The organism is Oceanobacillus sp. FSL K6-3682 (assembly GCF_037976165.1).
GTDB lineage: Bacteria > Bacillota > Bacilli > Bacillales > Amphibacillaceae > Oceanobacillus > Oceanobacillus sojae.
In genome coordinates, this window is record NZ_CP150263.1 from 1036467 (window position 1) to 1093294 (window position 56828).

A 56828-nucleotide genomic window follows, 5' to 3' on the forward strand; every position below is an offset into this window, starting at 1 on the left:
ATTTTCATATAATCTGGTGGAGCAACAATTACTTGCTGTAATGGGTCATATTCATTTTGACAGTGAATCGTATATTTTTCTTTCATATCTTTTATCATGTGTACTTTGAACCCCCAATTCTGCTTTAGGAAACTCTCTCCGTTAATTCATTATATTTATTATTTTAACATGATGCAACGGTCTTGATGGGGCGAGTAATCGCAGTCCCAACGCATTTCATGGGGCGAGTAATCGCAGCCCCCAACGATTTTGATAGGCGGGTAACCAACCCCGGTCTTCCGAAAAGACTCCTTGAAATAAAGTCTTACTTTATTATTACGCACTTTTTAAAATAAATCCATTTATCTTACAGTATGATGGGAGTGCCAGATGTACAGATAGGCAGAGAGATAATATACTTAAATGATAAAAACTTGTATGCTTTGCTTAAACGAAATTTAATGTACTTGGGATGGATAGCTGGTTAGCAGCTTAGCAGGACTGGAATAAACTAGTGGACATGGAAAAATCTCCTCGCCGGCAAAATGGGTAGCGGGGAGATTTTTATATTTCTTTCTTTTTCTTTTTAGAAGCTTTTTCATTTGGGATGTACTTCGAATAGTGTACTGCAAAAATAAGACAAACCAATGCGAGTCCCCACGCAAGAATACCGCTCCAATAGATTTGTAATTTAGCCCCAATGTAGATAATAAGGATACTTACTGCAAATAGGATTACTGTTAAATAGCGTTTCATGCTTCTGCCCCCTAAAAAATCGAACACAGTAATACATATGATAATATATGATGATTATTTCGTATTATTTCTTTTCAAGTTTTAATATATACAAATATTATAAAGGATTTGTCAACTATCGTCATGATAGAAGCATCCTGATAATTAAATGTTTCAACGAAAATGTTTGCTTCATTACAAAATTAATCAATAAGAAAGCTTTTCAAAAGTATATTTTTCTAATTACTTTTGATAAAATGATTTGGTAGTAACGAAAGATGAAGGAGAAAAAGAATATATGGAGTGGAAAAATTTTTATCGTGGTTTTATTATGGGATCGATTGAGGTTGTTCCTGGCATAAGTGGTGGAACAATTGCTGTGCTATTAGGAATTTATGAACAGTTAATTGGAGCTATAGGCGGTTTCTTTAGTAAAGATTGGAAAAAACACCTTGTCTTTTTAGCCCCTTTAGGAATAGGTATGGTTATAGCTATATTTTCATTTGCTAAAGTAATTGGCTGGCTTTTTGAAAATTATCCGATTCAGACACAATTTTTCTTTTTAGGGTTAGTAATCGGGGTCATTCCTTACCTGTATCAAAAGGCAGAAGGAAAAACAAAATTTCAAACAAAGCATTATCTTATGCTAATCGTTGGAGTTATTATTGTAAGTGCTTTGGGAATTTTAAACCCGAGTGAAGGACAGGTTATTCAGGATATTGATACAAGCACATATATTTTATTATTTGTCGCAGGTTTTATCGGCAGCAGTGTAATGATTATCCCTGGTATCAGCGGATCAATGATGATGTTACTAATGGGGGTCTATCCAACCATTATTGCTGCAATTAACCATTTTCAATTCTCCATTATTATTGTAACAGGATTAGGGATTGCACTTGGATTTATTATTATGAGTAAAGTTATTGCATACTTTTTAAGGAATTATTTCACCATAACCTATGCTATTATTATCGGATTTGTTATCGGTGCAATCACTGTTGTCTTTCCAGGGATCCCAGTGGGGGCAGGAAATATTATCGTATCCGTACTTTTATTTATAGGCGGATTGATTGCAGCCTTGGCACTAGGAAGATTAGAATATAAATAAAACAAGGATTGGAGAGATAACGATGCAGTCAATTAATACAGAAGCAGAATTTCAAGAAATTATTCAAAGTGAGAAACCCGTAATTATTAAATTCTTTGCAGATTGGTGTCCGGATTGCAAGCGGATGGATATGTTTATCGGGGAAGTAATGGAAGAATTTGAGAACTATGATTGGTATGAAGTAAATAGTGATGAAGTATCTGGTTTAGCTGAAAAATACGAAGTAATGGGTATTCCAAGTATTCTTCTATTTCAAAACGGTGAGAAAATAGCACATCAGCATAGTGCGTATACCAAAACACCAGATTCTGTTATAGAATTTTTAAAACAACAATTAGGCTAAGCGATTCATACATTGAAATAAACTGTCTCCAAAAGATATTGAACGAATATGCAGTTCTGCTTTATTATGAAGTAGAACTATTTACAAAGGTAATTGTTCAAGCAGCTATTGGTGACAGTTTTTTTGTACAATCATTTATTATCTGGGAGAGAAGGGGGCATGACCAATGTCAGAACGAATCCTAATTGTTGAGGATGAACAAAAAATTAGCCGTGTTTTGCAATTAGAATTAGATTATGAAGGCTACGAAACCACCGTTGCATCAAATGGCAAACAAGCTTTGGAATATTTAGAATCCCAAGAGTGGGGACTTGTTTTATTAGATATTATGATACCTGAATTAAGCGGCTTAGAAGTATTAAGAAGAGTCCGGAGGCAGGGGAATGAAACGCCTGTTATTTTATTGACTGCCCGCGATGAAGTATATGATAAAGTGAATGGTCTCGATCTTGGGGCAAATGACTATATTACGAAGCCTTTTCAAATTGAAGAATTATTGGCCCGTATTCGAGCTAATTTACGAAAAAAAGTCCAGGTTGGACCGGGTAACGAGACATTGCAGATGGGGGATTTACAAGTAGACACAGCAGCACACGAAGTTACCCGTTCAGGAAATATTATTGATTTAACCCCGAGAGAGTATGATTTATTAGTATGTTTATTAGAAAATAAAAATAGAGTACTTACACGTGAACAATTAATTGAAAAGGTCTGGGGCTTTGATTACTTTGGTGAAACGAATGTGGTGGATGTATATATCCGTTATTTGCGCCAAAAGATAGATAAAGGATATGATAAGGCGTTCATTCAAACAATCCGTGGAGTAGGCTACTCTATTAAGGAAGGAAACCAATGACGTTACGTAAAAAGATTATCTTATTTACTTCTGTTTTTATGTTTTTAGTGATTGTTATTTCACATACTGCGATTTATTTTCTCTTTTACCGATCAGCTTCTGATGGAGAGATTGACCAACTTCATATACAGGCTGACGCCTTAGTACAAGCCATTGCAGAAAATAACTCCTTATCGGAAGAAGAAATGGGGGATCTATTAAAAGCTTACCTGCCAGCGAACGGAATCATTCGAATTATAAATGAAACAGGAAACGATGTTCTGCCCGTGCAAGTAAGATCACAGCGTTATGCGGACTTGAGAATAAACTATACAACAACAGAAACAAGCCGTATTGTTCAAGATGATACTGAAAGTCATTTTGCAATTATTGAAAAACCAATTATTTGGAAAAATGGAGACATTGTTACTGTTCAAATAGCGAATGAATTGGTCTATTTAGATGAAACAATAGGGTCATTAACATACGTTCTTCTCTTTTCTAGTGCTGTGCTATTGATTCCAACAGTTATAGCAAGTATTGTCCTGAGCCGCTTTTTATTAACGCCTATCCAAAAATTAAAGGATACGATGCGTCGGAATATCCATAATAAAAATTGGCAGAAGATAGACGTTGAAAAACGTTCCCGAGACGAAATTTATGAAATGGAAATCACATTTAATGAAATGATAGATTCATTAAAAGAAAACTTTGAGAAGCAGGAAGCCTTTGTATCCAATGCTTCCCATGAACTGAAAACACCTATTCAGATTATAAAAAGCTACGCACAGCTCATTGAACGTCAGGGGAAGAGCCGGCCTGAATTACTGGATGAATCTGTAGGGGCAATTGATTCAGAAGCTGATCGGATGCAAAAGCTTGTAGAGCAGCTGCTTTTATTAGCAAAGCATAAGAACGAGAATAAGAAGCAGGAAGTAAATATACGAGAGATAGTAGAGCAAGTTATTCAGACCATTCAAAATGCCTATCCCGAGCGGAGAATTCAGCTTGATGCAGAGAAAGGAAATTATAAAATTCATGGAAATCTAGATCAATTAAAGCAAATCCCATATATATTAATTGAAAATGCTTTGAAATATAGTGAAACTGACGTTCTTGTATCAATGTATTCGGATGCAGGGAAGAGCTTCATTCAATTTAAAGACTTTGGAGAAGGTATTGCATCTGAAGAGCAGGAGAAGATTTTTGACCGTTTTTATCGCGTTGACCGGGCGAGAAATAGAGAAACAGGCGGAACTGGTCTGGGACTGGCTATTGCTAAAGAAATTATTGAAACACATAGCGGGAAAATTACCGTGGAAAGTGATGTCGGGAAGGGCTCAACGTTTACTTGGGAGCTGGGAGAAAAACATTAACAATAAATACAAAGAAGGTTTTTCTGCAAAGTTTTGGGAAATATCACGTTTCAATAAGCTTATTAAGTAAAGAAATACTGGTCATTCTCATCAAATTCTAATCTAATTGCCATGCTTTCATAAAAAATGCCGTTTATACTGTAGGAAAGGGGTGATATGACGTGCGTAAGAAAATGATATGGATGATTGGTACGCTGGCTGCTCTAATTATCGTTGGTTTAACTGTATACCAGACAACTGCTACAACCTCCAGTCCGGATCTTAATTCGGAAGAGATTATCGAGCTTGTTAATATCCAATATCCTGGTCAGCACTCGGAACCGGAACTGAGTGTTGAAAACGGGGAGCCGGTATATCAAATGGAAGTCACACAGGATCAGGGCGTGTATTCCTTAAAGCTGAATGGAGATACCGGACAGGTGATTGACTTAACAGCTGTAGAAAAAACAGCAACTAATAATAAAGAAGACGATACAGAAAAACAAGAGAATACTGCTGAGGAAAATCCAGAAGCTGATGATTCAGAGTCTGACGAAGGAAAAACGGAGAATAAATCTAATAAACAAACGACAGAAAATGATGCGATGCTAACACATGAAGAAGCTAAGGAAATTGCTCTCAAGGAATTTCCGGGTAAAGTAACAGATCTGGAATTGGATTCGGATGACGGGGTTTATATTTATGAAATTGAAATTGTTAATGGAGAAGATGAGGCATCGATTGAGATTAATGCATATACAGGGAATGTAGTAATGATAGAAATTGATATAGATGATTAATAAATATACTTTTGAAAAGTCTGGATGAATTCAAAATTCTGCGCTTAGAATTTAAATTCATCCAGATTTTTTATTAGCTGTCAGCAATAATATCAAGAAAAGAGTAAAAGCCTGCAGACAACGATAATTGAATTGATAAATGCTTTCATGTAATTCCTGATAATCAGCCTGGGACAACTGTTATTATAATGGTGAAATTTACATTTGGCAGGAACAAAACTATATTTAAAACGATAAAAAGCTCAGGCCCTCCATTTTAATTTCCTGATCATACATTTCTCATGAAATTCTAATCTTGCTCAAATGGTGTTGTCATTATTACCGGATAAGATGTAATTAATAAGAAATAAGGAGGAAAAATAAATGAATAAAAAAATTGGAATAATTGCTGGCACGGTTGTATTAGCAGGAGTTGTCGGTACAGGAATTTACCATACAGAAGCATCAAGCTCGAAAGAAGGGGAGCTGCAAATTGCTGCAGTAGAAAACGTAACAATTGAAGATGCAACTAAAAAGTTAGAAGAAGCATATCAAGGAACAGTTAAAGAAATAGAGTTGGATAAAGAAGGAAATAAGTTATATTATGAAGCAGAAGTTATCGTTGATAAACAAGAATATGATGTGGTAATGGATGCTGAATCAGGAGAAGTTGTCTATGAAGAAATTGACGACAATTATAGAAATAATGATGACAGAGATGACGATGATAGAAATTGGGAAGCTGGACAACAGGAAACAAATGGAGAAAATAACAATAAAGATAATAAGAGTAATCTGATAGCACAGGAGAAAGCCATTGAGATTGCGAAGCAGGAATTTGATGGAGAAGTCGTACAAATTGAATTAGATTTTGATGATGGCAGATATGTTTATGAATTGGAGCTTGTTAATGGACAGCAGGAAGCTGATATTGATGTCCATGGAGAAACTGGAGACATTCTTTCTTTAGAAATAGATTATGAAAATGACTGATAATAACTATAAAAACACCAAAGTTCACCACTTTGGTGTTTTTTCTATGGAGCTAGGAAAAGGAGCGCCGGAATCCTTTGGAATACCCAGAAAATGGATTGTCTTTTCAGGCGAAAAAATGTGCTAAGTAAGTTTTATACATAAAAAAATAGGGTAACTAAAAATAAGTGAATATAAAGTAGGAATCGGTAGGAGGATTTTTATGAAGAAGGTTACATTATTTGTCAGCGAAGGCAGCGAGGCATCTGATAGGGTAAAGGCATTTCTAGATAAAAATGATGTTACCTACGAATTAAAAAATGTGACGAAAAATAAAGATTATCTAAAAGAATTGCAGGAAATGAAGGTTTTTGGAACACCGACAATTTTTATCGATGGTAAGAAAATAGAAGGAAATCAGGAAAATAAAATTCTTTATGAATTAGGGTTAAAACAAAATTTAAGTGATGATAATTTTTCTTTTGAGGATGTGTTTAAATATAGATAAATGGTTTGCACTTATAAGCCTTCTATTGCATAAAATGGCAGTAATCTTAAACTTAAAAAGGCAGAAGAAGGTGATAGATGTGCAACAACGACCATTAAATCAAAGGCATACTTTCCCCAACGGATTGAATAGAGATAATCCTTATATACCAGCTTCTTCAAATATAAACCAGCGAAATACGAGGCAAGAGTTTTCTCCATACGAATTATTTTCAAAGCCGGAATTACCCACACAATATTTGATGTCTCAACAGCAAAGTCAGTCACAGCAGAGCATAAACGGCGGAGGAGCAAATGAGAGCAATCCATTGAATTTTGACACAGTGATTAGCAAAGTTGGGCAGATAGCAAGTACTTACCATCAAGTTTCTCCCATTGTAAAGCAGTTTAGCACCTTTGTGAAAGGATTTATGTAGGTATATATCAACAAATTCAAGAGATGATAAGGTTATCCTCCTGAAATAGTTATCTTAGGAGGAAATTCCTTTAAGAAGATGTTCAAAATTGGCCGAAGGATAAACGGAAATAAAATGATCTTCTACTAAAACCGCCAAGTCGTACGGACAGCGCAGAAGTCATTATAGCCGTTCATGCCTTCATTTTCAGAGTCAAATACATGCCATTTTTGAACATGCACTTTAAAGTGTAAATTACGAGAAGGAGTAGAAAATCATGATTGGATGTTTAATTATTCACGGGTACACTGGAGGGCCCTATGAAGTGGAGCCATTAGCAAATTATTTAAGAGACAACACGGATTGGCATATTGAGGTGCCAACCCTGCCGGGACATGGCACAGAGTTAAATTTGGAGGACGCTTCTTATGAGAGCTGGATTCAAGCAGCTGAAGAAGAGCTCCAAACACTAATCAAACAGTTTGAAACAATTTATGTTATCGGATTTTCTATGGGGGGGATGATTGCCTCTTATTTAGCAGCAAAGTATAAAATTGACAGGCTTGTGCTCCTGGCTACTTCAGGAAAATATCTATGTTTAAAGCAGCTTGGCCTGGATGCTGCTGCAGTAATTGGTGATGGACTGCGAGGCCATTTAAAAGAAAATCAGTTATTTAATCACTATAAGAAAAAAATGGGGGTTGTACCGTTAAAAGCACATTTTGAGTTTATGAAACTTGTCCGTTTTACACGAAAATATCTGGACAAAGTGCAATCGCCGGTATTAATTGCTCAGGGGCAACTTGATGGAATGGTGCCTTATAAAACAGCATACTATTTAGATAAGTTAATTCACTCTGAAAAAAAACAAGTTGTCTTTTTTGAAAGATCCAAACACTTAATTTGCCTGGGTACCGATAAAGACACATTAAACAATATGATTTATGGTTTTCTGACGGAAGCACCTGCATAAAAGAAAGGCCGGGACAAAAATCCCGGCCTTTCTTCAATAATAAAAATATAAAACAGAAACTGGAGTGGGCATCTTTTCAGTAAGGGAGTCACTGTGTTAAATAACAAGTGATTTTCTCCTGTATTATTTTTTAAAGAATGAAATAACCAGGGCCCCTTCTCCGCCATATGTTGAAATGAGCGGACCGGATTCCTCTAAAATAACATCATAAAAAGCATATTTGCTGCGAATTTTTTCTAAAACATTCATAGCCCTTTCTTTATCCCGGCAATAGGTCATTGTAATGATTTTATTTTCTGTATCCTCTGCATACTCCCCAATTTGATCAATGAACCGCTGCAATGACTTCTTTTCCCCGCGTACTTTTTCAACGACATCAATAGCACCCTTATCTGTCGCTTTCATAAGCACTTTTATATTTAATGTTTTTGCAATTTTTCCTTTAATTTTCTCTAAACGTCCGCCTAAAACAAGATTATCTAAACTTTTTAATACAAATAAAGTAGTTGTCTGTTCAATGCGTTCTGTTAAATGACTGACAAGTTCGTTAAATTGGTACCCTTCCTTTATTTTTTTATTAGCTTCATGTATAAGCAGGCATATCCCGCAGGAAGCAGTTTTTGTATTAAACACCTCAATAACACGATCAGGTTCTTCCTCTAATAACATGTTTTTTCCTGCTACTGCATTTGAATAAGTACTGCTTATTTCACTTGATATACTTAACATCAGAATTTTCTTCTCAGGTGAAATCTTTTTATACGCTTCATAGAAATCGGAAGGGCTGGGCGCTGCTGAACGCGGTACCTCTCCCAAATTCTTCACTTTCTGATGAAATAATTCGATATCCATCGTTTGTCCGCAAGTGTACTGACCATCACTAAAATGAAGGTACAAAGGAACAATTTCTACGTGAAGTTTGTTTTTTAAGAATACGGGTAAATCAGCAGAGCTGTCTGTCATTAATTGAATTGTCATTGCTTCACCTACTTTATGAGTATTTATTTATAATTCTTTGTTGAAATGGTAATCTTTTTTTTCCGTGAAGTGCTGAGGATAAACAGAAATAGTCCGATTACAATTATAGTCCCCCCAAGAAACTGGGCCCAGGTCGGTGCTTCATTTAAAATAAGAAAAGCAAGGATACCCGCTCCGACAGGTTCAAATACAATTGCCATAGAAATAGTAGACGTGCTTAACCATTTTAACGACCAGTTAAAAAGAGAATGTCCTAAAAAGGTTGGTATAATCGCCAAAGCGATAAAAATCCACCAATGGCTGGCCGGGTAAGAAAAGAAGTTTTCCTGCTGTATTATATTAAAAAGTGTTAAGGTAACCGCACTGATACTATAGACTATAAATGTGTAGGTAATCAGAGAAACATTTTTCCGCACATGCTGACCTGATAAAAAATAAGTAGTTACAGCAATCGCTCCGAGTAAAGCAAGCATGTCCCCGTATAGTACGTCTCCAGATAATTGAAAATCTCCAGAGCCTATAATCAATCCACCGAGTAAAACAATAAATATGCTGATGACAGCTCCGGATGAAAAACGTTCGCCAAAGATAAAGTATGTTCCGATAAAGGCCAGGATTGGCTGGAGTGATATAAGCACAACGCTGCTGGCAACAGAGGTATGATTTAATGATTCAAACCACAAAATAAAAAATAAAGCAAGAAAGACACCGGCAAGAATAGAGAGGCCCCAATTTTTAGTGGTAATACGTTTAAACTCATGCTTATAATGAAATAAAATAAAAGGCAATAAGAGTAAAGCAGCAAATAAAAGACGATAATTTGCTATGATGGAAGCAGATGCTTCTGAAGCAAGCCGGACGAAAATTGCTGATGTAGATATAGAAAAAACCCCAATAACAACTGCTGCTTTAGGGTTGAACGCGGACTGACGCATGGTGATAACTCCCTTTTCGCATTTTCATCATTATGTATTGTTCTTCTTGATAGAATTACTTGTTCAACGCGAAGAACTGTATGTGAGCGTATACTGTATTTGTAATAAACTTCATTGATAAAAAGAGCAGTCTCTATATAAAATGAAGCTGGAAATTCCTAGTGCACACGCATACATACCCAATTATATTTTATCATGTTACGAAAAAAAAATCATTTTAATCTGTGCACTGGATATCTGACTTATAAGTGTGGTATGATTAAGGGAGCATTTTTATAGAGGCCTCTTACCTTATTAAAATTGGTTATGCCTTTTTTGTACTTTAAACGTTGATAATGAATACGCACATGAAATACGTTATTCGTTTAATTGCTGATGTGGAGTGAAATATTCATTCAATCAGCAATTTTTAGGTAGTAAATCAGTAAATATGATAAAACGAAGCTTCATTCAGTGAAGGAATTAAATTTTTCTTCCACTGAAGATAAGTTGAGTGATTCAGGGAGACTTACCTCCTGTTTAAATTAAGAAGGAACACAAGTTGAGACTTTTACATTCTGGGAACAGGATTACTTGTCCCATCGAAAATATTTGTGATTACTCTGCCATTGAAGACACTTGTGTGACCAACAATCCTAATTGACTCGAGATGGAAACTTTATGGACAATTACCCATAATAAATTTATATAAAAGCAGAATGGTGTAAATAACTCTCTGCTTGTTTGTCCGGGTGACTCAGGAATTTTACTGGTTTGTATAATATGATGAAAAGTATGAGAAACTCTTTATAAGGCCTCTTTTGCAATAAAAAACAAAAAGGAGTCGACGATTACGTGACTAAATTTAATGAACTAGGTGTTTCTGCGCCAATAATGAAAGCTTTAGAAGAAATGGGGTTTGAAGAAGCAACTCCTATTCAGGCAGAGACTATTCCATATGCGCTAGAAGGAAATGATGTAATTGGACAAGCGCAAACTGGTACAGGGAAAACCGCTGCATTTGGTATTCCATTAATTAATAAAGTTAATCCCAAGCTGAGGAAGGTACAAGGCTTAATTGTTGCGCCTACGCGTGAGCTTGCTATTCAGGTAGCTGAAGAGATCAATCGTCTAGCTAAATTCAAACGTATACGGGCACTTGCAATCTTCGGAGGATCTCCAATGGACCGCCAGATTCGTGCATTAAAAGATGGCCCGCAAATTGTGGTTGCAACACCGGGACGTTTAATGGACCACATGCGCCGCAAAACAATTCGCATTGATGAAGTGCATACAGCAGTTCTTGATGAAGCAGATGAAATGCTTAATATGGGCTTTATTGATGATATCCGTGAAATTTTAAAAGGTATTCCTGAAGACAGACAAACATTGCTTTTCTCTGCAACCATGCCTAAAGAAATCCGCGATATTGCCACTACGCTTATGAGAGAACCAAAAGAAGTAAAAGTAAAAGCAAAAGAAATGACAGTGGAGAATATTGATCAGTATTTCATTGAAATTCCTGAGAAATTCAAGTTTGAAACGCTGAATAATCATTTGGATATTAATTCTCCTGAATTAGCTATCGTTTTTGCCAGAACAAAAAAACGTGTGGATGAAATTACAGAAGGGCTTCAAGCAAGAGGCTACCGTGCTGAAGGAATTCATGGAGATTTGACACAGGGTAAACGTATGTCTGTATTGAATAAATTTAAGCAGGGACGTGTAGATGTTCTTGTTGCTACAGACGTTGCAGCCCGCGGATTAGATATTTCCGGTGTAACACATGTGTACAACTTTGATATTCCTCAGGATCCCGAAAGCTATGTTCACCGTATCGGAAGAACTGGAAGAGCAGGAAAAACAGGGGAAGCTATTTCCTTTATTACACCAAGAGAAATGGCTCATCTAAGCTTGATTGAAAAAACAACAAAAAGTAAAATGAAGCGTCTGACCCCGCCTACAAATCAGGATGCACAACGCGGACAGCAACAAGTAACTATTGATAAAATGAAAAAGGCAATTGATCAAAAAGATTTGAAGCCTTACTTTGATGCTGCAAAGGAATTATTAGAGGATCATGATTCTGTTACAGTTGTTGCTGCTGCAATCAGCATGATGACAAAAGAAAGAAGAGATACACCTGTACGTATTTCTTCGGCAGCACCAATCAGCGTGAAAAAAGCTAAAAGCTCAAAAGATAATAACCGTCGTAACAATAACAAACGCTATTATGGAGGCCGTGGACAAGGCGGACGTAATCAAGGCGGCAGAAATCGCAAAGGGAAAGGTAATTTCCAGCGTAAAAGACGGGATGACCGTTAAGAATAAATAATAAAGACAATAAAAAAGCATTGGCCAGTGTATCATACACCAGCCAATGCTTTTTTATATTTTCTTATTGAGAAAGTTCAGCCAATGCCTCGCGGTCAGCAATAATCGTTACATTTGGATGTTTTTGTAAAATGGAAGCCGGAAAATCTTCCATTACTGGGCCATTTACCAATTTTTCTAATGCTTCTGCTTTTTTTGATCCAGATACTAACAGAATAATTTGTTTGGTCTGCATAATAGAATCAATACCCATCGTGATAGCTTGTAATGGTACTTCATCAATGGAATCAAAGAAGCGGGCATTGGCATTTCGAGTCGACTCATCCAAGTCAACAATATGTGTTTGGATGGAGAAGGGGGTGCCTGGTTCATTAAATCCGATATGCCCATTTAAGCCGATTCCTAAGATTTGAATGTCAATACCGCCGGCTTGTTGAATGGAAGCTTCATATCGGCTGCATTCTTCCTGTAGATCCTCTGCATCCCCATTAGGCAGGTTAGCTTGGTTATCTTTTAAATCAATATGGTCAAATAGAAGCTTATGCATATAATAGTAATAGCTTTGGTCATTGTCTTTGGAGAGCCCGACATACTCATCTAAATTGAAGGTTGTAACGTCCTTGAAGGAAACGTTGCCCTCTTTGTGCGCTTTAATAATTTCTTCATATAGCCCTTCTGGTGTTGAGCCAGTTGCCAGACCGAGCACACTGTCTGATTTACTGTTTATCTGTTCTATCAATTTTTTTGCAGCAAGCTCACTCATTTGCTGATAATTTTCTGCTTGGATAATATTCATTATTTTTCCCCCTCGTCTTTAATGTTGAATAGAAAATATTATTTATCTTCATTGTACAGTTTGTTCAACGCTTCTGCCACTGCTTAGTTATACTCTTTGTTTTTTAATGTGTGTTACATTGCAAGTGCAGCTGCCTGCAGTAATGAAGCCGATAACATGGTTTTTATTAAGATTTTATAATTACCTAAAGATAATTTTAATCTTGTTATGTTTTATTCAATTTCATTATAGACATAAATAACGGTAATTGTACATATATTTTTGTAAATTTGTAATAACAAATTTTATAAGGGTTTTTCTATTATAAAAAATATTAGATTTATCAGGAAGTAAGCTGGAATATTAATTGTTATATTTGTATTATTTATTTCGCTTGGAATAAAATATATTTTATGAATCTGGCCAGAAGGTTTACTGATATTTCTATATGGTAAATAAATTCAAATACCACTGGATAATCACCTCTCCAAGAAAATAAGCAAGGATAGATCCGAAAGCAATGAAAGGTCCAAAAGGGAAGGGTTTATTCCGTTGAATCATTCCAAAATGTATTAAAATACTGCCGATTAATGCTCCAGAAAAACAAGCCAGCAAAAAGGCTGCAATGACATGAGACGGTCCTAATACAATGCCGAGTACAGCCAATAATTTCATATCTCCACCCCCCATCCCTTGTTTATTCCATAAGATTACAATAAAGATAATCAGGAATCCGGTAAGTCCTCCTGCCACAGAGTTCCACCAGGGATTCAAAGGTTCTATTATACGGAAGAGAATAAAAGCGGGAAGGTAAAAAGCAAGCAGTTTATTAGGAATTAACATATAACATAAATCAGTTATGATAATTATAATCAATAATGACATAAATAAAAGGGAAAGAAGCAGTTCTGGAGGAGAGGCTGCGTGCAGGTAACAGAGGACAAAAAGAAAGCCTGTAAAAACTTCTATCAGCGGATATAATGAGGAAATTTTATAGCGGCATTTCCGGCAGCGGCCTTTTAAAAGGATATAAGATAGAATGGGAATATTATCATACCACGCAAGCTGACAGCTGCAGGAAGGACATTTAGAGCGCCCGTGAGTAAATGAGATTTTTTGTGGAAGCCGAATGCCTACGACCATAAAAAACGAACCAAAAATGATTCCAAACAGGAAAAAAATCAATGAAGTGCAGATTTCCATAAGAAACCTCCTTTATTTAATTTGGGGGAATTACGAGGTGAGATTATTATAGCATAAAGGGGAGGTTTGTTTACATATGTTTCAAGTTTTCAATAAAATAAAAAAAGCTGAGCATGAGAAAATACCATGATCAGCTGAGTGTTTTAATGAAATCCTATAATATATTTGCCTGTCCTAATAACCATAAAACAGCGATAATACCTACAACTATCCATAGCATATTTTTTCGGATAACCTCTGGCATCTTTCGTTTTTTATTCCAACGGTCTGGATCAAACTGCGGTCCATTGTCGTCATCTGCATACTTTCTTTTCCTCGGTCGCGGACGTGCCCATGGAGAATAGCTTTTCACACCAGCGAGGAGAAGCGGAGCGTAGATAAAACCGCTGAATAAACCAAATAAATGTCCTAATATACTAATATTGCTTCTTAAAAATGTCATCACCAGTCCAATGGCTACGATCACTCCGACGATTTGAATGCTGGATTGATCGATTAAATCTTTGCGGAAAATAGACATATAAACGTAAATCCCAAATAAACCAAAAATTGCTCCGGATGCACCTAAATGTGCGTAGTTAGGTGATTCTATCAGGTAGATAATAACATTTGCTGTAACAGCCGTACCAAGATAAGCTAATATAAATTTGATTTTACCAAGCATCTGCTCGAGGGCAGGGCCAAACAATACAAGCGAAAAGGAATTAAACAGCATATGCATAGCTCCGGCATGAAGAAAAACAGGCGTAATCAGCCTCCACCATTCTCCGGCTGCAATAGCGGCATTAATCCCTATCCCGTAAAATCTTATTTCATTGCCAATTCGTAAATTTAAAAAGTCGATAATAAACCAAAATAATATATTGATCCCGACAATAATTGTTACAACGGGATATAATTGAAAAAATTCCTTTACGCTCCGTTCCGTTCTGATAAACATAGAGTGCCCCCTCATAGTCAAAGCTTTCAAAGTGAATAAGATATCCTATATAATATAATAAGAAATAATATAGATTATGACCATTAAAAAGGTGTTTTCATACATGGAATAACTTTTAGGAGCAGTGAAAATGATACTTGGAACAGGGATTGATATCATCGAATTAAAAAGGGTTAAACGGCTGCTGGAGAAAAATGACCGATTTTTAGAGCGAGTGTTAACAAAAGCAGAACAAGAAAAAGCAATGGGTTTAACTGCCCATCGTCGCGTGGAATATGTATCAGGTCGATTTGCTGCAAAAGAAGCCTTTGCAAAAGCAAATGGAACAGGGATAGGGAAAATAGGCTTTCAACAAATCGAAATTAAAAATAACCTCAATGGAGCACCTGAAATGCAGGTAGTGGGCATGGAGGATATACATATCCACTTGTCTATATCCCACAGCAGGGAGCACGCGGTTGCACAGGTTTTATTAGAGAAGAAATAAGCTCTTAAAGAAAATAAATACAAACAGGAAATGCATAAACGCATAGTTTGTCTCATATATTTTATTGCGGTAGGAGGGAACAAAATTGTATATTGTTACCGCGGAAGAAATGTACAGGGTTGACCGGGAAACAATTGGTACGATTGGACTTGATGCAAAAATACTCATGGAGAATGCAGGTAGAGAAGCAAGCAGGGAAATAGAGAAAAGGATATCCAAAGAAAATAAGATCGTTATTTTGATTGGCAGCGGAAATAATGGCGGAGATGGGTTTGTCATTGCCCGTGTACTTTTAGAAGCAGGTTATCCTGTCAAAACAATCCAGGTTGCACCAGATGAAAAAATAACAGGAGATGCAGCTTATCATAAGAAAATTTATCGTCAATTTGGCGGCCGGGTCGAGCAGTATCAAGAAAGTGTATCAGAAACTGTTTTAAAGGAAGCGGATGTTATTATTGATGCAATGCTTGGTATTGGTGTACGCGGTGAATTAAGAGGAGATATACTAACTGCAGTCAGACAAGTGAATGAAAAAAATGCTTATGTTATTTCCATTGATATACCGAGTGGTCTGCCAGCAGAGGAAGGCTCTCCGGTTTTTCAAGCAGTCAAAGCAGATGCAACGATTATGATTGGTGCAGTAAAGCAATCAGCAGTCTGTCAGCATACGTCCTCTTATTTTGGAGAATGGATTATAGCTGATATCGGATTTCCTCAAAGTCTTTTTGAGAAGCAAACAAAAAGACGCTTGTGGACCACATCCAGTTTTCAGGAGTCTTTTCCAAAGCGGGAAGAGAATTCACATAAAGGAGATCATGGAAGAGGACTGATTATAGGTGGCAGCCAGTTTATGCCAGGATCTGTTTTAATGACGACGAGGGCAGCACTGAGGACTGGAGCAGGTTTATTAACGACTGCATCAGTAAAAGACGTTATTTCTATGATTGCTGGGAATAATCCGGAGGCTATGTATATCTCTACTACAGAAAAAAATGGCTATATTGCTGGAATCGACAATATTGACTTGTCCAGTTTTGACGCGATTGCTGTTGGAATAGGTATAGGCAGAAGGGAAGAAACCGGAAAAGAAATTATTCCGACATTGCTCAGGTATAAAGGGCCAATCGTTGTCGATGCTGACGGTCTTTACCATCTGAAATCGTATTTAACAGATTTTGGAGCAAGACAAGCTCCGCTTATTTTAACACCGCATCCTGGCGAACTTGCAGCATTGATGGATATATCTGTTTCTGATTTATTGTTGGAACCTTTCCGGTACAGCGCTGATTTTGCAAAGAAATTTAACTGCTATCTTGTGTTAAAAGGAAAGCATACGATTATTACTGACCCGAGAGGAAACCAGACAGTCGAATCGAGCGGGAATCCAGGACTTGCCAAAGGCGGCAGTGGGGATGTATTGACCGGAATGATTTTAGCTATGATTATGCAAAGTAAATCTTTTTTTGCAGGGATAAATAATGCTTGCTTCCTGCACGGAAAATCTGCAGACTTACTAGTCCAAGAAAAGCACTCGGAACAGGATTTGCTTGCGGGAGATGTTATTCAAGGTATTCCGAAAGCAATCCGTACATTTTCTTAAACACGGTGTGAATTTTTCATAAAACAAAATGTTCCCTCTGTTAATTGAGACAAGGGAGATATGCTAATGATAAAGAAACGTTTTTTCGGTGTCGTTTTACTATTAAGTGCATTGGGTCTGCTGCTTTCCGCATGTGGAGAAAAAACACAGGAAGATGTTGTGGGAAAATTGCAGAAGGCAGTTGCGGATTTAGACGGTTATAAAGCGACTGCGGATATGACGATGAATACAAGTGATCAAGAACAAACTTTTTTAATTGATATATGGTATCAGGCAGATGATCAATATCGAGTAAAGCTTGAAAATGAAGCGGAGCAGAACGAAATTCAAGTAATCCTAAAAAATACAGATGGTGTCTTTGTGCTAACGCCGGCATTGGAGAAAAGCTTCAAATTCCAATCAGAATGGCCGGAAAATAGCAGTCAGCCGTATTTATTTCAATCACTTGTTAATGATGTTGTAAGTGATCCAGAGGCGCAATTTGAAACAACAGAAGACCATTATATTTTTAAGACAAAGACAAATTACCAAAGTAACAATAATTTACCAGCTCAAGAAATCTACTTTGATAAATCCAGCTATACTCCAGTGATGGTCAATGTTTTAAATCAAGATGGCGAACCGTTGGTTAATGTGACTTTTCATGGCTTTGATTTAGACGCAGCATTTGAAGAAGATGATTTTTCAATGGAGAAAAATATGGAAAAAGAAGCAGATGATGAAGCATCCGCCTCAGAAGAAGGTGAAGCAGTAGAAACAGCAGCTCAGGAAGTACGGACACTGTACCCGACATTTACAGCTGGAGCAGAGGTGGCGGAGAAGAAAGAGGTAGCTTTAGAGGATGGCGAGCGCATTATCACAACCTTTGAAGGAGAGAAAAACTTTACGCTTGTTCAGGAAATCAGAGAAACCGCACCGGCTAGTGCAGCTCCTGAAGAAGTGGATGGGGATATTGTAAATCTTGGTACTACAGTTGGAGCCTTGGAAGGTAACACATTAAAATGGACTTATCAAGGCGTTGATTATCAACTGGCAAGTACGGAGCTGACTAAAGAAGAAATGATTGAAGTAGCACAATCTGTTCAAGGACAAACAATAAAATGATACGGTTATATATTGGCAGGCTTCGTGTGAACGGGCCTGCTTTTGTTATATTACGGCTTCGTTAAAGCTGGCTTAAAATAAGTGTTTGAAAGTATTCATCGATGAAGAAATCTGCTGCTTGTCAATTGGCTCAATCTCGAACATTGTCTTATAGAGGTATGATTTTAACATATTGGCATATAATTAATAGACAGGTATTTATTTCGTTGAATAGATAAATCGAAGTATTATATCTGCACTATATTTATTTGAATTGTAAAATGATGCGTTTATTTTTAACAAAAACACAAATATTTTCCGTAATTAATCCTTGTAATTAGTATGGATTTTTCTGAAGCAGCTGCTGTAAAGCTTAAAGAAACATAAAATTATATGGTAAATAATGTTTTTTAGCGAAAGGGTAAAATATTATTTTTTTATACTTCAAATATTTTAAATACCACATAAATTAAGGTTTAAAACGACAAATTTACATGATTTTTTTACAAATTCGCCATAACCCCTTTGCAAAAGTAGGCTCACAATGCTATTATGATATTAAATTTAATAATGAACGTTAATTGTTGGCGGGGGTGCTTGATTTTGGCTGAAAATAAAGAAGAAATCATGGTGAAAATACCGAAAAATTTATTGAGTGAGGTGGATGGGTTAATGAAATATGAGAATAGCTCCGACTTAAGCGATTTTATTTGTGAAGCAACTCAAATTTATTTAAACCATAAAAAAGAAGAACACCTCCAGCGTTTTCATGAAACGATGCAACGTGGATATGAAGAAATGGCAAGAATTAATCTGACGATTGCTTCAGAGGCTTTTCAAGCTGAAGAGGAGGCTGAAATAACTCTAGAGCGCTCCGTGATCGGGGTGTAACACTTGTGATCGTTCAAAGAGGCGAGGTTTATTTTGCTGACTTATCCCCTGTGGTTGGTTCGGAACAGGGTGGTGTACGACCAGTTCTTATTCTCCAAAATGATATCGGTAACCGATTTAGTCCGACTGTTATTGTAGCGGCTATTACAGCTCAAATCCAAAAGGCTAAATTACCGACGCATGTTGAGATCGATGCAAAACGTTATGGGTTTGACCGGAATTCAGTCATTCTGTTAGAACAGATCCGCACATTAGATAAGCAGCGATTAACTGACAAAATTACAAAGCTCGATAAAGAAATGATGGAAAAAATCAATCAATCATTAGAAATAAGCCTTGGCTTAAGAGATGTGTACAGTAATAATTAATAATTTCATGATAAATAGATAAAAAAGACGGTTCTCTCACAGAGAACCGTCTTTTTTATTAAGCCGAGAAAATGCAAAGCTCAGCATAAATTCATTATTTAGGAATAGCCGGGCGCAGCTCTTAATTTTAATTCTGAAAAAAGCTTAATCAGTTCCTGTATCAGTAAGTATTTTTCCTCCTTTGAAAAATATAGTAAAATGAAGAAGGAGGTCGATAATTGTGGATACGATTATTTTTGATATGGATGATACTTTGTATGACCAGTCAGCAACATTTAGAACCACATGTAAAAAAATGTTGAATGCATCCCTGGAGGATAGCGAGCTGGACAATCTTTATCTGCTTAGCCGTAAGTATAGTGATGAATTATTTGATGATCAGGTAGCAGGTAAAATAACGATGGAGGAAATGCATATTCGCCGTATAAAAGATGCTTGTGCAGATACAGGTATAGAAATATCAGCAGAGCAGGCTCTAGAATTTCAGAATACCTATGTTCAGGAGCAGGGGAAAATCGAATTATTTGACGAAGCTGTCCAATTGCTGGATTATCTTACAGCAGGTAAAAAGCAGCTGGCTGTTTTAACAAATGGTGCAGAAGATCACCAGACCATGAAAATAAAGCAATTAAAGCTGAGCAGATGGATACCTGAGGATTATTTATTCATTTCAGGAGCGATTGGACATGCGAAACCTTCTGTAGAAGCATTTCATTTTATTGAAGATAAGCTTGATTTAACAAAATCGAAAACAGTTTATGTTGGAGATTCCTTTGCAAATGATGTTGTTGGAGCAAAGCAAGCCGGGTGGCAGGCTGTCTGGATGAATCATCGCAACAGACAAATGCCGGAAGCTGCTGCAAAACCAGATAAAATTGTCTATAGTGCAAAGGAATTGTTAGACTTTTTTCTGGAGTCTTAATAATGCAGTAAGAAAAGCGGGATATATATCTTTGCAGAACGCTTAAAATATGTTGTGAAAACTATAATGAAAGTTTTATATTCTTAATGCTGAGGTATATAAATTTACCAGCTCTTTTGATAGAAGCATCTATAGCAAGTACATCAATGTTAGATATATTCCATATGTGTTACAATGGAGATGTTGTAAACCTTCTAAAACTATAGGTATATTTTTGTAGTAATTGCAGCAAATAATAGCAGTAATATAATGAAAATGTTAGAAAAAGAAAATATGGAGGGAACGAGTTATGGATGAAAATCTGAAAGAATTAATTATCAATAATAGTGATTCTATTGTTGATAGTTGGATGAACGAGGTTGGAAGGATAAAGGCTGGAAATTATACGGCAAGTATATCTGATGAGCTTTATGAAAATACCAACCGTGAATTTGTAAATGTTATTTTCACAAGTATTCAAAATCAAGGATCCTCAAAGGTAGTAGAGGAGTTCTCAGAGAAAATTATTAACCTTGGCTGGCCTCTTAGTTACATCACAGATGGACTGCAGATTTTTCGTCGTGTAACCATTGATTTTTTACTTGCACAAGCAGATCAGGTTGATTCGAATCATTTTTCAAATGTCTTAACTAGTGTGGATGAGTGGATTGAGCCGTTAATCCGTCAGCTTGTTAATGAGTATTCAGGAAGCTGGGAAAATATCCTCTCTCTGCAGCGGGTAGCTCTGCAGGAACTATCAGCACCGTTAATTCCAGTTATGGAAAGAATAACGGTAATGCCGCTGATTGGTACTATTGACACAGATAGAGCTAAATTGATTATGGAAAATTTACTGGAGGGGACAATTAAGCATAACTCCGAAGTTGTATTAATTGATATTACCGGAGTTCCAGTGGTGGATACGATGGTCGCGCATCATATTATCCAGGCTGCAGAAGCGGTCAGACTGATTGGGTCAACATGTATCCTTGTAGGGATTCGTCCGGAAATTGCCCAAACCATTGTAAACATCGGTATTGATTTAAGTAAATTCCCAACAAGAAGCACACTGGAGAAGGGCTTTACAAAAGCACTTGAGATTACCGAGAGAGAAGTTGTTGATTTACATGTTAAAAATCAAGGGATTGAAGATATAATGCATTCACTTAAGGGGGAGTAGAGAAAATGCGGATACCTATTTTAAAACTACATAATTATTTGCTGATTTCTATTCAGACTGAGATTGACGATCAAACAGCTATTCAATTTCAGGAGGACCTATTAGCGAAAATTCATAAAACAGGTGCCACAGGTGTTGTAATTGATTTGACATCTGTAGACATTATTGATTCCTTCATTGCAAAAGTGCTAGGTGATGTTGTATCCATGTCGGATTTAATGGGGGCCCGCGTCGTATTAACAGGAATTCAGCCTGCTGTTGCAATGACATTAATCGATTTAGGAATACACCTGCAAAATGTCCCTACTGCATTAGATTTAGAACAAGGATTAGTGAAGCTGCACCAGGAATTGGGAGGTTAATATATGAACCCAAGATCCTGTGTCAACATTCATAAAGAGTGGGATATTGTTGGAGCAAGACAGCTTGGCCGGGAAATGGCAAAAGAGATTGGATTTGGCACCGTTGATCAGGCAAGAATCGCTACAGCAGTATCTGAATTAGCTCGTAATATATATTTATATGCTGAAAATGGACAGGTTTGTTTTGAATACATCTATACAAACAGTCAAAAGGGAATATTAATGACTGCTGTTGATACTGGCCCAGGAATTAAAGATATAAGCAGCGTTATGCAAGATGGCTATACTACCTCTGGAGGACTCGGTGCGGGTCTGCCTGGAGTGAAGCGTTTAATGGATGATTTTGATATAGAATCCACCGTCGGGGAAGGAACTAAGATTAAAGCGATTAAATGGATCAGATAATCCTTTAATTTTAGTAACTTTCCTTGTTTTATCACAGATAAAACCTTCCGCCAATCTCCATTTTCTATTTTAAAGTGGAGATTGGCGGAAGGTTTACGGGCGCTGACTTTCGGAATCATATAGGTTGAAAAGCCTACTGATGAGACAGGTAATCTTAACTCTGTCAGACTGGAGAATTTAGCTATTAGTTTTTTTAAATCGTACCTATTTGAATAGGAATACAGGATAATTAGACAGCTGACGGGTATAACGAAAGAGTTACAAAACCTGAATAAAAGTATTGCATGCATAAGAGCGGTACACACCTGCCGTCAATCTCTGGGAGAGCCTAAAAAGAGAAAAGAAGATTCCGGGGTTCTTTGGAATATAGGGGGAGTAACTATAGTGAAAGAGACTATTGAAAAGAATTCAATTAAATATCAGGAGCTATTAAGAAAATATATAAATACACAAGATGAGAAAGCACTATATGACCTCGAATTAATTAGTAAAGCTTTTATCAAAAAGAACATTTTACCTGAAGAATTAATTAATTTGCATATCCAGGCAATGGAGAATATCTATCCTCAGTTAATGGATGAATATAAGCTTTCAATGGAATTTTTATTAGAAGCTACTGTTTTCTATGGACTCGCATTGCAGGAAGTAGATTATTTGAGACAGGAAAAAAATGTTCTGACCGCTGAAATCTCTGTTGCTGCCAATATGCAGAAGACATTATTAGGGACCCAAAAACCGGAAAGAAACGGTGTAGATATAGGGGTTATTAGTGTACCTGCTCATCAGATGAATGGGGATTATCACCATTTTACAGCAGGCAGTAATGGAACAATTGGAATTGCCATCGCAGATGTTATCGGTAAAGGGATACCGGCGGCATTATGTATGTCTATGATTAAATATGCAATAGACAGCTATCCCGAAGCAACGATGTCACCAAACAAGGTTCTGGAAAACTTGAATCGGGTTGTAGAGAGAAATATTGATTCAAGCATGTTTATCACGATGTGTTATGCACACTATCTGCCAATGGAAAGTAAATTAAGACTATCCTCTGCGGGTCATGAGCCGGGATATATTTATCGTGCAGAAACGGAAGAATTTGAAGAAATCCGTACAAAAGGTATTGTTCTCGGTGTGATGCCGGATGCTGAATATCGGGAATATGAATTAAATATTAATAAAGATGATTTGATTATCTTTTTGACAGATGGTGTTTCAGAGTGCCGGGATGGAGACCGTTTTATTGAAACGGAAGAACTTTTAGAAGTAATTCGGAAATATATTGATTTACCTGCACAGGAGCTGGTGGATAATGTATATCAATACTTTGAGAAATTGCAGGATTTTCAGTTGCGGGATGATTTTACATTAATTGTTCTTCGGAAAGAGGTTTAAAGATATAAAAGCCGGGAATATAGTATATTAGTCTGCAAAGTGATTAAATTATTATTTAAGAGCTTGAGAGAGAGTAAAGAAAAGTTTAGAGAAGAACTTTTCATTTACCGTATATAAAATGAAAAACGGGATTAAAATAAATTTAGATTGTATAGTCATCTATCCAGGATTTTGATGACAGAGGGGGTCATTATGAATTTATCAGTGAGAATCAATGAGGATAGTAATTTGAAAGTTTTAGAAGTAAGCGGCGAAATTGATGCCTACACAGCACCTGAGCTTAAGGAATCATTAATGCCGTTAGTGAAAGAAAGCGGCAAACAAATTGAGGTGGATTTAGAAGATGTCCAATATATGGACAGTACTGGATTGGGTGTATTTGTCAGTGCTTTAAAAGCCTCTAAAGAAAGTGGAAGTCATTTTACCTTGAAAAATGTTCAAGAACGTGTTTACCGTATTTTTGAAATTACCGGTCTTAGTGAAATTATAGATATAAAAGCAGCGATTCGAGGTGGCAACGAGTGATGGAAGCATTTGATTATATCGAAATGAAGGTCCCGGCTAAAGCGGAATATATCGGAGTAATGCGCTTAACCTTATCAGGCATTGCTAATCGGATGAGTTTTTCCTATGATGCTATTGAGGATTTAAAGGTTGCTATATCAGAAGCTGTGACCAATGCTGTAGAGCATGCTTATGGAGAAAATGAGTCCGGTGAAATCACTGTGGGCTTTGGTTTATATGAGGATCGGATTGAAATAATGGTAGCCGATCGCGGTGGAAGCTTTAATTTAGAAGAGGTAAAAAGTGAAACTGGACCATATCGTTCCGATGAACCTGTTGAAAAAATACGGGAAGGAGGGTTTGGTTTATTCCTGATTGAAGCACTAATGGACGAAGTAAAAATCAACAACAAATATGGTGTAATGGTCATTATGACTAAATACAATAGAGAAGAAGAGGTGGACATGGATGACGACCAAGTCTCAACCATTCAATAGAGGGGGAGATGAGGTTTACCAATGGATAAGTACTCTTCAGCAAGATCCGACAAACGAAGAATTACAGGAAAAGATTGTTTTAACCTATCAGAATCTTGTTGGATCTATTGCACGGAAGTATTCCAAAAACAGTGCCATTCATGAAGACCTAGTACAAGTAGGCATGATTGGATTACTTGGTGCAATTAAGAGGTACGACCCATCTTATGGTAAGTCGTTTGAATCATTCGCGATCCCGACAATAATTGGTGAAATAAAACGATTCATACGAGATAAAACATGGAGCGTTCATGTACCTCGTCGTATTAAAGAATTGGGACCAAAAATTCGAAAAAGTGCTGATGAACTGACGACCAAAAATCAAAAATCTCCTACCATTAAAGAAATCGCAGATCATATCGGTGTACCAGAAGAAGAAGTTTTAGAGACGATGGAAATGAGCAAAAGCTACAAAGCTTTATCTGTTGATCATAAAATTGAAGCTGATTCAGATGGCAGTACAGTAGCCATCTTAGATTTAATTGGAAATGAAGATAACAGCTTTAAAAACCTTGAGCAAAAAATGATGCTTGAAAAAATACTTCCGGTTTTATCAGAACGGGAGCAATTAATTCTGGAATGTACGTATTTCAAAAATATGAGTCAAAAAGAAACAGGAGAAAAGCTGGGAATTTCACAAATGCATGTTTCAAGGCTTCAAAGAAGAGCACTCCGTAAATTAAGAGAAACAATGCAAACGGAAAGCACGGAGGTATTCGATTGATTTCCGGCAAATATGTAGATGTTTCTGTTTATCAAAAATCAAAAAAAGGTAACCATTTTTGTGGAGATAGTTACTTTTTTGTGGAAGAAGACCAGATATTTTTAGGAGTGCTCGCAGATGGTCTTGGAAGCGGAGAAATTGCAAAGGAATCCTCACAGGCTGTCATAGATATTGTGAACCAGCATAAGTACAAAACAGTTAAAGAAATCATTGAGCTATGTAACAAACGGCTAATTGGCATGCGTGGAGCAGTTATGGGCATTTTAAAAATAGACTTCATTCAACAGACCTTTACTTTTTCTTCCATAGGAAATATAGGAATAATTGTTTTGGAAAATGGAGTTAAAAAAAAGAGAAATATCCCAAGCTCCGGATATTTGGGCTCCCGTTACCGTGGTGTAAAAGTGATGACAGAAAAATTAAGTGAAGGGACAAACTTCATTGTATTTTCTGACGGGGTAATGGATAAAGAGTTATCTCAGTATTTTTTTAAAGACTATAATGTCGACAGAATTACAGAAGCCTATGCACGTTATAGTGACAATATAAGACAAGATGATACAACATTATTAGCAATCAGGTACAAAGGAGAAAAAGGTTGATTTGTATGCAAATAACATGAACGCTGTTTCAGCTGTTATTGGACTACAAATCAATCTTTTTTTGTGTCAGAAAGCATTGCTCCGCTTAATTTGATACAATAGAAAGCAGAGTAAGGAGGAGAATCACCAGTGAATTTAGATGAAAAATTAATTACAATCGTATCAAAGGATACCAAAGTACAAGATAAAATTGTTTTGAAAGTAATTTCTCTTTTAGATGAGGGGAACACAGTTCCATTTATTGCAAGGTATCGAAAGGAAGCAACAGGTGGGATGGATGAAGTAAAAATCAAAGAAATACAGGATAGATGGGCATATGTGCTTCACCTGTCTGAGCGAAAACAGGAAGTTCTCCGTATCATTGAAGAACAAGGTAAATTAACAGATGAATTAAGGAATGAAATTGAGAAAGCAACAAAGCTTCAAAAAGTAGAAGACTTATATCGTCCTTATAAGCAAAAACGCCGGACAAGAGCAACTATTGCTAAAGAAAAAGGATTGGAGCCGCTGGCACAAATTATTTGGGAGCAGAAGGAATCCGTTGATTTAGAACAGAAGGCAGCAGAGTTTTTCTCAGAAGAACATGAGTTAAACACAGTAGAAGAAGTACTCCAGGGAGTTAATGATATTATCGCTGAATGGATTTCTGATGAACCTGTTTACCGTGAATTTATTCGTGATACAACGATGAAACAGGGGCTGATCAGGTCCCAGGATAAAAATAAAGAAGCTGACGAAAAACAGATTTTTGAAATGTATTATGAATATAATGAAGCAGTACGTTCGCTTGTCTCCCACCGTATTCTTGCACTTAACCGCGGTGAAAAGGAAGGTATTTTAAAAGTTCAGTTGGAGCCTCCAGTGGATAAAATAATCTCCTATTTAGAACAAAAGGTTATTAAGAAAACCTGCCCGCAAAATATAAAGGAATTGCTAACAACAGCGGTGGAAGACAGCTATAAAAGGCTGATTGAGCCATCTGTGGAAAGAGAGATACGAAGTGCACTTACAGAAAAAGCAGAAGCACAGGCAATTGAGGTTTTCTCGGTTAACCTAAGAAATTTATTACTGCAGCCGCCATTAAAAGGAAAGGTTATTCTGGGAGTTGACCCTGCTTTCCGTACTGGCTGTAAGCTTGCTGTTGTGGATGAAACCGGGAAAGTCCATCAAATAAATGTAATCTATCCGACTGCTCCAAGAAAAGATGTGAAGGGAGCAGAAAAGGTTGTTATGGAATTGATTAATCAGTTTGATGTCGAGCTGATTGCGATTGGAAATGGAACGGCATCCAGAGAAACAGAGCAATTTATTTCGGATGTGTTAACAAATAATAAGTTGGATATGCCGTATATTATTGTAAATGAAGCTGGTGCAAGTGTGTACTCTGCATCTGCTCTGGCAAGAGAAGAATTCCCTGATCTGCAGGTAGAGGAAAGAAGTGCTGTTTCTATTGCAAGAAGGGTGCAGGATCCGTTAGCCGAGCTTGTGAAAATTGATCCAAAGTCTATCGGTGTCGGGCAATATCAGCATGATGTCAGTCAAAAAGAACTGTCCAATTCATTAACATTTGTAGTAGAGACAGCTGTTAACCAGGTCGGTGTAAATGTAAATACAGCCTCTTCTTCCCTTTTACAATATGTATCCGGATTAAGTAAAGCTGTTGCGAATAATGTGATTAAACGGCGGGAAGAGGAAGGGAAGTTTACGAATCGGAAGCAGTTAAAGAAGATTCCGCGGCTTGGTGCAAAAACATATGAGCAGGCAATTGGTTTCCTGAGAATTGTAGACGGAGATACACCGCTTGACCGTACACCTATTCACCCGGAAAGCTATCCACATGTAAAAGCTTTACTAAACAAATTTGATTTAGATGAGCAGGCATTGGGCACAGAGCCTTTACAGCAAAAGATTAAAGAAATGAATAAACAAGCTGCAGCAGAAGAACTGGGAATCGGTTTGCCGACTTTGGAGGATATTCTTGAAGCATTAAGCAAGCCGGAACGCGACCTGCGGGATGATTTTCCACAGCCATTATTGAAGAAAAATGTCATGAATATGGAAGATTTAAAGCCTGGTATGGAGCTGCAGGGAACGGTTCGTAATGTGGTTGATTTTGGAGTATTCGTTGATATCGGTGTGAAACAGGACGGGCTTGTGCATATCTCTAAAATGTCAAAGCAGTTCGTTAAGCACCCGATGGATGTTGCATCTGTAGGTGATGTCGTTACTGTCTGGGTGGACGATGTGAATGTCCAAAAAGGCAGAATTGCGCTTTCTATGATTCAATAAACATAGTAGTTAGTAAAAAGGAAAGGAACTTCAGCAACTTGAAGTTTCTTTTCTAATAAAAAAATGAAGACTCTCGCCTTACATAAGGGAGAAATCCTCATTTTTTACTTGTGATTATTTTACAGATGCTTCGTTTGCTGCTTCCACTTCATCAAGAGAGATGCCAATTGCTTCTGCAACACCTTTACCGTAATCTGGATCTGCTTTATAGCAGTTGTTGATGTGGCGAAGTTTTACTGATTTTGATGCAGGAGCAATATCATCTGCTGTATTTTGGAAAAGCAGTTGTTTCTGCTCATCAGACATTAAACGGAATAACTTACCTGGCTGTTCATAGTAAAGACTATCATCTTCATCAAAGTCATAGTAATCAACATCTGCACCCAGCTGTAATGCAGGCTCCTGATGCTCTTTGCTATCTTCCCACTCACCATATTGGTTCGGGCTGTAGCTGACTTGTCCACCTTGGTAAGGCATCACACGCATTGCTCCATCACGGTGATATGGATGGAAGTTTTTCGCGTTTTTAGGGTAGTTAACCGGAATTTGCCAATGGTTAACACCAAGACGGTAACGCTGTGCATCTCCATAAGAGAATAGACGGCCTTGTAACATTTTATCTGGAGAGAACCCGATTCCAGGTACAATGTTAGTTGGAGCAAATGCAGACTGTTCTACCTCTTCATGGTAGTTTTCAGGATTTTTATTAAGCTCTAATTCGCCAACTTCAATAAGCGGGAATTCATCTTTATACCATACTTTCGTTAAATCAAACGGGTTGTAAGGCATATTTGCAGCTTCTTCTTCTGTCATTACTTGAATATACATTTTCCATTTAGGAAAATTGCCTTCTTCAATATTCGTATATAAATCACGTTGGTGACTTTCACGATCTCCACCGACAATTTTTGCAGCTTCTTCGTTTGTAAGGTTTTCAATTCCCTGTTGTGTTCTGAAGTGGAATTTCACCCATACACGCTCGTTATCTGCATTGTATAAGCTGTAAGCATGACTGCCAAATAAATGCATGTTACGATAAGATTTTGGAATACCGCGGTCAGACATAACAATTGTAACTTGGTGAAGTGCTTCTGGTTGATTTGTCCAGAAGTCCCAGTTTGCATCAGCATTTTTCATGTTTGTTTTTGGATCACGTTTTACAACATGGTTTAAGTCCGGGAAACGTTTAGGATCTCTCATAAAGAATACAGGGGTGTTGTTACCAACTAAATCCCAATTACCTTCTTCTGTATAGAATTTCATAGCTGTTCCGCGGATATCACGCTCAGCATCAGCTGCACCACGCTCACCAGCTACTGTGGAGAAACGGATGAACATATCTGTTTTCTTACCAACTTCAGAGAAGATTTTTGCTTTTGTATATTTTGTAATGTCGTTTGTAATTGTTAATGTTCCATAAGCACCAGATCCTTTTGCGTGCATACGACGTTCAGGAATTACTTCACGATCAAAGTGTGCAAGTTTTTCAAGGAACCAAAAGTCTTCCATTAATAATGGACCACGTTTACCGGCCGTTTTGGAATCATCATCATTTGGAACAGGAGCACCAAATGCAGTGGTCATTTTTCTTTTTTCACTCATAAATAGTTTCCCTCCTAAGTATATATTAAATACAATTATTATAATAACATAATAACTAGTAGATTGCTATTAATATTCTGTGTTATTTATATGAATTTTTATTAATAGTATAATTGAGTTCTGTGTTGGCAGTGAAAAACGTATCTATTAACAAACAAAAGAAAAGTTTTATATTCTTTTGTTAAGAAATAAGTTTCTAAATGAAAGATTCTATTTATTCTCAATTAGATAAACTAAATGAGAATTGAATTTTGATATAAATCATATTATAATAGAATAGATGTTCTTAAAAATATTTCTGTTTATTAATGAGTGAGCAGGCTCGCTTTTTAGGGGAGACTGCTAAAAGGGTATAATCAATGATATATAGGAAGTAAGTTTTTGAATTTGCGATAAGGCAGAGAAAAATTCTGCAGAATAAAGTGTGATTTTATTTTTCAGGAGATGAAATATATGATGAGTCCCATTTCAGATAAGGAATTGTATGAGCTGGTAAACCAGTTGTCAGAGACTTATTTTAATAAGCCGTTCATTGATAAAGTCCAGTTTAATGCCCGTTTACGGACTACTGGTGGAAGATATATTCCGAGCAGACGGATCATTGAATTAAATCCTAAATATGTCTTGGAATTTGAAAAGGAAGAACTTTACGGTATTATTAAACATGAACTTTGTCATTATCATCTGCATATTGAAGGAAAGGGCTATGGGCACCGCGATAGGGATTTCAGAGAATTGCTTGCAAAAACAGGTTCTCCCCGTCACTGTAAACAACTGCCTTCTGAACAGAAACGTTACCGCTATATATATGAGTGTCAAAAATGTAAAGCTGTTTATAAAAGAGTAAGAAAAGTGGATGTGTCCAGGTATCGATGCGGCAAATGCAGAGGAAAATTGAAGCTGGTTTAAATTTTTTTGAAATAAGTATTGACGAATAATATTTTCCATGATAAATTAATGAAGCTGATACGAAATGACAGTCTTCTTTCTTGAGAATAACCTGCCTTCAGACATTGTCGAATTGCACAGAGTTTTGGTTAACTTTCTAGGCAAAGAAAAGCTTTTAAAGTTTTTGTTGACAAAAAACAGGATATATTGTATGATATTTCTTGTTGTTGCGTAATTAAGATATTACATAGCAAGTGACTGTATACTTTTACATTCCACAGTAGCTCAGTGGTAGAGCAATCGGCTGTTAACCGATCGGTCGTAGGTTCGAATCCTACCTGTGGAGCCTTTAATGGAGAAGTACTCAAGTGGCTGAAGAGGCGCCCCTGCTAAGGGTGTAGGTCGTGTAAGCGGCGCGAGGGTTCAAATCCCTCCTTCTCCGCCATTTAAATTTTCATAATGGCCCGTTGGTCAAGCGGTTAAGACACCGCCCTTTCACGGCGGTAACACGGGTTCGAATCCCGTACGGGTCATCTTTCTAAAAAATTAAAATAAATAGTTGGTCCGGTAGTTCAGTTGGTTAGAATGCCTGCCTGTCACGCAGGAGGTCGCGGGTTCGAGTCCCGTCCGGACCGCCATTATAGTTGGGCCATAGCCAAGCGGTAAGGCATCGGGTTTTGATCCCGTGTACCCTAGGTTCGAATCCTAGTGGCCCAGCCATTTTTATTTTTAGAAGGAGTACATGCTAATACTATTCACGTTAATAGTATTTTTTTATTTCAAAAGCAGTATTTTATTTAGGAGCCATTAGCTCAGTCGGTAGAGCAACGAGCAAAGCTTCCACCGAATAAGCTTCGAGTAACCCCGAAGCATATACTTCAAAGGGAGGGCTTGCAGATGCAGGGGTCTGCCAAAATGAGAAGCACTAAATAAAGCAATACTCCATTTAACATAGGAGCCATTAGCTCAGTCGGTAGAGCATCTGACTTTTAATCAGAGGGTCGAAGGTTCGAATCCTTCATGGCTCACCATTTTATTTTTTGCGGATGTGGCGGAATTGGCAGACGCGCTGGAATCAGGCTCCAGTGTCCGTTAAGGACGTGGGGGTTCGACTCCCTTCATCCGCACCATTTATATTCTATGCGGTCATGGCGGAATGGCAGACGCGCCAGGTTGAGGGCCTGGTGGGTGAATAACCCGTGGAGGTTCAAATCCTCTTGACCGCATCATATGTATAAATCATTCATATCAAGGGTTTTAGACCTTTGATATTTTTTTATGCACTCATTTTATGGGCACTAAAATATATGTTGGGGAAGAGAAAGAATTCAAACAATAAAAAAACACTTCTCGAAAAATTAAGAAGTGTAGAATATGTTGATAAAATAATTATTTAGTTTTTTAGATAACTGTAAAACGTAAATGTTTTAGTATAAATCTAAATTTACTCATTGAACCGTAATAAAGGTTGGGTTGTACAGCGGAAAGAACCGCCGAAACTTCTGGAAATACGGTAATCAGTATACTCAACCGTTACCCCTTTTTTGGTTAATTGCTCACCAATGGATTGAAATTCCATGTCCGTTACGTATACATCTTCATTTATAGGTAAACCATTTGTTATTAATTTTTGCGCATCCTCCAAAGAAACAGATATTTTATCCCAATTTTTTAGAGTTTCCGGGATATCTTCGAGAAACGCTTCTTCGCAAACTATCATTAAACCATCTTTGACTAAGCTTAAAGCGCAGTCTAAATGCAATATCTTAGGATGAAGCGGTACTTCGGTAACCGTGTATCCGAAATTTGATAAGAAATTTCTTAACCAAACTATGCCTTCATGATTAGAGGCAAGTCCTGATGTACCAACGAAAATTTCTTTGTTTAGAACTAATACATCACCACCTTCAAGAAAAGGACCTTTCATATTAAAAAAATCACCTGATCGATCTGCTTGCGGTACTGACAGATAAAGGCACTTATTTTTTTCAGATTCTTGTTCCAGAATATGTCTTATAGGCATTACTTCTTTTTTTCTATGACCAAGTTTCATACTTCCCTCAATAATCATTTGTCCAATAACAAAGAAAGGGTCTCTTGCAAAGAAATTACTGTAGCCATCTTCCTTTCCTTCTACTTTTTCTTCTTTGGTAAGCAGTCTAGGACGTAAAATTTCAACTTTATATTTTTGAAGTATTTTCTCAAAATTTTCTTTTTCGACTTCCCACTTATTTTGTAAAGCTGGGAAAGCATCTGCAATATCTTTTCCTTCAGCACCTTCTAATGCTTTTAACGAGTCTTCAGTCAGAAATTGCTCAGTTTCTTTATTGATTCTAGCTGGTAAAGAAAATTGTGATTGTGCTAAAACTACTCTTTTTAGCGGGGCAAATTCGCTCTCAACGAAAATCTGGTTACTTTTCATCTTAGTTATATTTCCTTTCTTGAATTATTTATTTTCCTTTGCATTAGCATGAATACCGTTCCAAAAAACAGACCATATGGTGTTTAATCTATGTTCATAACCTTCATAAGGAGAACTCATCATATAGAAAAGCATACCGTCCAATAAAGTGGTAAATGAAGTCACTACTGCTTCTTCGTCTATTAAGTTATCCGTTTTATCATTTCTTAAGATAGAAAAAACAAGGTTTCGAATTGCTTGTTCTACTTCTTTGTTTTTAGCTGTTATAAGATCTTTAAAATTTTCCGGAGGGTAAATTCCATATCTTTTTAGAAAGAGACCTTTCTCATTCATATAATAGTATTTATTCAGCTCAACTAAAATATAATATAATTTTTTTTTCAATGGAAAATCCTTAATAACGTAGGATTGTTCTTTGATAAAACTTAAATAATCTTCAATCACAAAATTTACAATTTGTTCGAAAAGAGCTTGTTTACTTTCAAAATAAGCATAAATAGAAGGAGGTTTAATTTTTACATTTTTGGCTATATCTTTAAGAGATGTCTCCTCATAACCATAGGAGGAAAACAAGCCTAAACCTTGTTCTAATATCCTTTTTTTTGTTTCTTCCCCTTTTTTCAATGAATTTTTCACCTCATTTTGATAACGTTCATCAAGTTATTAATTTTAAGCTTACTATACAAAAAATAATTCCCGCAACTAAAACAAGCTTTTTCGCATTTTTTGGTTCTTTAAATAAAAACATTCCCAGTAAAACACTTCCTGATGCACCTATGCCTGTCCATATACCATAACCTATACTAATAGGTATTTCGATTAATGAAACGGAAAGAAAGAAAAAACTTAAACACATAAATAAAATAAAAAAGATGGTAGGTTTTAATTTTGAAAAACCTTCCGTTAATTTTAGATTAATAATACCTCCAACTTCAAAAACGCCAGCTAATATTAAAAATAACCAGTACATATTACACGCTACCTCCTGTATTTTCCTCTTCTTTGGGTTCGTCTGAAATTAGTTTAAGTCCAATAATACAGCTGATTAAAAGAACAACCAGCAAAATTTTAGTTAAACTCACTGAGTCTCCTAAAAGTGTCATCCCCACTAGAGCTGTGCCAAAAGCGCCTAAACCAGTGAATACTGCATACGCTGTTGAAACAGGCAGTATTTTTAATGTTTTAGCGAAGAACCACCAACTAAGAATTAATAATATAATTGTCGGGATAACAATTTCTATTCTAGTAAAACCTTCTGAAAAACCAAGACCAAGCGCCCAACCAACTTCAAAAATTCCACCAATAATTAAATACAACCAAGCCATAATAATCTCTCCTTTTTCGTATTGCAGCTAACTAACGGTCGTTAGATTTTAATGATAAAAAACTATATTATTTTTATATAAAAGGTATTACCATCTTTAAAACAACTCCTTTAACTATAAAACTAACTAACGTACGTTAGATTTTATACAATTTAAATGAACTTTGCAAGTACAATGTTTAAATTATTTTAAATAAAATAGGGGTTTGTTATAGTGATAAAAAATGAGTAGAGGGTATCGTGTGATGGACAAAATATTAGTAATGGCTGATACAGAGTCATTTACATCTAATCTATTTCAAAAAGCTGCACAATTATCAAAAGGGATGGAGACTCTTTTTGAGGTAATCCTCTTCAAGTAAATGAAGAAGAAAATTCTAACAAAGCAGAATTAGAATATACGATTTCTGAAATACATAAATTAAGTAAAAAGTTTGAAGCAAATCAAATTCATATAAAAAAAGTGAAAATAATCGTGATATATTTCTTAGCCTAAAAGCATTTATTAATAAACATACTTTCACTCAGTTAGAGTTACTATGCATACAGGAGATTCATACTGGAAAGTAATTATTTATGGACCTTTTAAAAATTTCTTAATCAGTAAAATGCCTTATATTAGATTTACATTTTTTATCTTCGTAACAATTGAAACACTATAATTAATCTAATGAGCAAGGGAAATATGCATATTTACATAAAACGGAAAGTAACAACTCTTATTCATTAACTTTTGAAAGGAAATTGGAAGATGATATCAAGGGCGTATTTTTTAAGAAGGCAGCCACCGATTTTGACAGTGACACATTTATGAGTTGAACAGATGAATTAAAGCAATATAAAATCACTGTTGGCAAAGTAAGCGAAAATAAGAAGTATCCTAAGTTAAAAAGATGAAAATTAAAATCCGCATGATAATTATGTTTATTCAAATAATATTTGGTTTTGTTTATTGTTGCCGTTTTGTTGCCGAAATTAGTGTGAAGATAAGGTAAATGAAGTAGTGAGATAAGTTAAAGTACAGTATTAGTGGTTTTGGTACATATGATACGGTGGAACGAGATTGAGGGTCTGGTGGGTGAATAACTCGTGTGGGTTCAAATCCCACCGACCGCATTAAATTGTAAAGTCGATTATATCAAGGGTGATAAGCTCTTGAAATTTTAAAAGCACTCATTCCAATGATGGAAAATGAGTGCTTTTTTACGTGAGTTAGTCCAGCTTTGTCCGTATAAATATAAAGAAAAATAAAGCGAGCTGGTACTCAAACAAGCTCTAAATAAAATAGAATAAAAAAAACTGGATGGGCTGTTTTTCCATTCTATAATACTGTTAAATTAGATCATAGAGTAAATATATTACGACAATGGTTAATAATAAAAAGACAATAAAATGAAGACCAAACGATTTCTTTCTCACTAAATCAATTATTTTTGTCACATAAGCGAGAGTCAAAATGATTAATAGTATTAACCAAAAATACCCGTCCATAAAACTAGAATAAAAAAATAGGGACGCAAAACCAATTATTGCTAATAATATAGCAGCATAATCAAAAACACTTCTTTTTTTATTATCTTCCAAATTTAATAACACCTCTTTTTTTATTCCTGAAATTTAGTTAGCATGGAAGAGCTTATATTAAATAGTATATGTGAATCAACATAAAATGAGAATTAATGAATGCATTAATATAGCGGGTTTGTTACATATTGGTACTGTCTCACTTAATTGATGGTCTGTTGAATAAATAACTCGTGTGGGTGCCGATCCTGCTGACCACATCAAATGTAGAAAGCACTCATTTAAGGGGCTTTTTTTATTGCTTTGTTTCTAATGCAATTTATCAGCAGTTTCTCTTTGTTTATTCTGGAACAAGTAACCATAAATATTAATTATCTCTGGTTGCTGGAACATGTTGACTTGAAAGAATTTTAACCCAATAAACCAGTCCAATTAAAAGATTTATAATATTCATAACATAAATCATTTTTGATATAATTACTTTGATAAATAAGAATGGAGTGATTCTATAAATGAGTTTAATCAGAGAATCACTGCAAGGCTGTAAATTATCAGCGAGAGGAGCGATGCTTATGAAACAGGATTTATTTCTTATCCTGGACGAATATGCAGATGGGGAAGGTGCTTACTTATCATCAACATTAAATCAGAGTGAGGATTGGTCGGTTCATAAGATTTCTTTGGGGGATACGGTAAGTTCCATTGGCGGTTTTAAAACTGCTGTCGATTATATCATTGGTTCTGAACCTGGGAATTTTAATCTATTGAATGGTAGGCGGGAATACATGGAATAATGATAATAAAAAGCTTTTCCATTTAATCAAAACTGCATTTCAAAATAATATACCTGTAGGAGCTATATGTGGAGCTGTGGATTACTTAGCGAAAAACGGTTTTCTAAATGATTATAATCATACGGGTAATTCTGTTGATGCTTGGAATGACTATGAAAATTATCATGCTAAGAACAGTTTTTTCAGCAGCAAGCAGTAAAAGATAAAAATTTAATCACTGCAAACGGAACCGCTCCTATTGAATTTACGCATTTAGTTTTAGAGTGATTGAATTTGATACCTCCGTAAATATTAAAAAAATGATGTATATGTATAAGCATGGATTTTATAAATATTGTGAAAAATATGGGAACCCCTTTTAGTTCATTTTTATTCAAAATGATTGTTTAATCAATATAGAATACGTCCTTTTTACCTGATTCAGTCCAGTATTGGTCGAGAAGAACATAGAGATGTAACTGAACATTCTTTGGTCATTGTTGGAAGAAGAGCGACTGGTGAATTGCCCCCTTTTCTTATCTAGTAGGCGATTTCTTTTATTTATCGTTTTCATTGACATAGGGCCATTCATTATAGTAGGTTGAAAAAAATAGTAGTATTTTATTACTAATAAGAGAGGAGCTTTAAGAGTAATATGGAATATGAAATTAAAACGTTTCCGGCATATCGTGCAATGGGTTTGAAATGCGATGTTTCTTTTACTGATTTTGAAACGATAGAAACTGTGATTGAAAATTCAATAAGCAGAGTGAAAGAGTTTGATTATCCTGTGAATCCTGGCATAAGGCTCGGTTTATCTTATCACCTTCGACCAGATGGTTTTATTTACTATTCTGTTTATGAAGTGCAGGACAAGCAACCACTGCTTGATAACATGGTTGAGATCAATATACCTGAAATGACCTATCTAGTAGCAAAGCATAAAGGTGAAAGTATTGAAGATACTTATGAAAACATAATGAAATGGATAAAAGAAAGTGATTATACGCCTTTTAAAGAGGAAGGTGTCGATTACTATGATGAATTACCAATAAAGCATGAAAAATATTTAAATGGTGAATCTGTTTTTGAAATTTTGATACCTATAAAGTAGGTAATAAATGTTTTTAAGTTAATAGGTATGTGAAGAATTACAAGTCTGTTGTGGAGGAATAACGTGTCAAAAGGATTAAAAATTATCTTGCTTTGGTCGCTTGCTTTCCCCGCAATAATCACCATCGGTCGTATGATAATTGATTCTATTTTAAGCAGGGAAATGGAATTCATCTCATACACGGCTGTTTTTTTTAGGCAAGGGTGCAGCAGGATTGATTTTTGGCGGGCCGCTAGTGTACCTTGTATCAAAATCCAAAGAGGAGAAATATTAATTTTAAAATCTATATAATGTTTTGGTCCGCTGTAAAAAAACAGGCACTCATTCCAATAATGGAAAGGGTGCTTGTTTTTTTAGTGGAATTATTCTATTTTACAAACTGTGGGATAATATAACTTATACAAGGCTCTTTTCTTTTCTCACTGATTTAAGTGCGTTTGACCAAGCAACAACATCATCAATCATTTCACCAAATCTTGGTTTATGAACCTCCATTGGTTTGAAAGTTGCCATGTTTTCAAAGTCATTAAATAAGCTGAATGCACCTTGTGGTTCTACCGTTGCAATTTTTAAGTTTGATAAAGTAGTGCGTAGTGCAAGGGAAGCTGCGATACCTAGAGTGGAGCCGTAGCTTACGATGCCTGCTGCTTTATGATGCCACTCTGAACCTAAATAATCTAAATGATCTTTAAGACCTGACGGGAAATTTTTATTATATTCAGGCGTAACAAAAATAAAGCCATCAAACGAATCAATTTTTCTTGACCAGGTACTTTGCTCTTCTGTTGCATATTCTTTATTTGTCATAAGCGGCGGAATTGCTTCATTGAAGCGTCCAAGACCACTTTCTTTAATATCAACAATTTCGAATGTTGCATCCACATCTCTATTATCTGCAAAATCTTTGATCCATTCTGCAACCTGTAAATTAACACGTACGTCACGTGTGCTTCCTGTAATAATACCAATTCTAGTCATGTTGTAACCCTCCGTATAAATTTATATAAAATGAATCAAATAATAAGTTTGTATTAATTTGATTACTAGAGTTATAATAAACCTAAAGTTTCTTTTTGAGAAGAAGGCACTTTAAATAAACCTAGTTTCTTTTAGGAAACCAATTGATATAAAAGGATTTCACGCATATCTTTATAAAGGAGAAATTTAAAAATGGCGAATCTAACTGCTGGTGAAAATTGTGGAGAGCTTCAAGTTGCATTAGATATTATTGTTGGTAAATGGAAACCGATTATTTTATTTCATCTTATGGAAAATGAAAAATTACGTTTTAGCGAGCTGCAGCGGGCTATTCCGGAAATCACTAAAAAAATGTTAACCTCACAATTAAGAGAGTTAGAATATAATGACATTGTTCATCGTGAAGTCTACCAACAAGTGCCCCCAAAAGTGGAATATTCGATGACGGAATATGGACACGGGTTAACACCATTGCTAGTATCTATGAGGAGCTGGGGGACAGAGCATCTCAAGCATTTAAAGGAATTGCATGGGGAAGATAAAGATAATGAGGAGCAGGAAGGAAAAGCAGGCTCAAACTAATTGTAATATTAGGGGAAATGATTTTCTATTTAAAAACATGTACTTAGCTTTGTTATTTAATACGTGCTCATTTCAATGGTGGAAAATAAGCGCTTTCTATATGAATATTCCTTCCTGCTCACAAGTTTTCACGATATAAATAGACTGATAAATACTGCTTCTTCTGTTAATTCAAGGATTAATAATCCCATAATATCAATGTCCAAAAAGTAAAAAAGCCGTTGCCCTTAAGTCAGATATCATGAAAAGATTTCGAAGTATAACAACGATAACGGTAACAATTTCTCTTGATCTCGTTTTATAAAGAGGGGGAATCAAAATGTTAGATTTAATTATTCGGAATGGTGAAGTAGTATTAGCTGATGGTCCGAAAAAGATTGAAATTGGTATTAAAGACGGGAAAATTACTGTGATTGCTGAGGAAATTACAGAAGCATCTGCAGACATACTAGATGCTTCCGGACAGTATGTGCTGCCAGGTATGGTGGACACGCATGTTCATATTAGTGAGCCCGGGAGAACGGAATGGGAAGGGTTTGAAACCGGATCAAAGGCATTAGCTGCCGGGGGTACGACAAGCTATGTGGAAATGCCTTTAAATGCATTGCCAGCTACAACAAATAAAGCAGCACTTGATTTAAAGCTGGAAGCAGCTAAAACACAAAACTATGTTGATTATGCTTTCTATGGCGGGCTTGTACCAGGAAATATAGATGATCTGGAAGAATTGGATAAGACTGGAGTTCTTGCATTTAAAGCATTTCTATCTAGTGTTGGCAGTGATATTCCGGGTGATTTTGAAAGCGTTGATGATTTCACCTTGTATAAAGGCATGAAAAAGCTGGCAGAATTAGATCAAATCCTTTGCCTTCATGCAGAAAATTCGGATATAACTTCGAAACTAGAGGCAGAATTCATCCGTGAAGGAAAGGTTTCTGCAATGGATTATCCGGATGCACGTCCAGTATTTACAGAGGTTGAGGCAGTACAGCGCGCATTATTATTTGCAAAAGAAACAGGATGCCGGCTTCATATCGTCCATATTAGTACCTATGAAGCAGTACAGGAAATTTTAAAAGCTCGCGCAGAAGGTTTAGATGTAACCGTAGAATCATGTCCGCATTACTTTGCAATGTCTGCAGAGGATGTAGAAGAGATTGGCGCATATGCAAAATGTCAGCCGCCAATAAGAAAGAAAGCAGAGCATGACAAGTTATGGGAAGAATTATTAAATGGCAATATTGATTGGTTAACATCTGATCATTCACCGTGTACACAGAACTTAAAAACAGAGGCCAATAATTTTTTTGAAGCATGGGGCGGTATCAGCGGAGCGCAGAATAATGTTGACTTAATGTTCGATCTTGCAGTAAAGCAGCGCGGACTTCCTATTGAAAGATTTGTCGAACTCATCGCAACAACCCCTGCTAAACGTTTCAATTTAACAAACAAAGGTGAAATTGCAATTGCAAAGGATGCGGATATCATTTTCTTGGATCCGGATGAGTCTTATACTGTAACAAGAGAAAATTTATACTATAAGAACAAGCACAGCGCCTATGAAGGAAGAAAAATCGGCTGCCGTGTAACCAAAACAATCTTACGGGGGAATGTTGTATTTGACCTTGAAAAGGGTATTATTGGTGAACCAAAAGGTGAACTATTGACAAAATAATAGCCATTTTAATTGTTGAGTATTACTTTCTCATAGAACAAAAGATTGATGTGGAAGAGCTGTATAAGAAGGATGGACAATTCTCTGAAACAAATAAGGCTGCAATTATTGCTCTGGTTTTAGCTGCAGGATTAGCATTTATTCAAGTAGATCTGGCCTGGATTATTGGGTTTGTAGCTGCTGTTATCTATGAGAAAAATAATAACTAAATTACTAATATCAAGATAAAGAGAACCCTATAAAACAAAACGGACAGGTTTGTTTTATAGGGCTTTTAACTGTATATTATCGTTTTTTGCCAATTAATATTTCTAAATCAACGGTTATTTGAGTTGTATCTTCATCCAAGAAGGATTTAACCTGTTCCTTTGGCGCCTCCCACGATAAGGGAGTCATTTCAACCAGCGATTGAATGGATAGTTTATCAAGAAGAACAGTATAACTTATCCTTGAATTATCCACCATTTGAAAATTTTCATTAAATCTTACAACAGTATCTGTATTAGAATAGGATTGTTTTTCAGGCTGATTGAAAATAATTTCTCTTAGTTCTTTTAAGTAGCTGCTTTGCGGAACAACTTTTATTAATAAACCATCCGCTTTTAGGACTCTGTTAAATTCATTATAATTTGATGGTGACAAGATGTTCAGAATAACATCGAATTGCTCATTCATAAAAGGCGTATTCGCAAGGTCACCAACAGTCCAAATCTTATTGGCACAGCTTTTAGAAGCCTCCAGAATCCCTTCTTTAGAAATATCAATCCCTACTCCTGTTACTGTTTTTTGATATTTAGAACGAATACTCTCGCAAATGTTAAAGAGATGCGAACCCTCACCACATCCCGTATCAATTAACGAAAGACTTTCCCTTTCAATCGCAGCATGTTTATATATCATTTCAGCAATTGCTTGAATTAACGGTTCGAAAAAGTCGGCCTCTGTAATCAGTTTCCGCCGTGCCTGGAAAAGACTCCTGTTATACATACTTTTCACCGGATGGGACATCAAGTTGACATATCCTTGTTTTGAAAAGTCAAAGGTATGATTATTTAAGCAGATTAAATTTTTCAGCTCGAAAACCCTCATCGATGAGTTACAGACAGGGCATTTAAAAATAGCTTCAGAATGGCTTGCATATTCTGCAGCCAATGTTCTTTTATTCATTTAGCCACCTCATTCTTTATTTAGACAGAAAAAAGACATAGACAAATAAACCCTTATCATACATGCAAAAAATAATATGAACTGGATTTGGAAATAATCTACATCTAGTTATTAGCTATAAAGAAGAGGTTGAAAATACATAAAAAAACTCCTTTAAATTTAAATGAATTATAGAAATCTAATTCATGAATATATTAGCATAACTGGGCTTTTGATTCAAAAGGGAATAATCGTATGAATTTAAATTTTCTGTTATTATTGATAGATAAGCGTACCTTAAATTGTAAAAAATAAACAAGTTAGAATGAATTATTCCGTATTTGGAGGAGGCCGCAGTGAACTTGCGATTTTTATTTATCGTTTTGATATCATTTCCTTCGTTTTTGTATTAATAGGATGTCAACCAAAGAAGGAAATGCTGATGATTGAGACATATGATATAAATGCAATTTCTATTTCTGAATCAACTAGTTTTGGTAAATTTAATAATGATTTTTTTACAACTGAAGAAACCACACAGGAATTAAGAGAGGCTTTAAATCTCTAGGGTTAAAAAGAAGGAGGATACAGATGAAAGGAAAGACTATCTTAATAACAGGAGCTAATTCAGGTATTGGATTTGCAACAGCGCGCATTTTAGCTGAACAAGGCTGTCATATTATTTTAGTGTGCAGGAATGAGAAAAGAGGCGAAGAAGCACGTCAATATATAATGGATGCTACTGGCAACAGGGAAATGGACTTGCTGGTTGCTGACCTGTCCTCACAGCAGGATATCAGAAGGCTGGCAGAGCAGGTTAAACAGCATTATTCAAAAATAGATGTTCTTATAAACAATGCGGGTGGTGTATTTGGTCAGTATCAAGTCAGTGAGGACGGTTTTGAGATGACCTTTGCCGTCAATTATCTGGCTCCATTTTTATTAAGTCATCTGCTGCTTGATAAATTAAAGGCATCCGGGTCAGGAAGAATCATTAATATTGCGTCCGTCATGCAGGATAAAAAGTTTAATCCGGATGATGCAATAAACCAGACTTCTTCCAGCTATTCAGGAATGCAGGCGTATAAAACTGCAAAAACAGCCGTTCTTATGATGACGTATTATATGGGGAAAAGATTGGCAGACAGTGGTATAACTGTTAATGCACTGCATCCGGGATTTATATATACACCGCAGGCAACACGAATGTCACCAAAATTATTTAGACCATTAATGAAGTTGTTCTCAAAAGATCCTGAGCAGGGCGCAGCTTGTCCGGTTTATTTAGCTGCTTCCAGTGAAGTAAAAGGTGTTACTGGAGAATTTTTTAAAGATAATAAGACAGAGCGGACATCACCCGTTTCGTATAATGAAGAGCTTCAAAAGACTTTATATACCAAAAGTATGCAGTGGACGGGGTTGAAGACAGATGATTTTACAGAATACGAATTGATACGATAAGAATTTATGCAAAGCTCCGTTTTGACGGAAGATTTACTAACTTAACTATATGATTAAGAAAATATCAATAGCAGGGAGGCAAGCAAATGGTAAAGAAGGATTTAAATTATTATCAGACATTTATTACTGTGGCCCCGGACAGTACGGCAACAGCCGGACAGATTCCTGCAGCCCGTGGTAAGAAGCCGACGAAAGTGCAAATTGAATATGAACTATTATCCGCTAATCCTTATACCTATAGCCAAAGTGAGCTGCTCTTTGAGGTACATGTAAGGCATAAAGCGATCTCACAGGTAGATTTAGAAATGGAAGAAGAGGCTTTTTTTGCAAAATCCCAAGCTTGTTTACGAAGTTCTACCTTGCCGAAGAAGCTGGGCTGGGGAATTCATTTTAACAAAGAAGGAAAAATTGCGCTTTACGGTATCGGGACACCTGAGTATAAGCAGTTTTCTGAGAATGAGAGTGGAGAGTTAAAAGTATTCCCAGCCATGCGAAGCAGCAGGAAAAAATAATGGACGATCATAGAGAAAGATGAGGAAATATCCCACAAAATGTTTACTTATTAATCGTAAAAAAACAGCTATATCAAGGTTCCTTAGCTCTTGATATTTTTATGTATTTATTATGATTTTTTGCATTGATGAAAAACATCGTTCCAGCTAAGAAAATAAATAAAGAGATAAAAATTGCTATACCGGAATACTTATTATCAAATATTGTACTATCGATTAAATGAACTAACATTATCAATACAAGTGATGCATATAAACCATTTACATATTTCATTTATTTGAGACCTCCTTTGTCTTCATCAGTGGATGGAGAGGTTGTAGGCGTGCTTTTCTTGTGAAAGAATATTTAAGTCGAGTTAATTTTATATTTCAAATTCTAACATAGCTGTTTTATATAACAAAAGTATGGGCCAGACTATTCGAAATATTGTTAAATACTGAATGGTAATAGTAATTTATGTTGCAGTGATCCAATGACGATTCAAAAGAATCTTTATAAAAGGGGCGGAAGATACTGTGGAAATAAAAAATTCTTCTTTTAACTATGATGAGCATGGACAAAAATATTCGGGTTATAGACAAACAGACCGAAGAATTGCAAAATATGTTTATGAAGCCCTTGGCTCAGCAAAAACGGTATTGAATGTAGGTGCAGGGGCAGGATCATATGAGCCTGAAGACAAGTATGTTATAGCGGTAGAACCATCGGGTGTTATGCGGTCTCAACGTCAAAAGGCACAAAAGGTTCCTGCTATCAATGCCACCGCAGATTCTTTGCCATTTGATGATAATTCCTTTGATGCCGCTATGGCAATGGTAACAGTTCATCATTGGCCAGATATACGTAAAGGATTGCAAGAGTTAAAGCGAGTTACAAGAGAGAAAATCTTAATTATGACCTTTGACCCGAAAGCCCTGGATAATTTTTGGAATGCATATTATTTCCCAGAGCTGATTGAAGTAGAAAAAGAACGTTATCCCACGATGGATTTCATTACAGAAGCGCTTGGGGTAGAATGTACCATTCAATCTGTTCCAATTCCTTTTGACTGTGCAGATGGATTTCAAGAGGCATTTTACGGGAGGCCGGAAGCCTTTTTAGAAAAAGAAATACGGCTGTCGCAGTCAGCATGGGGATTTTTACCTGAAGGAATGGAAGACAAGTTAGTAAAAAGACTCGAGCGTGATCTTAAATCAGGTGAATGGGATAAGAAATTTGGAGAGTTTAGAACAAAACCTGCTTTTACTTGTGCACTTCGACTAATAACAGCTGTGCTGCGATAAAAATAAAATATATGCTGATTTATAAGAAAAAATCCCCTGTATTCACTTTTTATATGAGAAGAAATGAGATTATAAGCCCTGTTTTTTATTTTAAATGTCAAATAAACAAAGGTGTAAATAAATGAACTATAAATACACGCAAATAATTCATGACTTATTATTGAAGTATGCAGACAGTAATGAGGCTGTAAAAATGAAAAGATATATGCGTAACCGATATGAATTTTACGGTCTTAGAGCTCCGCAAAGAAAAGAATTAGTAAGGTCATTAATTAAAAAGCAAGGCACTCCGCAAGAAGAACATTTTCGAGAAATCATTCAGGAGCTCTGGGAATTCCCGGAAAGAGATTACCAAAGTATCGCCTTAGAATTGCTGGATCGAAAAATAAAACATTTCAAAGAGAAAGACATTTAACTATTGGAGTATCTCGTCATCAATAAATCCTGGTGGGATACAGTAGATTGGATTGCAACGAAACATGTTGGGCATTATTTTATGCAACATCCGCAGAATAAAAAAGCTGTCACTGATAAATGGATAGATTCGGAAAATATATGGCTGCAAAGAACAGCAATTTTATTTCAATTAAAATATAAAAAACTGACAGATGAGGATCTTCTGTTTAGATATATCAATCAATGTCTGGGATCAGAGGAGTTTTTCATTAATAAGGCTATTGGATGGGCGCTGAGAGAATATTCCAAAACAAATCCACAGTCTGTACTTGAGTTTGTTGATAAAACACCATTGTCTAGGCTCAGTAAAACAGAAGCATTAAAAGCTATTAAGGAAAATAAAGGAAATGAAGAGAAAAATAGTAAGGGGGGATGAAAATGCTTAATATAATAAAGTCATATGTTTATTTGTTTCTAGGCGTTATTGCAGGAGTTATGATTGTAAGCGTGCTCCGTAACGGAGAAATAAATTGGGGACTAATTGGCGCGATAACCGCTTTATCTGTTTTAGGATTCTTTGCTTTTTTATTTATACGGAAAGGAATCGAAGGAGAGAAATCATGAAGCAATAGAAAAAAGTTGAAGAATGCTTTGTTTTATGGACATGTAAGGTCCTTCGCATAGACAGATTTTAAATTTTTTTAGAAAATCATCAACACCATCGGATGGCATTCCTTTAGTGTTGATGATTTTCTTGCTTCATAATAGCTATAAGTTTTGAGTTAATTGTGTGGTATTAATGGTTGATATAAATCTAATTGATTCCCATACAAATCCTCGAACCCAACTCCTATACCTCCAGGAACAGTTTTTGGTTCTCCGTGAAACCTAACTCCTCGAGCTTTCATTTCCCGGTAATCTTTTTCAATATCATCTGATTCAAACATTACCAGAATGTGATTTGCAGCTTGCTTGCCGATTAATGCAATACTTTCTGGAGTGTCGGCTGTCACCAATTCCAATTTGGTTTCATTATTCTTAGAAGGAGATACAGTAAGGTAGCTCCACCCGGGTGAAAACTCCATATCATCACAAATTACAAAGCCTAGTTTGTCTGTATAAAATGCTTTGGCTTCTTCTTGATCTTTCACAAAAATGCTGATCTGTGCTGCTTTCGTAAACATAAGATTCTCCTTTCGTATTATTTCATCTTGTAAATACGATAATAGCATCACTTCATAGCTGATGTTTCTTTTCCATTGCTGTTTTTTAAGATGCTAACATGCCATAAGGAAATGGAAAGTTCGAAATGTTGATTATAAGTTGCTGATTAACAAACAGTGCAATAGAGTTTACATAAATTAGTTCTAACAAAATGATAAAATAACTGTTATCTGAAGAAATTCAACATTTATCATCAACATATATCGATTCGATGTTTAAACCATTTATTGCAATCGTTTAGCACAACTAAATAGAAGAACAGCCAGATACTGCATAAATATTTTTTAGTAGTATTAAACTATCCTGACCACATCTCCCGCTACTTATTTTGTTCATGAAGCCATAATGCAACCTGTAAAATGAGGCTATCATTAAATATCTTTGGATTATATCCTGTTTCATTTACTATATTATTTATCCGGTAAAGCAGTGTATTTCGATGTAGAAATAGAGCGTCGGCAGTCTTTTGGATATTTAAATCATTTGCAAAAAATGCTTTTAACGTTATTGCCTGCGTTTCGTCTAAACGTTTTAAAATCCGCTTAGAAAATCTTTCTCTCAGCGTTTGGTCAAGCTGGTAAAGTAATGCTCTTACTTCTATTTGGCTGAATGAAATAATTTCAATGGTCGGTTCGCTTATTTTTAAGGCAAGCTCACAATCAAAGTAAGCCTGGTAAAATTGGTGTAATTCATGGAAGGCTAAGCTGTAGGCTATTCTAAATTTGATCCGCTTTTTATGGAATAACTCATGCAGCAACTCTACTTTTCGCAATGCCTCGGTTTCTTCAATTTCTGACGCAGCAATAAATAGCTGATTAAGGTTTATAAATCCAGCTATGACATAACGGTTACCAAATAAATTCTCTATTTTTTGAATGAACTCTTGTTTTTGGATGGCGAGGTTATCTATTTGAATGACAAATACCATGAATGGAGGTTCTAACTTCATTTTAAGCATATCAAGTCCTTGCTGGATTGTTTTATAAGATGAGCTCCTTTTTAACAGCTGATCAATAATCATCTCTTTTGTACGTTGCTTCCATTCAAGCTGAGAAGTAATAAATTCCTGATCAATCATCAGCTCTGTAGTCATCTTTACCAGCTCCCCGATATCTTCCATATCATCGGGGTCGCCGGTAACCCCGATGACTCCAATGATATTCTCATGAAAGACGATGGGGAGATTAATTCCAGGTTCTGAACCTTTCCATGCTTCCCCCTGATCAGGATAAATAGTGAGTGTTTCTCCGCTTTTTAACACTTCTACGGCTCCCTCATGAACGGTGTGTAATCTTGATTCATCCCGAGTGGCAATAATCTCTCCTCTAATGTCCATAATATTGACATTTCTATTTAAGCGTAAAGAAGTTTCTCTGACGATTACATTGGCAATTTCCTTTGTTAACATATCCATGTTTTATTCTCCTTTAGCTGTATCATACAAAAACGAGCATAATATTTTCTCTTTTTTTGTATGATATAGCTATATACAAATTAAGTCAAGATTCGTATAATTTAAATTACATATTGATGAAAACGCTTACCAAGGGAAGTGATTTAATGAAAATTATCGTCGCTCCAGACTCATTTAAAGGAAGCTTAAGTGCAGTCGAAGCAGCTAATGCCATAGATAAGGGTATCAAAAATGCTTTTCCAGAAGCAGAAACAGTGTTGATTCCCGTAGCTGATGGCGGAGAAGGGACATTAGAAACACTTGTAGCTGCTACAAAGGGAGAGATAAGGAATGTGGTTGTAATTGACCCATTAGGGAATAAAGTTGAGGCCGGATACGGTGTTTTAGGAGATAAGAAAACATGTGTCATTGAAATGGCAGCAGCTTCAGGTCTTACTCTGATTTCTAATGAAGAGCTTTCACCTTTAGAAGCAACAACTTACGGGACAGGACAGTTAATTAAGCAGGCTCTCGATGATGGTTTTACTTCTTTTGTAGTTGGATTAGGCGGTTCCGCTACGAATGATGGAGGAGCCGGTATGCTCCAAGCGTTGGGATTAAAAATTTCAGATGCAGATGGAAATGAAATCGGATATGGAGGGGGTTCTTTAGACAAAATTGCTTCGATAGACACAAATTCATTTGATTCAAGAATTAAAGGTTGTAAATTTTTAATTGCCTCTGATGTAGAAAATCCATTAATTGGCTCAAACGGAGCCTCTCATATTTTCGGACCACAGAAGGGGGCAACTCCAGAAATAATAGCACAGCTTGATCAAAATCTAGCACATTGGGCCAATCAAGTTGCGAAGGTCACAGGAATCAGGATGCACGATATGCCAGGTGCAGGAGCTGCGGGCGGTATTGGGGGAGCTTTCCAAGCTTTCTTTCCTTGTGAAGTAGAAAGGGGAATAGACGTTGTTCTGGAGTATAGTAACATAAATAAATTTTTAACAGGAACAGATTTAGTCATTACCGGTGAAGGGAGAGTGGATGAGCAAACTGCTTCAGGTAAAACGCCGATGGGAGTTGCGCAAATAGCAAAGATGCAAGGAATTCCAACAGTTATTATGGCAGGGTCAGTAAGTGAAGATGCAGCCGTACTTCATGATTTTGGTGTTGTAAGCATCCACAGCATTATTAATAAACCAATGACTTTGGAAGAAGCTGTAAGAAATGCAGCTGTGCTCTTGGAATGGAGTGCTGAACAAGTTGTACGCTCTTATTTTCATTCTATTAATTATATAAAAGGGGGAGCGATTTATGAAAATTAAGGATACGATTGAAAAAGTACCTGGAGGGTTAATGGTAGTCCCGCTTCTGCTCGGAGCTTCTTTAAACACAATTGACCAAATGCATATTCCGGCAGTGATGAGAGTTCTTGAATTTCTTGGTGCACCGCAAACGGAAGAAGGATACTATGAGTTTTTAAGAATTGGCGGATTTTCACAAGAATTATTTAAAGATAGTGCACTCGTACTGATAGCTTTATTCCTGTTCTGCGTTGGAAGCCAGATGAACCTGAAAGTTGGCGGAAAAGCATTGAAGAAGGGTGTACTACTGACTGGTTCTAAATACGGAGCAGGAGTAGCTGTCGGAATGGCTTTTGGAATCTTCTTTGATCCGATTACCGGATTATTTGGACTGTCAACTCTTGCGCTAATTGCTGGAATGACAAATAGTAATAGCGGAATGTATGCTGCTTTGACTGGAAAATTTGGAAATAGATCGGATGTTGGAGGCCTTTCTATTCTAGCTATCAATGATGGACCGTTCCTGACATTAGTTGCACTAGGCGTATTAGGAACAGCTTTCCCGATGATTTCATTTATTGCTGTTTTACTTCCGATTGGAATTGGAATGCTTTTAGGAAATTTGGATCCAAAGATCAGAGAATTTCTTAAGCCGGGTGAGTCTGTTACTATTCCATTTTTCGCATTTGCGCTGGGGGCAGGCATGAATTTAGCAAACTTCTTTAACCCTGCTGTACTTACAGGCGGCTTAACACTAGCTGTTCTGACATTTGTTTGTTCAGCTGGTACTGGTATCCTTGTGTTTAAATTATTTAAAGAAAAAAGTTATATTGCACCAATTTCAGAAGCTTCTACAGCTGGCAATGCTGCTGCCACACCTGCAGCTGTGGCAGCAGCAGCGTCTGTAGCCGTTGGAGCTGGAGCGATGACACAAGCAGAATTTGAAGCGATCCAGAGCATCGTACCAATTGCAACTGCACAGATTTCTATATCAACAATTACGACTTCGCTGCTTTGTCCTTTAGGTGTTATTATGATGGATAAGTATCAAAGAAGAAAAGGGATTGATGGTACAAGGGAAGATTTGGGGTTAATAAGGAATGAAAATGAAACAAAACATGCGGTAAACGACTGATATTTTAGGGATGTGTTTTGTTTTACCTACAGCTTCCTTTTAAATTTCAAGAACCTGCAGGATTCAAGCTATTAAATGAAATGAGGTTTTTACATGAAAACAGATCTATTATATGGAAAGAATGGAATTTCATTAGATTTACCTGAAGACGCTTTGCTTATTGAACCAACCAATTTGCCAAAATTAGAAAATGATAAAGAAGCAATCAGACAGGCTCTGCGAAATCCAATTGGAAGCGAGTCTTTGAAAGAATCTGTAAAGTCAACAGATACAGTAGCCATTGTTATTAGCGATATTACAAGACCAACACCAAATCATATCCTTGTCCCATTACTAATTGAAGAATTAAATCACGTTCCGCTGGAAAACTTTGTTATTATTAACGGGACTGGAACACATCGTGACCAGACAAAAGAGGAATTTGTACAAATGCTAGGAAGCTGGGTTGTAGATAATATACGGATTATAAACAACCAATGTCATGATAAAAATACACTTGTTAACCTTGGCAAAAGTAAATTTGGCTGTGATGTCTATCTGAATAAAGACTACGTGGAGTCTGATTTTAGAATTGTTACCGGCTTTATTGAACCACACTTTTTTGCAGGATTTTCTGGCGGACCAAAAGGAATTATGCCAGGAATAGCGGGAATTGAAACAATTATGACATTCCACAATGCAAGAATGATAGGAGACCCCCTCTCCACATGGGGGAATATGGAGAATAACCCTGTTCAAGATATGACTAGGGAAATTAATGCGATGTGTAAACCTGACTTTATGCTAAATGTTACATTAAACCGGGAAAAAGAAATTACTAATGTATTTGCGGGTGAACTGTATCAAGCACACGATGAAGGTTGCGCTTATGCAAAAGACCATGCCATGTTCCGATGTGATAAGCGGTTTGATGTTGTTATTACATCAAATTCCGGTTATCCGTTAGATCAGAACTTGTATCAAGCTGTAAAAGGAATGAGTGCTGCGCATAAAATTGTAAAAGAAGGCGGAGCGATTATTGTGGCATCAGAGTGTTCTGATGGTCTGCCTGATCATGGGAACTATGCGAAAATTTTTGATATGGCCAGGAGTCCGCAAGATTTGCTGGACATGATTAATAATCCAGAATTTAAAATGTTTGACCAGTGGCAGGTGCAAAAGCAGGCAGTGATTCAGGTTTGGGCAGATGTCTATGTCTATTCAACGTTATCCGATGAACAAATAACCAATACAATGCTAAAGCCAACTCATGATATTGAACAGACATTAGAAGAATTAAAGGAAAAGCATGGGGAGTCTATGACAGTCGCTGTTCTTCCACTTGGCCCGCTGACAATTCCTTATGTTGAAGAGAAAGTAAATTCCTAAGCTGAGAAGTTGTATATTGATAATAGAATTGAATCTGTTTGACAACTAAACGAAACAAAAGGTAAGATTTTTATTATAAGTATCTATATTTCGATTTGTATAAATTTTGTAAAAATAAAACGAATACCCCCTATCTAGTCAGGGGAAATGAGGTGAGTAAAATGATGGAAATCTGTGATAAAAATCGTCATTTAGGTAACACATTGAGAGAAATGGGCCGTGTAATGGTTGCGTTTTCAGGAGGTGTAGACAGTGCTGTCGTTTTGAAAAGAGCTCAGCAAGAGCTGGGAGATAACGTCTTAGCAGTTGTGGTGGCATCAGAAATGTTCCGTGAATCCGAATTTAAAGCAGCTGTTCAATTGGCTGAAGATTTAGGTGTGAAAGTATATCAAACAGAAATAAAGGAATTGGACAGCCCACAAATTACAGCAAATAATCCAGATAGCTGGTATTACAGTAAAAAAATGCTCTACATGCATCTTAATCAGCTGGCCCAAGAATTAGGTTATCCATATGTTTTAGACGGAATGATTATGGATGATGAGGAAGATTTCCGTCCAGGATTGAAAGCGAGAACGGAAGAAGGAATTCGTAGTGTACTTCAGGAAGCGAATATTTATAAATCGGAAGTCCGTGAACTTGCCAAAAAACTCAATCTTCCTGTGTGGAACAAATTAGCTTCTTGCAGTTTAGCATCCAGATTCCCATATGGAACAAAATTAGATAGGAAAAAAGTGAATCAAGTTAATCAGTCAGAACTTTATTTAAAGCGTATCGGATTTGAAGAAGTTCGCGTACGTTATCATGATAACGTGGCACGTATTGAAGTAACAGCGGATAAAATTGTGGAGTTACTGGAAAAACGCATGGAAATTCAGCATAAACTGGAATCTCTTGGCTTTGACTATGTGTCTGTGGATTTACGTGGTTATCGTACAGGCAGCATGAATAAAGTATTACCGGAAGCTGCTGCAGAACAAAAACACGTTGCCAACGCATAAAATAAAAATACTTGTTCTTTACGTGAAAAAGCAGTTGAAGCAACTGCTTTTTCACGTAAAATAGAAAGTCAGAAATTACATAAAAAGGAGTTTTGTTATGAAAATTTTATATTTAGATTGTTTTTCTGGAATCAGCGGGGATATGACAATAGGAGCACTGCTTGATGCTGGCGGAGATTTTTCTCATTTGCAGAAGGAATTACAGAAACTGCCTTTGCAGGATGAGTATGAATTGAAAGTACATAAAATAGTGAAGAACGGTATTACGAGCACGAAATTTGATGTTATATTGAAAAATGGAAAGCATGTGCATTCTCGACATGGTCATAGTAAACATATCCACAAGCATTCCCGCGATCACGATCATAAACATCACCACCATGATGAACATGATCATCCTGGACATACCCACCATCATCGTTCATATCGGGATATTGTAAAAATGATTCAGGAAGCAGATCTATCAGAAAAAGTAAAATCTATAGCATTAAGGATCTTTAAAAAAATTGGTGAAGCGGAAGGCTGTATCCATGGTGTACCGTTGGGGGATGTTCACTTTCATGAAGTTGGAGCAGTCGATTCAATAATAGACATTGTTGGAACTGCTATTTTAATAGAAGAGCTTGATATTGATGATATTAAATCAGCACCTGTCCCCACGGGATCCGGAAAAATCCACATTGACCATGGGATTTACCCTGTCCCTGCACCAGCTACTTTAGAAATTCTACGCGGGGTGCCCATTGCGCAAAGTGACTTGAAAGCCGAGTTGACAACGCCGACTGGAGCAGCATTTGCTGCTGTATTAGCAAATGAATTTTGTGATCTTCCTTCCATGAAAGTGATGAAGGTAGGCTATGGTGCCGGAACAAAAACATTCCCGGACCATCCAAATGTACTTCGGATTATTCTGGGTGAACAAGCATAAGCGATTAAAAAAGTTTGAGAGAGTAGGACATCACATGGAGGAAATTTTAAAGGAAGTTCAAAATGGAACATTAAGCATAGATAACGCAAAGAAAAGATTGGCAACATATGAAGATCTGGGTTTTGCAAAAGTTGATCATCATAGGAAAAAGCGTCAAGGCTTTCCGGAAGTGATTTACGGAGAAGGAAAAACAATAGAACAAATCACTGCCATTCTCCGAGCAATAAAAGCAAAACAAAATGATGTTTTAATTACAAGAGTTTCTCAGGACAAGGCAGAAGTAATATTAGAAAGTCATCCTGAACTAACTTATCACGATATAGCGCAGATTCTTTCATGGAAAGCAAAAGAGAAGAAAGAAAATAAAGAAGGCTTTATTGCCATTATTTGTGCAGGGACATCTGATTTGAGGATTGCGGAGGAAGCAGCGATTACAGCTGAGGTATTGGGAAGTAATGTGCGCCGATTTTATGATGTTGGTGTAGCCGGAATTCATCGTTTATTAGACCAGGCGCAGATGATTCAGGAAGCAACGGCTTCAGTAGTTGTTGCAGGGATGGAGGGAGCACTTCCGAGTGTTGTTGGCGGCCTTGTTTCTCATCCGGTCATAGCAGTACCGACAAGTGTCGGCTATGGTGCGAATTTTCAAGGCTTGTCTGCACTGCTGACAATGCTGAACTCCTGTGCGAGCGGTATCAGTGTGGTTAATATTGATAATGGCTTTGGCGGTGCATATAATGCTGTACTAATTGATCGGCTGGCTCAAGGGAAGGAAAAGTAGCATTAGTTAATTAAGAAGGGAGTTTTCTGCTTGACATCAAAACATCCTCCAAACCATGAACATATTGATGATAATATGATGAAAATGGAAGTGAATCTGGATGATATAACGGGAGAGTGGCTTGGGTTTGTAATGGACCGTTTATTTGAAGCCGGGGCAAATGATGTCTTTTATACGCCCATTTATATGAAAAAAAATCGACCGGGTATATTATTGCAATTACTCTGTTCTAGTCAAGCTTTATCTAAAATAAAGGGTATCTTGTTACAAGAAACGACAACGCTTGGAATCCGCTACTATCCAATAACCGTTCATCGGATGGAACGAAGATTTATTAAAGTAGAGACGGAGTGGGGCCCTGTTACGGTAAAACAAGGAATCTCCAAAGGAGAGATTTTCCAAAGTTCACCAGAGTACGATGACTGTAAGAATATAGCTGAAAAACATCATATCCCATTAAAACAGGTGTATGAATCCGTTTGGAAGCAATTATAGAAATTTATCCAGGTTTTTTAACTTTGAAATAGTTTAAAGGATGTATGCTTTTATCTAAAAGTGGCAGCTCATAAGGCGTAATAAATTTTTAAGTAATTATGCTGGAGTTTTATGAGATAGTAAAGAAATGGAGACGTTAATAAGAAATGTCTGTAAAATATAGTATTAAACAGGTAGAAACAAAGGAAGCTGCACAAGTAGCAGAATTTATGAAATCCATTCGAAAAGAATTGTTTCCAATGTTGAACCATAATCAATTACCGGCGGATTTGGTTCATGTTCATACATATTATTTGGGTAGAAATGATTCTGCGTTATTTGCCGCTATAAGTGAAGAAGGAGAGGTACTTGGAACCATAGGGTATTTACCCTACGATAATCGGTTTGAGTATTTGCAGGATTATTATGCGCAAATACAAACGACAGAATTGGTAAGATGCTATATAGATCCCGGATATAGACGTTTAGGAATTGGCTCCGCTTTATATAAAACTGCTTTAAAATCTATTTGTGCAGCTGGTTATGAGAAGATTTACCTGCACACCCATCCATTTCTTCCAGGCGGGGTCCCATTCTGGAAAGCGTTGGGTTTTGAAGAAAAGCTGGCTGAACCGGATCCGATTTGGAAGACCTTACATATGGATAAGAAGCTGTAAAGACGGTTCAGTGTCAGATACTTCATTAGGTATAACACCAAGAGAATTAGGAGAACTCGAATGAGAAAATTTAGTATAGTACTGCTTGCAATATTGTTTTGTCTTTTACTGGTAAGCTGTAGTAATCAGGATAATGAAGAAATAGCTAAAGAGGAAATTGTATATGCCAGCTCTAAAGATATTCGTGATATTAATCCGCATTTATATAGTGGAGAAATGGCAGCCCAAAATATGGTATTTGAATCATTGGTTATTAATACGGAAGATGGGGTGGAGCCTTGGCTGGCGGAGAGCTGGGAAATTTCAGATGATGGTATGGAATATATATTTCATTTAAGAGAGGATGTTACCTTTACAGATGGAGAAAAGTTCAATGCTGAAGCAGTAAAACAAAA

At 36.5% G+C, this 56828-nt stretch carries 62 protein-coding genes, 8 tRNA genes and 2 pseudogenes (2 of these 72 cut by a window edge); 55 read left to right on the top strand and 17 right to left on the bottom strand.

Annotated features, from left to right (window positions below; all coding sequences use genetic code 11):
* Window positions 1-98, bottom strand: the 5' end (the start) of a protein-coding gene (locus tag MHH51_RS05290; protein ID WP_246145174.1) for an arginine deiminase family protein. Its footprint begins 763 nt before the window's first position; the window shows 98 of its 861 coding nt (coding positions 1-98); its start codon is at window positions 96-98; the stop codon falls past the left edge of the window.
* Window positions 99-543: 445 nt separating this feature from the next.
* Window positions 544-735: a hypothetical protein gene (locus tag MHH51_RS05295; protein ID WP_147211162.1), complete on the bottom strand. Its 192-nt coding sequence runs from the start codon at window positions 733-735 to the stop codon at window positions 544-546.
* A 277-nt stretch (window positions 736-1012) separates the two neighbouring features.
* Here MHH51_RS05295 and MHH51_RS05300 point away from each other — a divergent pair, with 277 nt between their 5' ends.
* From MHH51_RS05300 to MHH51_RS05340, 9 genes are all read left to right on the top strand, one after another.
* A complete protein-coding gene (locus MHH51_RS05300) occupies window positions 1013-1825 on the top strand; it encodes a DUF368 domain-containing protein (RefSeq protein WP_339284869.1) in 813 nt (270 codons plus the stop codon).
* A 22-nt stretch (window positions 1826-1847) separates the two neighbouring features.
* Window positions 1848-2168 (top strand): thioredoxin family protein, encoded by a 321-nt coding sequence (locus tag MHH51_RS05305; protein ID WP_147211160.1) that lies wholly within the window; start codon window positions 1848-1850, stop codon window positions 2166-2168.
* 166 nt (window positions 2169-2334) lie between these two features.
* The gene (locus tag MHH51_RS05310; RefSeq protein WP_147211159.1) at window positions 2335-3024 is read left to right on the top strand and encodes a response regulator transcription factor; all 690 of its coding nucleotides are present in this window, start codon (window positions 2335-2337) and stop codon (window positions 3022-3024) included.
* The gene (locus MHH51_RS05315) at window positions 3021-4379 is read left to right on the top strand and encodes a HAMP domain-containing histidine kinase (RefSeq protein WP_147211158.1); all 1359 of its coding nucleotides are present in this window, start codon (window positions 3021-3023) and stop codon (window positions 4377-4379) included. The genes MHH51_RS05310 and MHH51_RS05315 overlap by 4 nt, the downstream gene beginning before the upstream one ends.
* Window positions 4380-4540: 161 nt before the next feature.
* Window positions 4541-5158: a PepSY domain-containing protein gene (locus tag MHH51_RS05320; RefSeq protein WP_339284872.1), complete on the top strand. Its 618-nt coding sequence runs from the start codon at window positions 4541-4543 to the stop codon at window positions 5156-5158.
* Window positions 5159-5521: 363 nt separating this feature from the next.
* Window positions 5522-6130 (top strand): PepSY domain-containing protein, encoded by a 609-nt coding sequence (locus MHH51_RS05325; protein ID WP_339284874.1) that lies wholly within the window; start codon window positions 5522-5524, stop codon window positions 6128-6130.
* A gap of 202 nt (window positions 6131-6332) precedes the next feature.
* Entirely contained in the window at window positions 6333-6617 is a 285-nt protein-coding gene (locus MHH51_RS05330; RefSeq protein ID WP_339284876.1) for a glutaredoxin, read from the top strand.
* Between the two features lie 79 nt (window positions 6618-6696).
* Window positions 6697-7032, top strand: a complete 336-nt coding sequence (locus tag MHH51_RS05335; protein WP_246145173.1) for a YppG family protein — start codon at window positions 6697-6699, stop codon at window positions 7030-7032.
* Window positions 7033-7288: 256 nt separating this feature from the next.
* Window positions 7289-7984, top strand: a complete 696-nt coding sequence (locus tag MHH51_RS05340; protein WP_147211153.1) for an alpha/beta fold hydrolase — start codon at window positions 7289-7291, stop codon at window positions 7982-7984.
* Between the two features lie 123 nt (window positions 7985-8107).
* On the opposite strand, the gene MHH51_RS05345 is transcribed toward MHH51_RS05340, so the two are convergent.
* Both MHH51_RS05345 and MHH51_RS05350 read right to left on the bottom strand, forming a co-directional pair.
* On the bottom strand, window positions 8108-8962 hold the full coding sequence (locus MHH51_RS05345; protein ID WP_339284878.1) for a DegV family protein: 855 nt from the start codon (window positions 8960-8962) through the stop codon (window positions 8108-8110).
* Between the two features lie 23 nt (window positions 8963-8985).
* Complete coding sequence (locus tag MHH51_RS05350; protein WP_147211151.1) at window positions 8986-9897, bottom strand: DMT family transporter; 912 nt, start codon at window positions 9895-9897, stop codon at window positions 8986-8988.
* Window positions 9898-10731: 834 nt separating this feature from the next.
* Between MHH51_RS05350 and MHH51_RS05355 the strand changes: the two genes are divergently transcribed.
* Window positions 10732-12201 (top strand): DEAD/DEAH box helicase, encoded by a 1470-nt coding sequence (locus MHH51_RS05355; protein WP_147211150.1) that lies wholly within the window; start codon window positions 10732-10734, stop codon window positions 12199-12201.
* A 73-nt stretch (window positions 12202-12274) separates the two neighbouring features.
* On the opposite strand, the gene nagB is transcribed toward MHH51_RS05355, so the two are convergent.
* The 3 genes from nagB to MHH51_RS05370 all read right to left on the bottom strand — a co-directional run bounded on the left by nagB (window position 12275) and on the right by MHH51_RS05370 (window position 15128).
* Entirely contained in the window at window positions 12275-13006 is a 732-nt protein-coding gene (gene nagB, locus MHH51_RS05360) for a glucosamine-6-phosphate deaminase (RefSeq protein WP_339284879.1), read from the bottom strand.
* A 423-nt stretch (window positions 13007-13429) separates the two neighbouring features.
* Window positions 13430-14188: a prepilin peptidase gene (locus MHH51_RS05365; RefSeq protein WP_339284880.1), complete on the bottom strand. Its 759-nt coding sequence runs from the start codon at window positions 14186-14188 to the stop codon at window positions 13430-13432.
* Window positions 14189-14342: 154 nt separating this feature from the next.
* Window positions 14343-15128 (bottom strand): rhomboid family intramembrane serine protease, encoded by a 786-nt coding sequence (locus MHH51_RS05370; protein WP_147211147.1) that lies wholly within the window; start codon window positions 15126-15128, stop codon window positions 14343-14345.
* A gap of 130 nt (window positions 15129-15258) precedes the next feature.
* Here MHH51_RS05370 and acpS point away from each other — a divergent pair, with 130 nt between their 5' ends.
* The 15 genes from acpS to MHH51_RS05445 all read left to right on the top strand — a co-directional run bounded on the left by acpS (window position 15259) and on the right by MHH51_RS05445 (window position 28458).
* Window positions 15259-15615, top strand: coding sequence for a holo-ACP synthase (gene acpS, locus MHH51_RS05375; RefSeq protein ID WP_147211146.1), 357 nt, complete (start codon window positions 15259-15261; stop codon window positions 15613-15615).
* 85 nt (window positions 15616-15700) lie between these two features.
* Complete coding sequence (locus tag MHH51_RS05380) at window positions 15701-17215, top strand: NAD(P)H-hydrate dehydratase (protein WP_339284882.1); 1515 nt, start codon at window positions 15701-15703, stop codon at window positions 17213-17215.
* A gap of 66 nt (window positions 17216-17281) precedes the next feature.
* On the top strand, window positions 17282-18319 hold the full coding sequence (locus MHH51_RS05385; RefSeq protein ID WP_339284884.1) for an outer membrane lipoprotein carrier protein LolA: 1038 nt from the start codon (window positions 17282-17284) through the stop codon (window positions 18317-18319).
* A gap of 582 nt (window positions 18320-18901) precedes the next feature.
* Window positions 18902-19189: an antitoxin gene (locus MHH51_RS05390; RefSeq protein WP_077604383.1), complete on the top strand. Its 288-nt coding sequence runs from the start codon at window positions 18902-18904 to the stop codon at window positions 19187-19189.
* Between the two features lie 5 nt (window positions 19190-19194).
* Window positions 19195-19557 (top strand): type II toxin-antitoxin system PemK/MazF family toxin, encoded by a 363-nt coding sequence (locus tag MHH51_RS05395; protein WP_042532419.1) that lies wholly within the window; start codon window positions 19195-19197, stop codon window positions 19555-19557.
* Between the two features lie 220 nt (window positions 19558-19777).
* On the top strand, window positions 19778-20479 hold the full coding sequence (locus MHH51_RS05400) for an HAD family hydrolase (protein ID WP_339284886.1): 702 nt from the start codon (window positions 19778-19780) through the stop codon (window positions 20477-20479).
* Window positions 20480-20768: 289 nt separating this feature from the next.
* A complete protein-coding gene (locus MHH51_RS05405) occupies window positions 20769-21638 on the top strand; it encodes an RsbT co-antagonist protein RsbRA (protein WP_339284888.1) in 870 nt (289 codons plus the stop codon).
* A 5-nt stretch (window positions 21639-21643) separates the two neighbouring features.
* Window positions 21644-22000: an STAS domain-containing protein gene (locus MHH51_RS05410; RefSeq protein WP_156985641.1), complete on the top strand. Its 357-nt coding sequence runs from the start codon at window positions 21644-21646 to the stop codon at window positions 21998-22000.
* A 3-nt stretch (window positions 22001-22003) separates the two neighbouring features.
* Window positions 22004-22405, top strand: a complete 402-nt coding sequence (locus MHH51_RS05415) for an anti-sigma regulatory factor (RefSeq protein ID WP_339284890.1) — start codon at window positions 22004-22006, stop codon at window positions 22403-22405.
* Between the two features lie 384 nt (window positions 22406-22789).
* Entirely contained in the window at window positions 22790-23803 is a 1014-nt protein-coding gene (locus tag MHH51_RS05420) for a PP2C family protein-serine/threonine phosphatase (RefSeq protein WP_147211139.1), read from the top strand.
* Window positions 23804-23995: 192 nt separating this feature from the next.
* Entirely contained in the window at window positions 23996-24328 is a 333-nt protein-coding gene (locus MHH51_RS05425; RefSeq protein WP_339284894.1) for an STAS domain-containing protein, read from the top strand.
* On the top strand, window positions 24328-24804 hold the full coding sequence (rsbW, locus tag MHH51_RS05430) for an anti-sigma B factor RsbW (protein WP_147211137.1): 477 nt from the start codon (window positions 24328-24330) through the stop codon (window positions 24802-24804). The genes MHH51_RS05425 and rsbW overlap by 1 nt, the downstream gene beginning before the upstream one ends.
* Window positions 24776-25567, top strand: coding sequence for an RNA polymerase sigma factor SigB (gene sigB, locus MHH51_RS05435; protein WP_147211136.1), 792 nt, complete (start codon window positions 24776-24778; stop codon window positions 25565-25567). The genes rsbW and sigB overlap by 29 nt, the downstream gene beginning before the upstream one ends.
* On the top strand, window positions 25564-26169 hold the full coding sequence (locus tag MHH51_RS05440; protein WP_147211135.1) for a SpoIIE family protein phosphatase: 606 nt from the start codon (window positions 25564-25566) through the stop codon (window positions 26167-26169). Before sigB ends, MHH51_RS05440 begins: the two co-directional genes overlap by 4 nt.
* 129 nt (window positions 26170-26298) lie before the next feature.
* Complete coding sequence (locus MHH51_RS05445) at window positions 26299-28458, top strand: Tex family protein (protein WP_339284896.1); 2160 nt, start codon at window positions 26299-26301, stop codon at window positions 28456-28458.
* Between the two features lie 114 nt (window positions 28459-28572).
* On the opposite strand, the gene MHH51_RS05450 is transcribed toward MHH51_RS05445, so the two are convergent.
* Window positions 28573-30060, bottom strand: coding sequence for a catalase (locus tag MHH51_RS05450; RefSeq protein WP_147211133.1), 1488 nt, complete (start codon window positions 30058-30060; stop codon window positions 28573-28575).
* Between the two features lie 456 nt (window positions 30061-30516).
* Here MHH51_RS05450 and MHH51_RS05455 point away from each other — a divergent pair, with 456 nt between their 5' ends.
* The 9 genes from MHH51_RS05455 (at window position 30517) to MHH51_RS05495 (ending at window position 32174) form a co-directional block, all read left to right on the top strand.
* Window positions 30517-30969 carry a SprT family protein gene (locus MHH51_RS05455; protein WP_147211281.1) on the top strand — a complete coding sequence of 151 codons (453 nt, stop codon included), beginning with the start codon at window positions 30517-30519 and terminating at the stop codon, window positions 30967-30969.
* Between the two features lie 253 nt (window positions 30970-31222).
* Window positions 31223-31294: transfer RNA gene (locus MHH51_RS05460), tRNA-Asn, on the top strand.
* 8 nt (window positions 31295-31302) lie between these two features.
* Window positions 31303-31393 (top strand) — tRNA-Ser (locus MHH51_RS05465).
* Window positions 31394-31409: 16 nt separating this feature from the next.
* Window positions 31410-31481, top strand: a tRNA-Glu gene (locus tag MHH51_RS05470).
* A 28-nt stretch (window positions 31482-31509) separates the two neighbouring features.
* A tRNA-Asp gene (locus MHH51_RS05475) sits at window positions 31510-31586 on the top strand.
* Window positions 31587-31593: 7 nt separating this feature from the next.
* Window positions 31594-31668, top strand: a tRNA-Gln gene (locus MHH51_RS05480).
* A 235-nt stretch (window positions 31669-31903) separates the two neighbouring features.
* Window positions 31904-31979 (top strand) — tRNA-Lys (locus MHH51_RS05485).
* A gap of 11 nt (window positions 31980-31990) precedes the next feature.
* Window positions 31991-32078: transfer RNA gene (locus MHH51_RS05490), tRNA-Leu, on the top strand.
* Between the two features lie 12 nt (window positions 32079-32090).
* Window positions 32091-32174, top strand: a tRNA-Leu gene (locus tag MHH51_RS05495).
* A gap of 218 nt (window positions 32175-32392) precedes the next feature.
* On the opposite strand, the gene MHH51_RS05500 is transcribed toward MHH51_RS05495, so the two are convergent.
* Genes MHH51_RS05500 through MHH51_RS05515 form a run of 4 tightly spaced genes read right to left on the bottom strand, consistent with a single transcriptional unit; the run spans window position 32393 to window position 34695 of the window.
* A complete protein-coding gene (locus MHH51_RS05500) occupies window positions 32393-33370 on the bottom strand; it encodes an arginine deiminase family protein (RefSeq protein ID WP_339284897.1) in 978 nt (325 codons plus the stop codon).
* Between the two features lie 24 nt (window positions 33371-33394).
* Window positions 33395-33994, bottom strand: a complete 600-nt coding sequence (locus tag MHH51_RS05505; RefSeq protein WP_339284899.1) for a TetR/AcrR family transcriptional regulator — start codon at window positions 33992-33994, stop codon at window positions 33395-33397.
* Between the two features lie 31 nt (window positions 33995-34025).
* Window positions 34026-34340: a multidrug efflux SMR transporter gene (locus MHH51_RS05510; RefSeq protein WP_147211130.1), complete on the bottom strand. Its 315-nt coding sequence runs from the start codon at window positions 34338-34340 to the stop codon at window positions 34026-34028.
* Between the two features lies 1 nt (window position 34341).
* Window positions 34342-34695, bottom strand: a complete 354-nt coding sequence (locus MHH51_RS05515) for a multidrug efflux SMR transporter (protein WP_339284900.1) — start codon at window positions 34693-34695, stop codon at window positions 34342-34344.
* Window positions 34696-36790: 2095 nt separating this feature from the next.
* Here MHH51_RS05515 and MHH51_RS05520 point away from each other — a divergent pair.
* The 3 genes and pseudogenes from MHH51_RS05520 to MHH51_RS05530 all read left to right on the top strand — a co-directional run bounded on the left by MHH51_RS05520 (window position 36791) and on the right by MHH51_RS05530 (window position 38396).
* Window positions 36791-37374, top strand: a pseudogene (locus MHH51_RS05520) (type 1 glutamine amidotransferase family protein).
* Between the two features lie 272 nt (window positions 37375-37646).
* Window positions 37647-38105, top strand: a complete 459-nt coding sequence (locus MHH51_RS05525; RefSeq protein WP_339284902.1) for a GyrI-like domain-containing protein — start codon at window positions 37647-37649, stop codon at window positions 38103-38105.
* A 63-nt stretch (window positions 38106-38168) separates the two neighbouring features.
* Entirely contained in the window at window positions 38169-38396 is a 228-nt protein-coding gene (locus tag MHH51_RS05530; RefSeq protein ID WP_339284904.1) for a hypothetical protein, read from the top strand.
* A gap of 105 nt (window positions 38397-38501) precedes the next feature.
* Here MHH51_RS05530 and MHH51_RS05535 read toward each other — a convergent pair whose 3' ends face one another.
* The gene (locus MHH51_RS05535) at window positions 38502-39083 is read right to left on the bottom strand and encodes an NAD(P)H-dependent oxidoreductase (protein ID WP_339284906.1); all 582 of its coding nucleotides are present in this window, start codon (window positions 39081-39083) and stop codon (window positions 38502-38504) included.
* A 192-nt stretch (window positions 39084-39275) separates the two neighbouring features.
* On the opposite strand from MHH51_RS05535, the gene MHH51_RS05540 reads away from it, so the two are divergent.
* The 3 genes from MHH51_RS05540 to MHH51_RS05550 all read left to right on the top strand — a co-directional run bounded on the left by MHH51_RS05540 (window position 39276) and on the right by MHH51_RS05550 (window position 41549).
* Window positions 39276-39665 carry a helix-turn-helix domain-containing protein gene (locus MHH51_RS05540; RefSeq protein WP_339284907.1) on the top strand — a complete coding sequence of 130 codons (390 nt, stop codon included), beginning with the start codon at window positions 39276-39278 and terminating at the stop codon, window positions 39663-39665.
* A 319-nt stretch (window positions 39666-39984) separates the two neighbouring features.
* Window positions 39985-41340: an allantoinase AllB gene (allB, locus tag MHH51_RS05545; RefSeq protein WP_339284908.1), complete on the top strand. Its 1356-nt coding sequence runs from the start codon at window positions 39985-39987 to the stop codon at window positions 41338-41340.
* Between the two features lie 50 nt (window positions 41341-41390).
* The gene (locus MHH51_RS05550; protein WP_156985633.1) at window positions 41391-41549 is read left to right on the top strand and encodes a hypothetical protein; all 159 of its coding nucleotides are present in this window, start codon (window positions 41391-41393) and stop codon (window positions 41547-41549) included.
* 76 nt (window positions 41550-41625) lie between these two features.
* Here MHH51_RS05550 and MHH51_RS05555 read toward each other — a convergent pair whose 3' ends face one another.
* Window positions 41626-42507, bottom strand: a complete 882-nt coding sequence (locus MHH51_RS05555) for a putative RNA methyltransferase (protein ID WP_339284909.1) — start codon at window positions 42505-42507, stop codon at window positions 41626-41628.
* Between the two features lie 304 nt (window positions 42508-42811).
* Between MHH51_RS05555 and MHH51_RS05560 the strand changes: the two genes are divergently transcribed.
* The 3 genes from MHH51_RS05560 to MHH51_RS05570 all read left to right on the top strand — a co-directional run bounded on the left by MHH51_RS05560 (window position 42812) and on the right by MHH51_RS05570 (window position 44459).
* On the top strand, window positions 42812-43054 hold the full coding sequence (locus MHH51_RS05560; RefSeq protein WP_339284911.1) for a hypothetical protein: 243 nt from the start codon (window positions 42812-42814) through the stop codon (window positions 43052-43054).
* Between the two features lie 23 nt (window positions 43055-43077).
* Window positions 43078-43947: an SDR family oxidoreductase gene (locus MHH51_RS05565; RefSeq protein WP_339284912.1), complete on the top strand. Its 870-nt coding sequence runs from the start codon at window positions 43078-43080 to the stop codon at window positions 43945-43947.
* 86 nt (window positions 43948-44033) lie between these two features.
* Window positions 44034-44459, top strand: a complete 426-nt coding sequence (locus MHH51_RS05570) for a DUF6157 family protein (RefSeq protein WP_339284913.1) — start codon at window positions 44034-44036, stop codon at window positions 44457-44459.
* Window positions 44460-44532: 73 nt separating this feature from the next.
* Here the strand turns inward: MHH51_RS05570 and MHH51_RS05575 are convergent, their stop codons facing one another.
* Entirely contained in the window at window positions 44533-44733 is a 201-nt protein-coding gene (locus tag MHH51_RS05575) for a hypothetical protein (RefSeq protein ID WP_156985630.1), read from the bottom strand.
* Window positions 44734-44975: 242 nt separating this feature from the next.
* Here MHH51_RS05575 and MHH51_RS05580 point away from each other — a divergent pair, with 242 nt between their 5' ends.
* The 3 genes and pseudogenes from MHH51_RS05580 to MHH51_RS05590 all read left to right on the top strand — a co-directional run bounded on the left by MHH51_RS05580 (window position 44976) and on the right by MHH51_RS05590 (window position 46763).
* Complete coding sequence (locus MHH51_RS05580) at window positions 44976-45743, top strand: class I SAM-dependent methyltransferase (RefSeq protein ID WP_339284915.1); 768 nt, start codon at window positions 44976-44978, stop codon at window positions 45741-45743.
* A 121-nt stretch (window positions 45744-45864) separates the two neighbouring features.
* Window positions 45865-46575, top strand: a pseudogene (locus MHH51_RS05585) (DNA alkylation repair protein).
* A gap of 2 nt (window positions 46576-46577) precedes the next feature.
* Complete coding sequence (locus MHH51_RS05590; protein WP_147211117.1) at window positions 46578-46763, top strand: hypothetical protein; 186 nt, start codon at window positions 46578-46580, stop codon at window positions 46761-46763.
* Window positions 46764-46921: 158 nt separating this feature from the next.
* Here MHH51_RS05590 and MHH51_RS05595 read toward each other — a convergent pair whose 3' ends face one another.
* A complete protein-coding gene (locus tag MHH51_RS05595; protein ID WP_339284917.1) occupies window positions 46922-47323 on the bottom strand; it encodes a VOC family protein in 402 nt (133 codons plus the stop codon).
* Window positions 47324-47682: 359 nt separating this feature from the next.
* Window positions 47683-48777 (bottom strand): sugar diacid recognition domain-containing protein, encoded by a 1095-nt coding sequence (locus MHH51_RS05600; protein WP_339284919.1) that lies wholly within the window; start codon window positions 48775-48777, stop codon window positions 47683-47685.
* Window positions 48778-48923: 146 nt separating this feature from the next.
* On the opposite strand from MHH51_RS05600, the gene MHH51_RS05605 reads away from it, so the two are divergent.
* From MHH51_RS05605 to nikA, 9 genes are all read left to right on the top strand, one after another.
* Entirely contained in the window at window positions 48924-50090 is a 1167-nt protein-coding gene (locus MHH51_RS05605; RefSeq protein ID WP_147211114.1) for a glycerate kinase, read from the top strand.
* Complete coding sequence (locus MHH51_RS05610; protein WP_147211113.1) at window positions 50080-51204, top strand: 2-keto-3-deoxygluconate permease; 1125 nt, start codon at window positions 50080-50082, stop codon at window positions 51202-51204. The genes MHH51_RS05605 and MHH51_RS05610 overlap by 11 nt, the downstream gene beginning before the upstream one ends.
* Window positions 51205-51297: 93 nt before the next feature.
* Window positions 51298-52572 carry a nickel-dependent lactate racemase gene (larA, locus tag MHH51_RS05615; protein WP_339284921.1) on the top strand — a complete coding sequence of 425 codons (1275 nt, stop codon included), beginning with the start codon at window positions 51298-51300 and terminating at the stop codon, window positions 52570-52572.
* Window positions 52573-52733: 161 nt separating this feature from the next.
* Complete coding sequence (larE, locus tag MHH51_RS05620; protein WP_147211280.1) at window positions 52734-53573, top strand: ATP-dependent sacrificial sulfur transferase LarE; 840 nt, start codon at window positions 52734-52736, stop codon at window positions 53571-53573.
* Window positions 53574-53670: 97 nt separating this feature from the next.
* On the top strand, window positions 53671-54501 hold the full coding sequence (locus MHH51_RS05625) for a LarC family nickel insertion protein (protein WP_339284923.1): 831 nt from the start codon (window positions 53671-53673) through the stop codon (window positions 54499-54501).
* Window positions 54502-54535: 34 nt separating this feature from the next.
* Window positions 54536-55282 carry a nickel pincer cofactor biosynthesis protein LarB gene (gene larB / locus MHH51_RS05630; RefSeq protein WP_147211110.1) on the top strand — a complete coding sequence of 249 codons (747 nt, stop codon included), beginning with the start codon at window positions 54536-54538 and terminating at the stop codon, window positions 55280-55282.
* A gap of 30 nt (window positions 55283-55312) precedes the next feature.
* A complete protein-coding gene (larC, locus tag MHH51_RS05635; RefSeq protein ID WP_147211109.1) occupies window positions 55313-55777 on the top strand; it encodes a nickel insertion protein in 465 nt (154 codons plus the stop codon).
* 146 nt (window positions 55778-55923) lie between these two features.
* Window positions 55924-56433, top strand: coding sequence for a GNAT family N-acetyltransferase (locus MHH51_RS05640; RefSeq protein ID WP_156985625.1), 510 nt, complete (start codon window positions 55924-55926; stop codon window positions 56431-56433).
* 60 nt (window positions 56434-56493) lie between these two features.
* Window positions 56494-56828 carry the 5' portion of a nickel ABC transporter substrate-binding protein gene (gene nikA, locus MHH51_RS05645; RefSeq protein WP_339284926.1) on the top strand. It continues 1249 nt past the right edge of the window, so only the first 335 of its 1584 coding nucleotides appear in the window; it begins with the start codon at window positions 56494-56496; its stop codon lies off the right edge, out of view.

What these genes read in the sequence shown, in the direction of transcription:
- MHH51_RS05295 (WP_147211162.1), bottom strand. Translation starts at nt 735, where the DNA reads ATGAAACGCTATTTAACAGTAATCCTATTTGCAGTAAGTATCCTTATT.
- MHH51_RS05300 (WP_339284869.1), top strand. Translation starts at nt 1,013, where the DNA reads ATGGAGTGGAAAAATTTTTATCGTGGTTTTATTATGGGATCGATTGAG.
- MHH51_RS05305 (WP_147211160.1), top strand. Translation starts at nt 1,848, where the DNA reads ATGCAGTCAATTAATACAGAAGCAGAATTTCAAGAAATTATTCAAAGT.
- MHH51_RS05310 (WP_147211159.1), top strand. Translation starts at nt 2,335, where the DNA reads ATGTCAGAACGAATCCTAATTGTTGAGGATGAACAAAAAATTAGCCGT.
- MHH51_RS05315 (WP_147211158.1), top strand. Translation starts at nt 3,021, where the DNA reads ATGACGTTACGTAAAAAGATTATCTTATTTACTTCTGTTTTTATGTTT.
- MHH51_RS05325 (WP_339284874.1), top strand. Translation starts at nt 5,522, where the DNA reads ATGAATAAAAAAATTGGAATAATTGCTGGCACGGTTGTATTAGCAGGA.
- MHH51_RS05330 (WP_339284876.1), top strand. Translation starts at nt 6,333, where the DNA reads ATGAAGAAGGTTACATTATTTGTCAGCGAAGGCAGCGAGGCATCTGAT.
- MHH51_RS05340 (WP_147211153.1), top strand. Translation starts at nt 7,289, where the DNA reads ATGATTGGATGTTTAATTATTCACGGGTACACTGGAGGGCCCTATGAA.
- MHH51_RS05345 (WP_339284878.1), bottom strand. Translation starts at nt 8,962, where the DNA reads ATGACAATTCAATTAATGACAGACAGCTCTGCTGATTTACCCGTATTC.
- MHH51_RS05350 (WP_147211151.1), bottom strand. Translation starts at nt 9,897, where the DNA reads ATGCGTCAGTCCGCGTTCAACCCTAAAGCAGCAGTTGTTATTGGGGTT.
- nagB (WP_339284879.1), bottom strand. Translation starts at nt 13,006, where the DNA reads ATGAATATTATCCAAGCAGAAAATTATCAGCAAATGAGTGAGCTTGCT.
- MHH51_RS05365 (WP_339284880.1), bottom strand. Translation starts at nt 14,188, where the DNA reads ATGGAAATCTGCACTTCATTGATTTTTTTCCTGTTTGGAATCATTTTT.
- MHH51_RS05370 (WP_147211147.1), bottom strand. Translation starts at nt 15,128, where the DNA reads ATGTTTATCAGAACGGAACGGAGCGTAAAGGAATTTTTTCAATTATAT.
- acpS (WP_147211146.1), top strand. Translation starts at nt 15,259, where the DNA reads ATGATACTTGGAACAGGGATTGATATCATCGAATTAAAAAGGGTTAAA.
- MHH51_RS05385 (WP_339284884.1), top strand. Translation starts at nt 17,282, where the DNA reads ATGATAAAGAAACGTTTTTTCGGTGTCGTTTTACTATTAAGTGCATTG.
- MHH51_RS05405 (WP_339284888.1), top strand. Translation starts at nt 20,769, where the DNA reads ATGGATGAAAATCTGAAAGAATTAATTATCAATAATAGTGATTCTATT.
- MHH51_RS05410 (WP_156985641.1), top strand. Translation starts at nt 21,644, where the DNA reads ATGCGGATACCTATTTTAAAACTACATAATTATTTGCTGATTTCTATT.
- MHH51_RS05415 (WP_339284890.1), top strand. Translation starts at nt 22,004, where the DNA reads ATGAACCCAAGATCCTGTGTCAACATTCATAAAGAGTGGGATATTGTT.
- MHH51_RS05425 (WP_339284894.1), top strand. Translation starts at nt 23,996, where the DNA reads ATGAATTTATCAGTGAGAATCAATGAGGATAGTAATTTGAAAGTTTTA.
- rsbW (WP_147211137.1), top strand. Translation starts at nt 24,328, where the DNA reads ATGGAAGCATTTGATTATATCGAAATGAAGGTCCCGGCTAAAGCGGAA.
- sigB (WP_147211136.1), top strand. Translation starts at nt 24,776, where the DNA reads ATGACGACCAAGTCTCAACCATTCAATAGAGGGGGAGATGAGGTTTAC.
- MHH51_RS05450 (WP_147211133.1), bottom strand. Translation starts at nt 30,060, where the DNA reads ATGAGTGAAAAAAGAAAAATGACCACTGCATTTGGTGCTCCTGTTCCA.
- MHH51_RS05455 (WP_147211281.1), top strand. Translation starts at nt 30,517, where the DNA reads ATGAGTCCCATTTCAGATAAGGAATTGTATGAGCTGGTAAACCAGTTG.
- MHH51_RS05500 (WP_339284897.1), bottom strand. Translation starts at nt 33,370, where the DNA reads ATGAAAAGTAACCAGATTTTCGTTGAGAGCGAATTTGCCCCGCTAAAA.
- MHH51_RS05510 (WP_147211130.1), bottom strand. Translation starts at nt 34,340, where the DNA reads ATGTACTGGTTATTTTTAATATTAGCTGGCGTTTTTGAAGTTGGAGGT.
- MHH51_RS05515 (WP_339284900.1), bottom strand. Translation starts at nt 34,695, where the DNA reads ATGGCTTGGTTGTATTTAATTATTGGTGGAATTTTTGAAGTTGGTTGG.
- MHH51_RS05525 (WP_339284902.1), top strand. Translation starts at nt 37,647, where the DNA reads ATGGAATATGAAATTAAAACGTTTCCGGCATATCGTGCAATGGGTTTG.
- MHH51_RS05535 (WP_339284906.1), bottom strand. Translation starts at nt 39,083, where the DNA reads ATGACTAGAATTGGTATTATTACAGGAAGCACACGTGACGTACGTGTT.
- MHH51_RS05540 (WP_339284907.1), top strand. Translation starts at nt 39,276, where the DNA reads ATGGCGAATCTAACTGCTGGTGAAAATTGTGGAGAGCTTCAAGTTGCA.
- allB (WP_339284908.1), top strand. Translation starts at nt 39,985, where the DNA reads ATGTTAGATTTAATTATTCGGAATGGTGAAGTAGTATTAGCTGATGGT.
- MHH51_RS05555 (WP_339284909.1), bottom strand. Translation starts at nt 42,507, where the DNA reads ATGAATAAAAGAACATTGGCTGCAGAATATGCAAGCCATTCTGAAGCT.
- MHH51_RS05560 (WP_339284911.1), top strand. Translation starts at nt 42,812, where the DNA reads ATGAATTATTCCGTATTTGGAGGAGGCCGCAGTGAACTTGCGATTTTT.
- MHH51_RS05565 (WP_339284912.1), top strand. Translation starts at nt 43,078, where the DNA reads ATGAAAGGAAAGACTATCTTAATAACAGGAGCTAATTCAGGTATTGGA.
- MHH51_RS05570 (WP_339284913.1), top strand. Translation starts at nt 44,034, where the DNA reads ATGGTAAAGAAGGATTTAAATTATTATCAGACATTTATTACTGTGGCC.
- MHH51_RS05575 (WP_156985630.1), bottom strand. Translation starts at nt 44,733, where the DNA reads ATGAAATATGTAAATGGTTTATATGCATCACTTGTATTGATAATGTTA.
- MHH51_RS05590 (WP_147211117.1), top strand. Translation starts at nt 46,578, where the DNA reads ATGCTTAATATAATAAAGTCATATGTTTATTTGTTTCTAGGCGTTATT.
- MHH51_RS05595 (WP_339284917.1), bottom strand. Translation starts at nt 47,323, where the DNA reads ATGTTTACGAAAGCAGCACAGATCAGCATTTTTGTGAAAGATCAAGAA.
- MHH51_RS05600 (WP_339284919.1), bottom strand. Translation starts at nt 48,777, where the DNA reads ATGGATATGTTAACAAAGGAAATTGCCAATGTAATCGTCAGAGAAACT.
- MHH51_RS05605 (WP_147211114.1), top strand. Translation starts at nt 48,924, where the DNA reads ATGAAAATTATCGTCGCTCCAGACTCATTTAAAGGAAGCTTAAGTGCA.
- MHH51_RS05610 (WP_147211113.1), top strand. Translation starts at nt 50,080, where the DNA reads ATGAAAATTAAGGATACGATTGAAAAAGTACCTGGAGGGTTAATGGTA.
- larA (WP_339284921.1), top strand. Translation starts at nt 51,298, where the DNA reads ATGAAAACAGATCTATTATATGGAAAGAATGGAATTTCATTAGATTTA.
- larE (WP_147211280.1), top strand. Translation starts at nt 52,734, where the DNA reads ATGATGGAAATCTGTGATAAAAATCGTCATTTAGGTAACACATTGAGA.
- MHH51_RS05625 (WP_339284923.1), top strand. Translation starts at nt 53,671, where the DNA reads ATGAAAATTTTATATTTAGATTGTTTTTCTGGAATCAGCGGGGATATG.
- larB (WP_147211110.1), top strand. Translation starts at nt 54,536, where the DNA reads ATGGAGGAAATTTTAAAGGAAGTTCAAAATGGAACATTAAGCATAGAT.
- MHH51_RS05640 (WP_156985625.1), top strand. Translation starts at nt 55,924, where the DNA reads ATGTCTGTAAAATATAGTATTAAACAGGTAGAAACAAAGGAAGCTGCA.